This window comes from Chitinivorax tropicus, from assembly GCF_014202905.1.
GTDB classification, from domain to species: Bacteria; Pseudomonadota; Gammaproteobacteria; order Burkholderiales; family SCOH01; genus Chitinivorax; species Chitinivorax tropicus.
The window spans coordinates 57314-113640 of sequence record NZ_JACHHY010000005.1; the positions used below are offsets into that span (position 1 = coordinate 57314).

The following is a 56327-nucleotide window of genomic DNA, read 5'->3' on the forward strand; positions in this document are numbered from 1 at the left end:
ATCTGGGCATCCAGCGGTAATGACATTGGGCGACATGTTTGGTTCGATTGCATTGGAGCGCGTGTAAGATGCTTGAGATGCTGAATAATCTGGTCGGTGAACCATTAGGGATCACCATCTGGACACTGATCAAAATTGTTGCAATTGTATTGCCGTTGTTGGGTGCTGTTGCTTACCTCACACTGGCCGAGCGCAAAGTAATCGGATACATCCAGATTCGTATCGGCCCGAATCGCGTTGGTCCGGTTGGCCTGCTGCAGCCGATTGCAGATGCAGTCAAGGCGATTTTCAAAGAAATCGTTGTGCCTGCTCAGTCCAACAAGTCTTTGTTCTGGCTGGCGCCTGTGTTATCGATTGCGCCTGCATTGGTCTGCTGGGCAGTGGTGCCCTTCACCGGAACTGCTGTCCTGGCCAATATCGATGCCAGTCTGCTATTCATCATGGCGATCTCGTCGATGGGCGTATATGGCATCATTCTTGCGGGCTGGGCATCCAACTCCAAGTATGCATTTCTCGGGGCGATGCGATCAGCTGCGCAGATGGTTTCCTATGAAGTTTCCATGGGTTTTGCACTGGTCGGTGTGTTGATGGTTTCTTCCAGCCTCAATTTCATCAAGATCGTCGAGGCGCAGGCAACCGGCATGATGGGTGGTAGCCTGCTCAGCTGGAACTGGATACCACTTTTTCCGATGTTCCTCGTCTACTTGATTTCCGGTGTGGCCGAAACCAACCGCGCCCCATTTGACATCGCAGAAGGCGAGTCCGAGATTGTGGCCGGCTTCCACGTTGAGTACTCGGGCATGCCATTCGCCGTTTTCTTCCTGGCCGAATATGCCAACATGATCTTGGTGTCGACGCTGACCGCACTGATGTTCCTGGGTGGGTGGCTTTCACCCTTCCCTCAGTCGTGGCCGGTGCTGGGTGCGCCAGGTTTCATCTGGTTGGCTGCCAAGGTATCGTTCCTGTTGTTCTGTTTCCTCTGGTTCCGTGCAACTTTCCCACGTTACCGTTATGACCAGATTATGCGTCTTGGTTGGAAGGTGTTCTTACCAGTGACAATGATCTGGGTGGCTGTTGTTGGGGTGTGGATGATGAGTCCACTCTCGATCTGGAAGTAAGTGGGTAGAATCTGAATGAACAAACTGACCAGTTTCTTCAAAACATTTTTGCTGTATGAATTGGTGAAAGGTCTGATGTTGACTGGCCGTCACCTCTTTGAGCGAAAGATCACTGTACAGTTTCCTGAGGAAAAGACGCCATTAAGTCCTCGTTTCCGTGGATTGCATGCACAACGGCGCTATCCTAATGGCGAGGAACGCTGTATCGCCTGTAAGCTGTGTGAGGCAGTCTGCCCGGCAATGGCCATTACAATCGAGTCGGAGCAGAGGGATGATGGCACTCGCCGCACCACCCGTTACGACATTGACCTGACCAAATGTATTTTCTGTGGTTTCTGTGAGGAATCTTGTCCGGTCGATTCAATCGTGGAAACCCATATTTTCGAGTATCACGGCGAAAAACGGGGTGATCTGCTGTATACCAAGCCCATGTTGCTTGCGGTCGGAGATAAATACGAGGCGGAAATCGCCAAGGCGCGTGAAGCTGACGCCAAATATCGTTGATTCATCCCATTCAGGGTTTCGTTGCATAACAACAAGGTCTGGCTCATGACTTTTCAGACGCTCATTTTTTATTTTTTGGCTGCTGTGCTGATTTTTGCCGCAGTTCGTGTCATTACGGCAAAAAACCCAGTGCATGCCGCATTGTTTCTGGTGTTGTCTTTTTTCAACGGGTCAGCACTATGGTTATTGATCCAGGCAGAGTTCCTGGGAATCACCTTGGTGCTGGTTTACGTTGGTGCCGTCATGGTGCTGTTCCTGTTCGTGGTCATGATGCTGGACATCAATTTTGAAAAGCTGCGGGCTGGATTCTGGAAGCACCTGCCGCTTGCAGGCATTGTGGCTGGCTTGATGGTCGTGGAGATGGTGGCGGTATTCAGTAGCCCGGCCAGTGGGCTTGGCGACTTCAATAGTATCCAGACCGCAGCTACCGAAGATGGCAACACCAAAATAATCGGTAAGGCGCTTTATACGCAATTCATCTACCCATTTGAGATTGCGGCAATTATTTTGCTGGTGGCGATTGTGGCGGCCATTGCGTTGACTTTACGTGGTCGCAAAGATGCGAAGGCTCAGGATCCAGGACTTCAGGCAAAGGTGAAGAGTACGGATCGGGTTCGCGTCATCAAAATGGCGGCAGTCGTCGAGCAACCTGTTACAGTCGATGAGCAAAAGACGGGCGAATAAAGGCCAGACAGGCTAATCAATCAGGGGTTTAAACGTGTTAACACTGACTCACTACCTCGTACTTGGCGCTGTTTTGTTCGCGATCAGTATCCTGGGTATTTTTCTGAACCGCAAAAATGTCATCGTGTTATTGATGGCGATTGAATTGATGCTGCTTGCGGTCAACATGAATTTCGTGGCGTTTTCCAGGTTTTTGGGAGATACCGCTGGTGAAATTTTCGTGTTCTTCATTTTGACTGTTGCGGCGGCAGAGTCTGCAATCGGTCTGGCCATATTGGTTGTGTTGTTCCGTAACCTGAGCACAATTAATGTTGAAGATATCGATAAGCTGAAGGGCTAAATGATTGTCCTGTCTGCTTCCATTAAATAAACAGAAAACGACGCTTCATCATGACTGATATGAAAATGCTCTACCTGATGATCCCACTAGCCCCTTTGGCCGGTGCGATTCTGGCAGGCCTGTTTGGCCGAGTCATTGGCCGTGCGGGTGCGCATTGGGCGACAATTCTTGGTGTGGCTGCTGCATTTGCAGGGTCAGCTTATACGCTCAATCATCTACTCCAAGGCGGACAGCCGTTCAATGGGCCGATCTACACATGGCTGACGATCAACGGCATCGACATGTCGGTTGGTTTTCTGGTGGACAATTTGACCGCCATGATGATGTGCGTGGTGACTTTTGTCTCTTTGATGGTCCATGTTTACACCATCGGCTACATGCATGAAGATCCAGGTTATCAACGCTTCTTCAGTTATATTTCATTGTTCACCTTTTCGATGCTGATGCTGGTCATGTCGAACAACTTCGTCCAGTTGTTCTTTGGCTGGGAGGCGGTTGGTTTGGTGTCCTATCTTCTGATCGGTTTCTGGTTCAAGCGCCCCACGGCCATTTTCGCCAACCTGAAGGCTTTTCTGGTCAATCGCGTTGGCGATTTCGGTTTCGTTCTCGGGATCGGTCTGGTCTATATGCACACTGGGTCGATGGACTACCAGGCTGTGTTCCAGGTTGCGCCACAATTGGTTGGTAAAACCATCAATTTGATCGGTGACACCCAGTGGCCTTTGCTTGCTGTCGCTTGCATCTTGCTATTCGTTGGTGCCATGGGTAAATCAGCGCAGTTCCCACTGCATGTGTGGCTACCTGATTCCATGGAAGGTCCTACCCCCATTTCGGCATTGATTCACGCTGCAACCATGGTGACCGCAGGTATTTTCATGGTTGCTCGGATGTCCCCGCTCTATGAATTGTCCGATGCGGCGCTATCATTCATTACAGTGATTGGAGCTATCACGGCGTTGTTCATGGGCTTTCTGGGCATCATCCAGAATGACATCAAACGGGTGGTTGCATATTCGACCTTGTCTCAGCTGGGCTATATGACGGTGGCGCTGGGTGTCTCCGCTTACTCCGTAGCGGTTTTCCATCTGATGACCCATGCATTCTTCAAAGCGTTGCTGTTCCTCGCAGCTGGTTCTGTGATCATTGGTATGCATCATGATCAGGATATCCGCAATATGGGCGGCCTGCGTAAATACATGCCCATTACATGGCTGACCTCCTTAATTGGCTCACTGGCCTTGATCGGCACGCCTTTCCTGTCTGGCTTCTATTCCAAGGATTCGATTATAGAAGCGGTCAAGGAATCACATATCGCTGGCAGTGGTTTTGCTTATTTTGCAGTAGTGGCGGGTGTGTTTGTGACAGCATTCTACTCCTTCAGGATGTACTTCCTGGTGTTCCATGGTGAGGAGCGCTTTGGCAAAGCCGGACATCATGACGACCATCATGATGATGAGCATCATCATGGGTTGGCGCCGGGTGAAAAACCACATGAAACACCTTGGGTCGTGACTTTGCCACTGGTATTGCTGGCAGTGCCTTCGGTGTTGATTGGTTATGTGGCAATCGAACCGATGCTGTTCGGCGACTTCTTCAAGGGTGTCATTTTCAGCGGGAATCATCATGTGATGACTGAGTTGAAAGAGGCATTCCATGGTGCTGGCGCCATGGGCTTGCATTCCTTGCAGACTTTGCCTTTGTGGTTGGCAGTCGCTGGTGTCGCTTCTTCGTGGTTCCTCTATATGAAGCGTCCGGACATTCCAGCCATGATCAAGGACAAATTTGGATTCATCTACAAGATTCTTGAAAACAAGTATTTCATGGACGACCTGTACTTTAATGTTTTCGCAAAGGGAAGCCGCCTTATTGGTACAGGGCTCTGGAAAATCGGTGATGTAGGCATCATCGATGGCTTGTTCGTGAATGGTTCTGCGAAGGTGGTTGGCTGGATGTCTTCTCTTGCTCGTCGCTTGCAGTCCGGTTACATCTACCACTATGCCTTTGCAATGATCATCGGAGCCTTGATGTTGCTGTTTATGATGAATAAAGGCCTGATTGGTTGAGAAATTAAACACACCGCAAAGATAACGAGAATAGGTAAGTCATGAGTGAACATTTGCTGAGTCTAGCCATCTGGACGCCCATTCTGGCCGGTGTGCTGGTATTGGCGACCGGCAGTGACCGTAACGCAGGTATGGCTCGCTGGATCGCACTGTTAGGCGCGTTGGCAGGTTTTATCGTATCACTGCCGTTGTATACAGGGTTTCAGTCCCTGCATGGTGGTATGCAATTCGTAGAGATGAAACCATGGATTGAGCGTTTCAACATCAATTACCACCTGGGTGTCGATGGCATCTCGATGCTGTTCGTCGTGCTGAACAGTTTTACAACCTTGTTGGTTGTGGTGGCAGGCTGGGAAGTGATCGAGCGGAGAGTTGCGCAGTACTTCGCTGCATTCCTGATCATGTCAGGATTGATCAATGGTACGTTTGCGGCGCTGGATGCAGTTCTGTTCTACGTGTTCTTCGAGGCGATGCTGATCCCGATGTATCTGGTGATTGGTGTTTGGGGTGGGCCGCGCCGCGTCTACGCAGCGGTCAAATTTTTCCTGTACACCCTGCTAGGCTCGTTATTGATGTTGGTTGCTTTTGTCTACCTGTACATTCAGTCGGGTCATAGCTTCAATATCATGGATTATCATGCGCTGAAGTTGCCGCTGGATGTCCAGAAGCTCATCTTCTTCGCGTTCTTCATGTCATTTGCCGTCAAGGTTCCCATGTGGCCCGTCCATACCTGGTTGCCTGACGCGCACGTCGAGGCGCCTACAGGTGGTTCGATGGTGTTGGCCGCGATTACGCTGAAGATTGGCGCATATGGTTTCCTACGCTTCAGCCTGCCCATTGCGCCCGACGCCGCACACGCTCTATCAGGAATCATGATCTTCCTGTCGTTGGTCGGCGTGGTGTATATCGGCTTGGTTGCGTTGGTTCAAGCTGATATGAAGAAATTGGTGGCGTATTCCTCCATCTCTCACATGGGCTTTGTAACACTCGGGTTGTTCATGTTTGCCGGGGGGTATTTGACCAATGAAGGTGTAGAAGGTGCATTGATACAGATGTTGTCGCATGGTTTTGTTTCAGCGGCCATGTTTGCTTGTATCGGGGTCATGTATGACCGCATGCATAGTCGTCAGATTGCAGATTATGGTGGTGTGGTCAACACAATGCCTAAATTCGCTGCTTTCATGATGCTTTTTGCGATGGCCAATGCCGGTTTGCCGGCAACATCAGGCTTCGTAGGTGAATTCCTGGTGATCATGGGGGCGGTAAAGGCAAACTTCTGGTACGCCTTCCTGGCCTCTACCACATTGATTTTTGGTGCGGCCTACACATTGTGGATGTATAAGCGCGTGATCTTTGGTGAGGTTGCAAATGAACATGTCGCCCAACTGCCAGATATCAATGCTCGTGAATTCGCATTGTTGGCAGTGCTTGCCGTGACAGTACTGGGCATGGGTCTGTACCCGGAGATGTTCATTTCCAAGATGCATATGTCTGTGAATGATCTGATTGCGCACGTCGCTAAATCCAAGATCTAACGATAGGTCAGCTTGAGGGAAAACGCGTAATGGATTTCGCTAGTATGAACTTGGTTGCAGCTGCGCCAGAGTTGTTTCTACTGTGTGCACTCGCCGTGATCTTGATGGTGGATGTATTCGTCAAAGATGAATCATCTCAGGTCATTTTTGGGCTCTCGTTGCTGACGTTGGCGGGCTGTGCATTTTTCACATACAGCACACTGACACCGACGGTATCCTATGCTTTCAACAACATGTTTGTTGATGACCCGATGGCAGACTGGCTGAAGCTTGTAATCTATGTCAGTGTCGCTGCCATTTTCATCTATTCACGCCAATACCTGCAGAATCGCGGTATCTTCAAGAGTGAGTTTTTCTCGCTGACACTCTTTTCGATGCTCGGGATGATGGTCATGGTATCAGCGAACAACCTGCTGGTACTGTATCTGGGACTGGAATTGCTGTCGCTCAGTCTTTATGCGCTGGTCGCCCTTCAGCGTGATTCAGCCATCAGTACAGAGGCTGCACTGAAATACTTTGTCTTGGGGGCCTTGGCGTCTGGTATGTTGCTATATGGCATGTCGATGCTATATGGAGCCACTGGCAGCCTTGATTTGCAAGTCATCGCAGAAATGATCGCAACTGGCAAGGCGCGGCAGGGCTTGCTCGCGTTGGGCGTTGTCTTTGTCGTAGCGGGATTGGCATTCAAATTGGGTGCGGTGCCATTTCACATGTGGGTGCCCGATGTCTATCAGGGGGCGCCGACTGCAATCACCATGTTTATCGGCTCCGCTCCAAAGCTTGCAGCCTTCGCATTTGTGATTCGCCTGTTGGTCATTGCGATGAGCGGATTGATCAAGGATTGGCAACCCATGTTGATGCTGCTGGCAGTAGCATCGTTGGCGATTGGTAACATTACCGCCATCGCACAGACCAGCATCAAACGGATGTTGGCGTACTCAACCATTTCTCACATGGGTTTCCTACTACTCGGTATCCTGTCCGGCTCGGTTGTAGGATATTCGGCATCGATGTTCTACGCTGTTGCTTATGTGTTGATGACCTTGGGTGCGTTTGGCATTCTGCTGTTGCTATCTGGCAAAGAAGGTGAAGCCGATGCGTTGGATACTTTCAAGGGATTGGCTGATCGCAGCAAGTGGTATGCGTTTTTGATGCTGTTGCTGATGGTATCTATGGCGGGCATTCCCGGCACGATTGGTTTCTGGGCGAAGCTGCAGGTGATTCAGGCAGTCGTCGATATCAAGGCGTATTGGCTTGCCATCACAGCAGTCATGTTCTCGTTGGTAGGTGCCTTCTACTATTTACGCATCATCAAGCTGATGTACTTTGATGAAGCAGACTCGACTGAGGCGATCGGTGGTACCGGTGATACACATGTGTTGCTCTCATTGAATGGAGTGATGATTCTGGTACTGGGTATAGTGCCGAATGCGCTGATGTCGCTTTGCATGGAAGCGATCAAACATAGTGTGAAGCTATCGTGAGTTCTGCTGTTATCATGTTGTTATTGGCGGCCCTGGTGGCCGCCAATTTGCCTTTCGCATCCAATCGACTGTTTTGCGTATTTAACACCAGTTCAGGCAAGGGCTTGGCGTGGCGGCTTCTGGAGCTGATAGCGCTGTATGTGGTGATCGGCTTGGCGTCCATGAGTCTGGAAGGGCGTTTTGGTCCAATCCAGGATCAGAAATGGCAATTTTATGTCACTACTTTAGCCGTGTTTGTTGTCATGGCTGTGCCGGGTTTTGTATATCGGTATTTGTGGCGTAAAGCCGGGATATAGAAAAACTCAATTATTGTTGCATAGAGAGATAAGTTTCTCTATAATGCGTAGCTCTTCAGGCGCGTAGCTCAGCTGGTTAGAGCACCACCTTGACATGGTGGGGGTCGTTGGTTCGAGTCCAATCGCGCCTACCAAATACTGAAGCAGATTGGTAAGCATGAAATAAGCCAATATGTATAAAAAAGTGCAGCCGAGCTGCACTTTTTTTTTATTTGTTGATTAATATTTCACATTGATTTCGAAAAAGTTGGAGAGGCCAAGCAATGCCTATCGTAACGCTTCCTGATGGTTCTCAACGTGTTTTTGATAACCCTGTCTCAGTCACTGAAGTGGCGGCCAGCATTGGAGCGGGTTTGGCTCGTGCTGCCCTGGCTGGTAAGGTAGATGGGCGTTTGGTGGACACATCTTTTGTCATTGATCGCGATGTGTCATTGGCGATTATCACGGACCGTGACGCAGACGGCTTGGAGGTCATTCGTCACTCGACGGCGCATTTGCTAGCCTATGCAGTCAAGGAGCTGTTCCCTGATGCGCAGGTGACGATTGGCCCAGTTATTGAAAATGGCTTCTACTACGATTTTTCCTATAAGCGGCCGTTTACCCCGGAAGATTTGCTTGCAATTGAAAAGCGGATGTCGGAGCTGGCCAAGCGCGATATCCCTGTTACCCGTGAAGTCTGGCTGCGGGACGAAGCCATCCGGTTCTTTGAGGCGCAGGGTGAGCGGTACAAGGCTGAGCTGATCAGCGCCATTCCCCAGGGTGAAGAAGTATCTCTGTATCGGGAAGGGGACTTTATCGATCTTTGCCGAGGGCCTCACGTCCCTTCTACGGGCAAGCTGAAGGTCTTCAAGCTGATGAAAGTCGCAGGCGCCTACTGGCGTGGCGATGCTCGTAATGAAATGCTGCAGCGAATCTATGGCACTGCATGGGCCAAAAAAGAAGAGCTGGATGCTTATCTGCATCAGCTGGAAGAGGCGGAGAAGCGAGACCACCGTAAAATCGGTAAACAGCAGGACCTCTTCCATCTGCAGGAAGAGGCGCCAGGCATGGTGTTCTGGCATCCCAAGGGCTGGACGATTTGGCAGACTGTCGAGCAATATTTACGCAAGGTGCTGCGTGAAGCTGGCTATCAGGAAGTGCGTACCCCAATGGTCATGGATCGCGTTCTATGGGAGCGCTCAGGGCATTGGGAGAACTATCGTGAAAATATGTTCACGACAGAGTCGGAAAAACGTGATTATGCCGTTAAGCCGATGAATTGCCCTGGGCACGTGCAGATCTTCAACCAAGGTTTGAAGAGCTATCGTGATCTGCCATTGCGAATTGCCGAGTTTGGTGCCTGCCATCGCAACGAGCCGTCCGGCTCATTGCACGGCATCATGCGGGTGCGTGGTTTTACTCAGGATGATGCGCACATCTTCTGCACTGAGGATCAAGTGCAGGACGAATCGATGCGATTCATCGAATTACTGCAACGGGTTTATCTTGACTTTGGCTATGACCAGATTTTGGTCAAGCTCTCTACCCGCCCGGCAAAGCGAGCTGGCACTGACGACGTCTGGGATAAGGCGGAAAATGCTTTGGCAGAGGCATTGAAATCAAAGGGTCTAGAGTTTGAGCTGCAGCCCGGTGAAGGTGCTTTCTATGGCCCTAAGATAGAATTTTCCCTGAAAGACTCCATTGGCCGTGTTTGGCAGTGTGGCACATTGCAGCTGGATTTTGTGCTTCCGGAGCGTCTGGGTGCGGAGTATGTAGCAGAAGACAACAGCAAGCATCGCCCCGTCATGCTACATCGAGCAATCCTTGGTTCGATGGAGCGTTTCATTGGCATTCTGATCGAGAACTATGCAGGCAGTCTGCCGCTCTGGCTCGCGCCCGTGCAGATGGTGGTGCTGAATATTTCCGAAGGCCAGGCTGACTATGCCAAGGAAGTCACACAATCCTTGAGAAAAGCTGGCTTTCGCGCCATCTCGGACTTGAGAAACGAGAAAATTACCTATAAAATTCGCGAACATAGTTTGCAGCGTTTGCCTTATCAGCTGGTTGTGGGTGATAAAGAAAAGGCTGCAGGATTGGTTGCCGTGCGTACCCGCCAAGGCGAAGACTTGGGGCAGATGACGGTGGAGGCCCTGATGGCGCGCCTTTATCAAGAAATGCCGGGTAGCACGGTTTAATTTTTATATGACTTGGAGACACTGCTATAGCTCAGGAACGTGAACCACGGATAAATGGCGAAATCGATGCGTCGCAAATCCGTCTGGTGGGTCAAGAAGGTGAACAGCTCGGTATCGTAACCCTTGCTCAGGCGATGAGCATGGCTGAAGAGGCTGAAGTTGATTTGGTAGAAATCGCGCCGCAGGCTCAGCCCCCGGTATGCCGCCTGATGGATTACGGCAAATTCAAATACCGCGAGAGCAAAAAGCGCCACGAGGCCAAGCTGAAGCAAAAGCAGGTCCAGGTCAAGGAAGTCAAATTCCGGCCTGGTACGGACGAAGGTGATTATCAGGTTAAATTGCGCAATTTGTTGCGCTTCCTGCAAGAAGGCGATAAAGCAAAAATTACCTTGCGCTTCCGTGGGCGTGAAATGGCGCATCAGGAATTTGGTGTTGCTCTGTTGAAGCGGGTTGAAAGTGATTTGGCAGAAGTAGGGGCTGTTGAGCAGTTTCCGAAGATGGAAGGCCGCCAAATGGTGATGGTAATCGCGCCTAAAAAGAAACAATAGGTGCAAAGAATTTGTGAGCTCACATATTGCAAAGTGAGCTTGCAAATAGGTTGGTAACGGGTTTCAAGTGCTGCGTTCGTAGCCACCTTTTACCGAATATAAGGAGAGCATTATGCCGAAGATGAAGACCAAAAGCGGTGCTGCTAAGCGCCTCAAGGTTCTGGGTTCGGGCGGTGTTAAGCGCAGTAAAGCGTTCAAGCGCCACATCCTGACCAAGAAGACCACAAAGAACAAGCGTCAACTCCGTGGTACGACGATGGTTCACCCGACGAACATGGGTCATGTTCGTGCGATGTTGCCCTACGCTGCCTAAGGAGATTGAAATATGCCAAGAGTTAAACGTGGTGTAACGGCGCGCGCGCGTCATAAGAAGGTACTGGCGCTGGCCAAGGGCTATCGCGGTCGCCGCAAGAACGTCTACCGTATTGCCAAGCAAGCGGTAATGAAGGCTGGTCAATATGCTTATCGTGACCGTCGTCAACGTAAGCGCCAGTTCCGTCAGTTGTGGATTGCCCGTATCAATGCTGCAGCGCGCGAATGTGGTCTGACTTACAGCAGATTCATGAACGGCCTCAAGAAGTCTATGATCGAGATTGATCGTAAAGTTCTGGCTGATCTGGCGGTATTTGACAAGCCTGCTTTTGCTCGCATCGTTGAGCAAGCTAAAGCCGGCCTCGCTGCTTAAGCTGTCTGGAAGATGAAAGGGAGGCGAAGGCCTCCCTTTTTTTCTGGCCAAATTTTCCAAGCTCGCCAGGGGCTTGTTGTGTTTTCCCAATTCTCACAGACCCATCATGCAGAATCTGAATGAAATATTGGACCGTGGTTTGACCGAGCTGCAAGCGGTGCAGGATCAAGTCGAACTTGAGCAGGTCAAGGCTCGCTATCTTGGCAAGAGTGGTGCGTTGACGGAGCTGCTCAAACAATTAGGCCAATTGCCAGCAGAAGAAAAGCGGACTGTTGGTGCAAGTATCAATCAGGCCAAGCAACAGTTTGAAGCGGCATTTAACCAGCGACGAGATCAGATTGCGCATGCTGCGCTTGAAAAGCAGCTGGCAGCTGAGGCTTTGGATGTGACTTTACCTGGCCGTGGCTTGCAGCATGGTGGATTGCACCCGGTAACGCTGACTCGACAACGAATAGAAGCGCTCTTTCATTCACTGGGTTTCGAGGTGGCAGATGGCCCTGAAATCGAAAGTGATTTTCATAACTTTGAAGCGTTGAATATTCCAAAGGATCATCCTGCCCGAGCCATGCAGGATACTTTCTATGTTGAGAATGGCGATGTTCTGAGAACACATACATCACCTATCCAGATCCGGTACATGCTCGAAAACTCTGCCCCGATCAAGATCGTGGCACCTGGCAGGGTCTACCGTGTTGATTCCGATGCAACGCACTCCCCAATGTTCCATCAGATGGAAGGTCTATGGGTGGATGAAGGAGTCAGCTTTGCGGATCTGAAAGCGGTACTCATTGATTTTCTACGTCGCTTTTTTGAGCGTGAAGATTTACAGGTACGTTTTCGTCCATCGTTTTTCCCTTTTACCGAGCCTTCTGCGGAAATTGATGTGCTTGGCGCCCGGGGATGGCTGGAGGTCGGTGGCTGTGGAATGGTTCATCCGAACGTGCTACGGAATGTGGGCATCGACAACGAGAAATATACCGGCTTTGCATTTGGCATCGGCCTGGATCGTTTTGCCATGTTGCGCTATGGCGTCAATGACTTGCGCTTGTTCTTCGAAAACGATCTGTCGTTTTTAAAGCAGTTCAGTTAATTGACGTAAGGTGAGAACAAGCTTATGAAATTTTCAGAAAAATGGCTTCGTAGTTGGGTCAATCCCGCATTGGATTCAGATCAGTTGGCCCATGCGTTGACCATGGCTGGGTTGGAGGTCGAAGAGAACGAGCCTGCGGCGCCGATGTTCGACAGGGTGATCGTGGCAGAGGTATTGTCCGTTACGCGCCACGAAAACGCTGATCGCCTGAATGTGTGCACCGTGAACATTGGGGCCGGCGAGCCACTGCAAATCGTGTGCGGAGCACCTAATGTCGCGGCTGGCGTCAAAGTCCCCTGTGCCTTGGTTGGCGCGATTCTGCCTGGTGATTTCAAAATCAAGCAGGCGAAAGTGCGTGGTGTGGATTCATTCGGCATGCTGTGTTCTGCAGATGAGCTGGGGATGCCCGCTGACGTGGATGGCCTATTGTTACTGCCAGCCGACGCACCCGTTGGGGGCGATTTCCGCAGCTATTTCGAGCTCGATGATCGGCTTCTCACGCTCAAGCTCACTCCCAATCGTGCAGACTGTCAGTCGATACAAGGCATTGCAAGGGATGTGGCTGCCATAACCGGTGTGGAAATCACGCGTCCTGCCATCATGCCAGTGGCCGCATCGATTGCTGATCAGACCAAGATCCAGCTGACATCAGATACCGCATGTCCGCGTTATTTAGGGCGTATCATCAAGGGCGTCAATGCAAAGGCGGTCACCCCGGCTTGGATGAGGCGGCGCTTAGAGCGCAGTGGCGTGCGTGCCATCTCCGCAGTGGTTGATATCACAAATTATGTGTTGCTGGAGCTGGGCCAGCCCATGCACGCATTTGATCTCGCCAAGATTGATCAGCACATTGAGGTGCGGTTTGCCAGGCCGGAAGAATCAATCACATTGCTGAATGAAAAGACCATTCAGATGAGTGAGGACATGCTGGTCATTGCCGATCAAACCAAAGCCTTGGCCTTGGCTGGCATCATGGGGGGGGCAGAAAGCGCTGTGGGTGATGATACCCAGGACATTCTTCTGGAAAGCGCATTTTTCAATCCTGCCGTTATCCATGGTAAGTCAAGACGCTTGGGTTTTGGATCGGATTCATCCTATCGGTTCGAGCGGGGTGTCGATTTTGCTGGTGCTCGTGATGCCATCGAGCGTGCAACCGCACTGGTGCTGGAAATCTGTGGTGGTCAACCTGGCCCTGTGAATGAGGCAGCGGTCGCCAGCGCTTTGCCCCAGCGCCCTTCTGTGGCATTGCGTATTAGTCGTGTTGCCAAGGTGCTAGGGGTTGACTTGCCTGTCGACCTGATCATTGAGTTGTTGAGCAGACTTGGGTTGCAATGTCGGCAAGAGGGAGACGTCATTCACGTTACACCACCCACATATCGATTCGACATCGAGATCGAAGAAGACTTGATCGAAGAGGTTGCTCGATTGTACGGCTATGACACCATCCCAGTGCGTCCGCCAAAAGCATCACTGGCCATGTTGCCGCAGTCGGAGGCATTACGCCCGATAGCTTCAGTCAAGTACGCGTTGGCGGCTCGTGACTATCAGGAGGTGATTAACTACGCATTTGTCGATAGTGAATGGGAGGCGGATTTTTCGGGGAGCACCCAGCCTGTCAAGCTGCTCAACCCAATCGCCAGTCAAATGAGTGTCATGCGCTCCTCATTGTTGGGTGGGCTGATTTCAACACTCAAACATAACCTGAATCGCCGCCATGAGCGGGTACGGTTGTTTGAAGTTGGGCGAGTGTTCATCAAGCAGGATGATACTTTGGCCCAGCCAGAATATATCGCTGGCCTGCTGGCCGGTAGTCGCTTCTCTGAGCAGTGGGCAGAGAAGGCCGCGCGAGTTGATTTCTACGATGCTAAGGCAGATGTCGAAAGTTTGCTGACAGCTTTGCCGGTTCGATTTGAGGTCGCCATACACCCAGCGTTGCATCCTGGTCGATCTGCAAAGATCGTTGTAAATGGCCATGGTGTGGGGTGGCTGGGTGAATTGCATCCCAAATGGGTTCAGAAATATGACTTACAGCACGCGCCAGTCGTATTCGAGTTGGATGCGTCTGTGGTAACGCAGCAGTTTGTTCAAGCCGCACAGCCGATTTCAAAGTTCCAGTCGGTGCGCAGAGACATTGCTGTAGTGGTGGATGAGAAAATCGAAGTGCAGGCACTGTTGGACTCGCTTGCTTCTGAAAAAATAAGTATAATCAGCGAGATAGCGTTGTTTGATGTGTATCGTGGCAAAGGGGTGGATGCGGGCGAGAAGAGCTTGGCATTCAAGATCATGCTGCAAGACAAACAAAAGACGCTCACCGATGAAGAGGTGGAGGCTGCTGTATCCCGGTTGGTTCGCGTGCTTGATGAAAAGCACGGCGCTAAATTAAGAGTGTAGGGAGTATTCATGACGTTAACAAAAGCCGAACTGGCAGATTTGTTGTTTGAAAAGGTTGGGCTCAACAAGCGTGAAGCAAAAGATATGGTTGAGTCGTTTTTTGAGGAGATCCGTGCATCACTGGAGTCAGGAGACAGCGTCAAGCTGTCGGGTTTCGGTAACTTCCAGCTGCGTGACAAGCCTCAGCGTCCAGGCCGTAATCCTAAAACAGGGGAAGAGATTCCCATCACTGCACGACGCGTTGTGACTTTCCATGCTAGTCAAAAGCTGAAGGGAATGGTCGAGAAACGTTATGGTGGAAACAGTTCCAGCAACTGATTTACCCCCGATCCCCGCCAAGCGCTACTTCACAATTGGTGAAGTCAGCGATCTGTGCGGGGTCAAACCACATGTGTTGAGATATTGGGAGCAGGAGTTCACCCAGCTCAAACCTGTGAAGCGCCGGGGAAACCGGCGCTATTATCAACACCATGAGGTGCTGTTGATCCGTAGAATTCGCTCATTGTTGTATGAGCAAGGGTTCACCATCAGTGGGGCGAGACATCAGTTGGGTGAGGATGGTGCCGTGAGCGGCGATCTCCCGATCCCCCTCACGATTGAGAAAAATCTTTCTGTTTCAAAGCTTAAAAACGAATTACTGAATATTCTGCGTTTTCTTGAAAGATAAATGCAGAAATTTTGAAAAATACACTAGCTTTATTTTTCGGTTTTGCTATAATTCTGGCTCTTCGTCGGGGCGTAGCGCAGCCTGGTAGCGCACTTGCATGGGGTGCAAGGGGTCGCGAGTTCGAATCCCGCCGCCCCGACCAGTGAATTAAGTTATATCGCAATAATTGCGATATAATAGTAATAACTACTAGTTTGAAGTGGTAAAAGTTTTGCCGTCTTAGCTCAGTTGGTAGAGCACCTGACTTGTAATCAGGGGGTCATCAGTTCGAATCCGATAGGCGGCACCATATTCCACGGGCCTTGTAGCGATACAAAGCCCGTTTTGCGTCTTGGGTTTTAGAGCGAATATTAGACAACCCCGTCTAATATTCTCACTTGACCGCCACCCCTTTGCGTACCGCACGACGGTCATAAACCGCATGTACGATGGCGTCGTTGGCGTGGCCGGTCGTGTTTTTCGCATCCACGCCCTGGTCAAGCAAATCGGTCGTCCCCTTGGCGCGCACGTCGTGAAAGTGGAATCGCTCATTGCCGGCGGACTCCCATGCGCGCTGTATTTTCTGCACCAGCGATTTGAAGCCGCTGGGGGTGTAAGGCTGGCCCGTGCGGCTGCTCACGAACAAGTAGCGGCTCCCCTTGGGGCGAGAGAGCTTTTGCGCTCGCCCCACGGCCTCGGACAGCCTCGGAGCCCATCCCACCAGCACCTTGACCGGCTTGCGATCCTTGCCCTTCAACTGCTGGATGAACAAACCGTCTTCGCGGATGCTGTCCAGCGTTAATTGCAAGACATCCTGTTGCCGCTGGGCGGCCAGATAGGCAATTTCCAAGGCCGTCGCCACCACCTCGCCCGACATCAGGTTGCCCGCGTATGCTTTCCCCTCCGTCATCACGGGCGGCTTGCCTTTCCTGTCCGCCAGCATGCCATGCTTCAAGGTTCGGCAGAATTCGAGAAACCGCGCCAGCTCGCCGTCTTCAACATAGCGATCCCTTGGCCGCTCGCGATTGCGCGTCACGCCACGGCAAGGGTTTGTGTCGATGATGCCCCAACGCATGGCCTGCGTGAAAACATGACTCAGTAATGCTTTTTCCCGATTGCCCGATACAGCGCCCCCTTGTTCCGCACGGGTATCCAGATACTGCGCGATGTGAAGAGGCTTGATTTCATCGGGCCTAAAATCCCCGAAAGCAGCCTCCAGCAGCTTGATCTGTCGGTTTTGCTCGTCCCGCGTGGACTTGGATTTTTTGGGCAGCACCTCTACCGCATAGCGGTTGAAAACGGCCAACATGCCTTGCGTTGGCAGCCGGCACGGGGCCTCTATTTCCACCCAGCGCCGCTTGGCTTCTTCTAGATTGTCCGACAGCCGTATCCATTTGTTCTGATGGGTGACGTAGTAGTAAGCCCCATTTTTTCGATACATGCGGGGCGGCAAGTCCCGGTCACGGGTGCGTGGGCGAGCCATTTTTATCTCCTGACCGCATCGGCCAGCTTCTTGAAGTTAATTGAACGTTCAGCCTGCAACGCACTCCCGGATACCGGCATTTCCCCAAGGGCCACGCGCAACACTGCACGAGACACCAAGGGCCGCCCCCTTCCGCTCTTGAGATAGGCGATTCGATTGGCATCCAGCCAGCCGCAAATGCGCGGCGCGGTCTTGAAGCCCGTCATCTCTTTCAATTCATCAAACGAGAGCAAGGTGTCACTCATGGCAAACTCCCAACTCGGCATAGTGGTTTTATTTGTCATCCTCATCTTCCCAGCCCAAGCCGCACACATCACACTCGGTAGCTGCATCGCCAAATTTCAGCTCAGTATCCGGCGATTCAATCCAGATGCCCTTATCCCCGCACTCTGGGCAGGTCAGGACGACTTTCTTCATTGGCCGCCCATCGTGATGCGGCGGAACATCCAAGGCATCCATCGCAGGCGTACCGTAGGGAACATCGAATTCATTAATTTGGCTGTCACTCATTTTTTCTTTTCCTTGGAATCATGGGGAACCGTGGGTTAAATCTTCGTGGCTTGCAGAAGTAGAAGCACTTCGGTGCGATTGCTGGATTGACTGCTGGTGCGCATGAACGAGGGCAGGAAAGACAGGCCGGATGTGCCTTGGCTGTCCTTATCCGTGGTCAGGCCGCCCAAGACGATCAATTCGCCATCGGCGGCGGAAACAGTAGTTGTCAGCGCCCGCTTGGTCAGCGTGGGCGAGCTGTTGACGCCGGTTTCGGTCTTGGCGAAATCGCTGATCTGCTGATCAACAGTCATGTCCACCGTCGCGCCGCGCACTACTGGCGACAGGTTGAGGATGACGCCGGACGAGCGGTATTCGACCGATTGCACAGCATTGCCACCACCTTGCGGATAGGTGACGGAACTCAGCGTCGGGACGTCCTGGCCGACTGTCAGGCGGGCAGTGGCGCCGGATTTCACCCGTACTCGCGGCGTCGAAACCACTTTGAAGCGGGAGTCTCCGGCCAACGCGGAAAGCGCCATCTCGAAGTTAGCTGCCTTGAATGTCACCGCGTTGTTGAGCGTGGCCGCATCCGAGCCGATCGAAACGCCGAGCTTGCCGCCCAGCAGATTCAGCGCCAGCGAAAAGGCTGTGCCGTCGGCGTTGCCGGTGCTGACCTCGTACACCACCGCCTTGACCGCCACCTCGCCGCTGGAGGTATCCACTTGCGGCAGCAGCTTTTTCAGCTTGGCGATTTCATCCGCCGAGCCTTGGAAAATCATCGTGTCGCCGTCCTGATCGATCATGGCCGAAGCCGATGTTGGGGAAGCGCTGGCATTGCCGGCCTCGATCTTGGCCCCAGCAGGCGCACGCACCGAGCGCGACACGGTGAAGGCTCCGGACGAAAACAGCGGCGACAGCACGTCGGCCAGGTAGGACATCGAACGGAATTGCGGGTGATAGATGAAAATCTCATGCCCCGCCGTGTCCTTGTCCGCCGCTGGCTTCGCCTTGACGAAATCCACGCCGTTGCGCGTTTCGATGGAGAAACCCAGCGTATCCAGAAAGTTGGTCAGGAAGACGCGCAGATTGCCCTTGAACGAGTCGAAGCGGAACGACACCAGACGATCATCCTTGAGCACTGCCGGCTCGATCACATAGGGCTGCTTCAACGCCTCCGAATACAGCAGGCCGATGACTTGCGACACGCTCACCTGTTGGAAGTCGAAGCGTGGCGCTTTCGGTTCTGACGGCGCGGACAAGTCGGCTATCGCCCCGGCAGGAAGTTGCGGAGCCGCCGATGCCTGCGCCGCGCAGCAGAATGCGATAACGGATAACGAGTAACGAATAACAGAGATAGCGTTATCCTGATTGCGTAAGATCATTTCCCAACTCCCGGCATCGCCTGTCGCTGCGCGGCACCCGACCAGCGCGTGACCGTCTCGCCATCCACCTGGCCGATGATGGCCGCGCCCTCTCCGTTGAATACCGATGGCGATTCGACGCGCAAACGGCCCGCCTCATCGGCCACCACCACCCAGCGGGAGTTTTCGGCTTCCAACTGTCCCACCACGCGCCACGCGGAGGAAAAAGCTTGTTTGGCCGAGGGGGTAGCCGCAGAGACTGGAGCCGACGACGACGCGCTTTTGCCACTGGCTTGCGCATTACCTTGCGCCGGGGCGGCATTGGCCGGGTGAAAGAAGCGCCATGCGCTCCAGCCACCAATCGACATCATCAGCACGACGCCAGCGGTGTAAATCCATAGCGTGCGGTTCGCCAGAATGTTCTGTCGCTTGTCGATGGCCTTTTCCATGCCCTGGCCGCCCGTATAGCTCTGGTACAACGGGAAAATCTCCGCGCTGTATTTCTTCTGCCGGTCGTCGATGCGGGTTTTGCTGTTGAGCTTCCAACCCTCGTAAATCTCGACGCGGTAGCATTTACTCAGGCCCAGCGACTTGTGCTTGTGCATGCGAAACGTGAACTCGATGACGTTCTTGACCGAGCGATGCAGCCCGGTGATGTCTTGCGTCATCAGCACCACGTCGCAGGCCACGGCGGTGTCCGCATGCACATAGTGGCGGTGCATGCGGAAAAACTGCATGTGCTCGTGGCTCAGCTTGCCGTTGTCCGTTCCCCAGAAGCGCCATGCTTCGTCGATCGCCACTAGGTCGCCGCCTTTCACCACCGATTCGAGTTCCGGCTTTTCTTCGTCCGGGAAAAATTGCGGCTGCAAGATGCGGTCGTTTTCCACATGGATGATCTGACCGAGCTTGTCGGCGTCGGCGTCGCGCTTGCTGACCAGGTATTCATGGATGCGATCCTCGTTGATGCCGGCCACGTTCGTGACCACCCGCCGCCCATGGAAAACCGCGTCGAGAATGACGGAGGACACCACCTCGTAGGATTTGCCGGAGCCTTGCAGGCCCACATATGCATTGATCGCCATCGCCTTACCCGATCACCGGAATGCGGCGAATGATGAAGCGCGTCGCATAGGCTGAAATCACCGTTGAAAAGCCTGTCGATGCGCTGAACAGGTCAAGGAAGTACCACACCGACGACGGCATGCCGGACAAGGCGCTGGACAGGCTGGATGCCTGCGTCGCGCCGGGGTAAAGCTGGCTGCTGACCAGCACGTTGACGAATTCCTTGACGATGAAGAACAGCGCGAAGAAGGTCACGAACTTGACGATGACGGAGCGCAGCAAGAAACCCAGCATCGTGCGCAGGGCCGACATCAAAATGCCAAACAGGGCGGCGGGCATGGCTCACCTCACGCGGAAAGCAGGATAAACAGGCCGACCAGCAGCCAGACCACGAGCATGACCGCCGCCAGCTCGGCGCGGTGCTGCTCGGCGATGGTGCATTGCGCGTCCATCACGATGGACTTGCCGAACACGTCGAATGCCGGTTTCGGGCATTGCGCCGCGTGGCCGGGCGTCTGGAAGGTGCGCAGCTCGGGAAACAGCGACGTCAGCGGCTTCAAGATCGTCGGCGCGTCGGGCGTGTCTTCCAGCGTCGGGTCTGGCACATTCGGGTCGGGGCCAAGATCGGGACGCCCGGACGTGCCGGGATTGGTTCCGGGGTTCGCCCCTGGATTGGTGCCGGGGTTCGAACCAGGCTGCACCGAGGGCGAAATCGGCACGCCGTTCGGGTCGTTAGCCGGATTGGCGGCAGGCCGCAGCAGATCACCCAGCGTTGGCATCGCATTCGGGTTCGCTGCTTTCCATGTCGCCACGTCCGCCGAGGTCAGCGGGTTCGTGGCCGGATAAGGCAGGCCCTTGTAATTGGGCGCTTGCGCGGCACGTCGCCATGCCTCATCGGCAAGCTTGGCAAGCTGCGCGTCGGGAACGGGAATAGCCTTCTGTGCATCGACTATTGCCGGGTAGGCATCGGTCAAATTGGTGAAGGTCTGCGGAATGGGGGCATTCTGACCAACGGCCCACGTCGTCATCAACGACACATTCTCGTAGGTCGTGACAAGTGGCTGCTGTTGAGACACGCCGGACGAATCCTTGAGAGGTGGCGGCGTGCGAATCACCGTATACGAGCCGTACAAATCCTGACCGCCACCGGAGCGGGGAAGAAAATAGGCGCTGTTGAAGGTCTTCACTACCTTGCTGCCATCGGCCCAGTCCCAGACGCCTTGCTGGCTCAACTGCGACGTGTAAGCGCTCATGAAGCGCGTCACTTCGGCTAGGGTGTAAGCGATGATGATGTAATCGCCGCTACCCTGAAGAAAAGGCGCGGATTTCCAGTAATTTGCCGGCGCGGCAGGATAGGATAGACAGTCGCCCCCATTGGCGCAGATTCCGCGATAGACGATCAGCCCAGCCGACAAGGCGATTTGCCCGACTGACGGTTGCGGCGCGGAAGGCACTGCCGGGGCGCTATAACTCGGCTTCGCTGGCGTGCTCTGCGTCTGGATTACCACCGAGCTTCCCGATTGCGAGATCGTCACCTTCTGCGCGGCATCCGACGATACGAAGTATGCGCCGGCAGCGGTAATGCCCAGACCCGCCAAGATGGTGAGCCATACCGGTGCACCGGCAATCGCCAGCGCGCCTCCGGCTACGGTGGCAGCCACATTGACCACCGTCATTTGACTACTGACACCGGCCATCGTCGCCTTGTAAACCGGATCGTTGGCCGCTTTCGCCAGCCACAGCGCATCATTGGCCGCCACACCTTCGGCTGCGGCAATACGGTTGGCGATAATGCCGCCGACGGCCCGATTGACCACATAGTTTTCGACCGGGGCCAAGACCGCATTGGCCAATACCTGCTGTACCAGCACGGACAACAGGCAAATGAATAGTAGCACTCGCTTCCAGCACGCCATTTCAAGCCTCACTGATCGGAAATACCCTTGACCACCGCCCAGCCGCAGGCAATGCCCCAGGCGAACATGATCAAGTACCAGAGTTCGTTAATCGTCATCACCACCGCCCCATCAGGTTTCGCAGCCCGCAGCCGAGCAGCGTCAACGACTCGCGGACGGTATGCACGACAAAGCCCAGGCCCAGCAGGGCGTTTGCTTTCCAGCGCGGGTACTGCCAATAAAGATGGCGGTTGTCGAGGGCGAAGCCTTCGAATAGGAAGGCTCCCACTACGCAGCAGAACATCAGGAAAAGCATGGCAATCAGCTCCGCTGCACCGACCAATATTTCCATTTCCCTGCCTCCCGAAAAAAGGGGGCTAATGCCCCCCGAACACCCAAGATTCAACGACCGCGGATCATGCCCAGGACGGTTTTCGCGCCCTTGATGGCGATGTAGACGCCGGCCAGCAAACCCGCGATAGCCAGCAACGCGGTAATGGTCGTGCCGAAATCCACGGAGTTGGTCAGCGGCGTCAGGTCAGGGCCTTTCGCGCCGGTCGTATCCGCGAATGCCGCCGGAGCAAACAGCGCTGCGCTCGACACCACCACAGCGCCGGCAACGGTTTTGACTTTGGAAACAGTAGCTTTGAACATATCTTTCTTCCTTCAGAGAGTTATGCCGGGAAGCGCCGGCTCGCTTACGCATCAGCTCCGGCGAATCATGCCGAGCACCAATCCGATTCCGTGTGAAAAGAAGTACAGTCCGACGATCATCGAAAATGCCAAAGCCCAAATTGCTGAGGCATAGCCGTAATCGAACGGCCCCATCGCGGCATCAAACTGCTGTTGTGAATCCGGGTTCAGCAGATACGCCTGCGTCGGCTGCGGCTTGTAATACTGCCCACCGATACGGGGACAAATCTGCTGCTGGACGCCGCTGGGCGTGGTGCTGACCGGTACGCAGACCAGCACTTGTTGACTGCTGCCGATGCTCATGTCACGCCCCCTGCTCGTTGTTCGTGGACGGCAACGGTTGAAGGCCGGCTTTTATCGCCACCTCGGCGCATTGCGACCGGGGGTGGGACGCGCGTCGTTCCGCCGCGCTGTGCCGCCGTATAGTTATTGACACGAGTCCAAGGCTCGCTACGCTCGCGGTCGGGAGCGAAATCCACCGTCCACTTATGAATCCGGGATTTGACGAAAACACCGTCATCGGCATCGACCACCCCGAGAATGCGCACGCCGACATCCTCGCCATAGCGGTTGGTGCGGCCGGTTTCGCGGCCAAGACGGATGGGAAGGTCGGCGAGTTTCAGGCCAGTGCCACCAAGCACCTTCACGAACTCTGCCCATTCTCCAGCGTCGGCGGCCTCGGCGGCGCGGCTGATGATATCGCTGCCGATTTCGATGCCCTCGTTGTTGGAAATCCGGCGCAGTTCACGCCAAATCGTAACTGGAGCAATACCCACCTGCTGAAACTGGCGAATACCCCAAACAGAGGCCCACGCCAGTACGCGCTCGGCGGCGGTCGCGGTATCGACGCCATCAAAGTTAATGCCGATGGATTCGCCGTCGCTCTTGCGACCATCGATGTTCTTGCAGACATACTTGGCGACATAACCGGCAGCGGTGCCGAGTGACCAGTCAATCTCGACACACTTGAAGCGAGGCTCATCACCGCCAGCAAGCTCGTCACGGTCTTCTCTTGTCGAGTAGTCGCGGAAAACCGCGATCATGTCTGCGGCTTGGTCTTGTGGAACGAACAGCAGCAGATGCCAGTGAGGACAAGCGTCATGATGCGGTTCGGCGATACGAAAGCCGTAGGGGCTGATGTTGCGGCGGTGCAGCTCTGCACGAATGCAGGCATACAGGCCGGAGAGGTATTGCTGAGCTTGGCGGGGCGTACTGCCGCAATATTTGGTGTTGGCGACCACCTTCCCCTTGCCCAGCTTGCGAAAGGCATGGAAGCGCGATGGGCAGGTAACCGTCAGGAAAAGGGCTGCGTGCTCCAGAGAGCGGGCAATCGTCTCGAACCCTGCGATCCGGGTCATCAGCTCGGCACGGCGGTTGTTTGGATTGGACACCGACAGGTCGGACAGCTCAGCCAGCGTGAATTCATCGCCCAGTTCGTTGAATGCCACCAGACTTTCCAGCAAGGCTCGGTTGCGGCAGCGCTGGGCACGAACGCGAAGCAGCGTATCATCAGATACGTAGAGTCCAGCACGCTGATTGACAAACCCGCAACGGATGGCCTCGGCTTCGACCTTGCGAGCCACCGCACGGCGTAAGACCTTGCGCCAGAATCCTTCGTCAACAAGGCGCTTAAAAAGCGTTTCATGCGTCACACCGCGCTTTTCTGGCTGAGGAAGTCGCGTGCAACCTTCCGGGGCGGCTTCGTCGTCGTAGAAAAATACATCGCGCTCACGCAGATAATCTGCAAGCCGGTCGAGCAGTGACTCGAAGTCGGCGCTGCGATGCAGGCGCTGGATGGACTCAACATGCTGAACGGCCTGCTTGGCCGCTGTGCATAATTCATCATCGCTGGCGGCTAAGTTGAGGCGACCGCCAATTTCCTTGAAGTGGTCGCGGCGATCCTGCACGTGCAGATTCGCGGCACGGCGGGCGTCGCCGTCGTGCCGGAACTCTTCGGAAAAAAGCAGCTTGTTGTGCTCTCGCCGAATGCACGCGGTGAATTGAGCTGGGACGGTGCGAAGCCAGTTATCAACCCTTTGTCTATCATCTTTTAGACAATCTCGACGATTCCGAAGCGCCAGCGGATGCAGCATGATCGATTAGTCCTCAATAGCCACATAGCTATTGACCACCGGACGGCGGGTGAAGCGCTCGCCAGTTTCCTTATCATGGTATTGAAACGCCTTACCTCGATAACCTGCGCAGGTGACTGAAACCTCGATCGTTTCGCCAACCTGACCAAGTCGCTTGCGGCTGCGAATCTCGACGGTCGCGGGCGGGCTGTATTGATCCGGTGCGGGAAGGGTCACTTCCGTGAAAACGGAATCGTCGGCTTTGCGGACTGCGTTGACACGACCAGCAAGGGTCGCTTGGTTAAAGTGGGATCTATTCTTGCTTTCGGCAACATTGGGAGTGCTCACAGGAGAATCCTCTTTGAGTAGTTAGGGAGTTAACCACCCCGCCATGTCGGTGGCTGTCCTCGCGCTCACGCGCTGCGGGCTGCCGCCAACACGGCAGGCTGAACTATATGAACAGGCAGCATCCCTTGATGTTTTAACCTTTTGTGGTTCAAAATTCACACTAAAAGGCATGTTGCCCATTATGATGGTGTATATATTACACAATAAAAGCGAAATTGTATTGCTTTTGGTGTATTTTTTAAACAATTATTTATTGCTTGAACCACAGCATAAGGAGAGCGAAATGGCCGAGCGATCGCAAGGGAAGGAAATAAGTCACCGTCTACGAGGGATGGTTGAAAAGCGTTTTACGAGACGGGGGCGATTCAGAGAACTTGAGGAGATTAGCAGCATCAGCGGAAGCAGATGGAAAAATTTTTTCTATGGCCGTCAAGAAGCAACCTTGGAGATGGTTGACTTTTGGTGTAAAAAATACCCTGATGAGCGAGATTGGCTATTGGATGGGCCATTACAAAAGAAGGTTGAATCGGCCACATTTAATGTTCGTCCCATGCTTCAAGAACGACCTAACCGTACCATTGCTGAGCGGTTGACTTGGGTGATTTTTGAATGGGCAGCTCCGTCGGGAGAGGAGTTATTTCGCTATCTGGAAGAAAAGTCAAACGGTACCGTTCCTGCCGATGACTGGAAACAGGTCATCATTCATGCAAAGCCCCCCAGTGCCGCAATGGTCGCAGTAGTGGGAGATTACCGACCTCACTTCATTGAATGGATTATCATGGGAGTGACTACAGGGGATGGGCAGGTTGACCCTACTGACAAGGAATCCATTGATAAATGGAACACCCGCTTGCAGGAGCAATGGAATAGAGTATTTAACATGCTCATGACAGCAAGACAGCAGCAAGACGAATGTGACAAATGAATACTCCCGACGATTTGTTTTCGGCCCTTCCTGCTGACTTCTGCGATGTCCATGTAGAAAACGAATTGGACGCACGCCGGCTGCTGTGGCTGATCGAGAAAATCGGCGCGGAAAAAGTCAGGAAGTCTGCGTGGAAGTACAAGTACTACCCGGAAAGTAAAATTTTCGTTTCAGTGCTGTTGAAGTGGCATCAGCTCAAGGTTCCCGCCGCCGTCTACGCTCCTGTCAGCGAACCCATCTATCGCGTGTACATCGTTCCATCATCGAGAGGAGCCGCTTTCAAGGTTGGCTACACCGGGCGAATGGTCACTGATCGTTTGCGGGCTTTTGTTTCATTGGGGGCACTCCTGGAAGACGCTTTTGATATTGCAAAAGGCATATACATCCAAGTCGCCGACAAACCGGAAGCTCTGGCGTTGGAGCGCAAGCTCAAGGCGTGCTGCACCAAGTTTGCCATCGAAAATGCCTATCTCATGGGCTTTGCTCCCTTTGGCGCGTGTGGCCATAAAGAATGGTTCACGTTGGAAGCGCTACCATTAGCGGAAGCTGAACTTTCTGCGCACGGTTATACCGCCCGCAAAATTACCGACACATTGGAATGGCCAGACCTTTTGGATAGTGCGGAGATATTCGGCAACGGATGAGGTCGATTCATACACAAAGGGCCACCAATCCATTTCAGAAACGCAGACATGAAAACGCTGACCTTTATCCAGCACGCCGAAAACGTAAAGTCAGCAGCCACCGCCTGACGAACTACGACTTTCAACTTCTATCCGCGCCAGCAGCTTGGCACGCCGTTCGGCCCACGATGCCTTTGCTTCTTCTTGCGTCACCCATACAGTGGCAGGGGCGTCAGCCTCGACCAGTCCACGCGCAACCTGCTCACGAAACCACGCATCGTATTGCTGGCGTTCATCTTTTCGCATGAAATCCGCTCCTGGTAAAAAACAGAGAGCCTTGGGGCGCTGCCCCAAACCCCGCCACGGCCGCGTGGACCTCGGGGCGCGGGAAAGAAAACCTTTCCCCGCCCCGAGGTTAAGCCTTGGGTCACTCCGATGGAGTAAAGGAGCGGCCGCCGCTTCGCGGTCTCCCGAGCCGCCCCTTGACACCATCTCCGCTCATGGGGCTGCCCTTGAACGGGCATGCGAACTAGGGTTTGCTAATTTAGCAACTAGGCAAAAATTAGCTCAGAGCCTTTGCCGTCTCTATTTTTTTCAACGGCTTAGGGCGTTTTTCTGAACTATTAAACGTCACAACTGCATCCCATATAATCTCCCCGGATTCGGCTACAAAATTCAGCATGAAATCACGAAGAAGCTTAGACTTTTTCAGGGCATATGCATCTTTATACATTTTTAAATGAATTTATGTCATTAAAAAATGACAATTTGAGTCATAAATTTATGACTTTCGTGAGTTGAGTTTAGCCATGCCCTCAACTTTTCCTGCTTTCCACTCAGGCCAGCTCGATGTCGCCGCTAAGGCGGTCGTGACTGCACCTTCTATGGCAGCACTGGCCAGCACTTTGACCCAGGGCAAAAGGCTGGCGCAGCATGGGTGCCCACAGGAAGCAACTGATAGACTTGTCTAATACTTAGTTTTAGAATGCCTGCCCGATCAGTCTTCTGGCGGGAAAATTTTCATGATGTTTGCAATTTTATTAGATGCTACACCACGGCAAAGCCCCGCCGGATATAGTTTTCGAAGTGATGTACCGCCTGACTTGTAATCAGGGGGTCATCAGTTCGAATCCGATAGGCGGCACCAAATAAAAACGCGAATTCAGTAATGGATTCGCGTTTTTCTTTTTGGGCTCGGTTGGATTATTTTTTTGAAAAACCAGCTGAGTTTGCAATGGCCGCAATCAAGCAATCATCGATTTCGCTTGGTCTTGGTCACCAGTCTTTGTATGGGATGCCGTTCAGGCCTTTATCTGGACTCGTTGAGTAGACGCTAAATACATCGTCGCCGGGTTGTGGGTTGTCCCGCGGGCTTTGAGAATTCCGGAGCCCCCACGTTTTCTCGGGTGCTACTTCTTTATTCTTGAAGAATGGGTCGCGCGGGATTTGGCGAAGATAAAAAATTTTCTTCCCAGGATTTTTCTCATCGGGTACCCCATTCGCTAGCTCTGGCAGTGACCTGGGATAATGGGATTCTGTATTGAGTTTGGCGATCCGGCCTGTATCAGCATCGGCTTTGTATGTGTCAATAGCTTTTCTGATTTCCGTAAGGGCCTGCTTGAGTTCGGCTTCCTTTTGCTTTTTGGCTGCGTTGAGGGCAATCGGGGTTGCCATGGTGGCCAGAATGGCAATGATGGCCAAGGTGACCAGCACCTCCATCAAGGTAAAGCCATTGCGGAATGTTTGAATGGGCTGAGTGTTCATGATGGCATTGTAACGCGTTGGTCAGAAGATGGGGATGGCATTTCCATCAAACAAAAAGGTGAATCCGAGAATTCACCTTTTTGTTTGGTCAGCTGCTGATCAGCGATCGGTCAAGGCCAAGCGGAGAAGTTCGCGCTTGAGAACCAGCTCACGTGGTAAGCGTTCTTTCAGTTTCTCGAATAGCTCGCCATGTTCATCCAGCTCTTTCTGCCACAACGCTGCATCAATAGAGGTGACTTGGTCAAAATCCGCTTGGGTGAAGTTGTCCAGCCCTGTCCAGTCAATGTCGCCATAAGATGGCATCCAGCCGAGCGCGGTTTGGCGTGCTGGTGCATTGCCCGTGCAGCGATTGACAATCCACTGCAAGATTCGCATGTTTTCTCCAAACCCTGGCCAGATGAAGTTGCCATTTGCATCGGTGCGAAACCAATTGACGCAGAAAATGGCGGGCTTTTCATCGACGATATGGCCCATTTGCAACCAATGGTTGAAATAGTCGCCCATGTGGTAGCCGCAGAATGGCAGCATGGCAAAGGGGTCACGGCGCGTTTCGCCTTGCTTGCCCATTGCCGCTGCGGTGGTTTCCGACCCCATGGTGGCCGCCATATAGACGCCGTAATTCCAGTTGAATGCTTCCACGACCAATGGAACCGCATGCGACCGGCGTCCGCCGAAGATGAAGGCGGAGATGGGCACCCCAGCAGGGTTTTCCCAGTCTTCATCGATCGAAGGGCACTGTGATGCGGGTGCAGTAAACCGTGCGTTGGGGTGAGCGGCTTTGCGGCCTGTTTCTCGTGCGATTTCCGGGGTCCAGTCTTTGCCTTGCCAGTCGATGAGGTGTGCAGGAGCTTCCTTGCTCATGCCCTCCCACCAGACGTCTCCATCATCTGTCAGTGCCACATTGGTGAATACGCAGTTTTCCTTCAGCGTGGCCATGGCATTGGGGTTGGTTTTTTCTGAGGTACCGGGAGCGACGCCGAAGTAACCCGCTTCGGGGTTGATGGCATACAGCCGTCCATCCTGGCCTGGTTTGATCCAGGCGATGTCATCACCAATGGTGGTGACCTTCCAGCCGTTGAATGCCTTGGGGGGGATCAGCATCGCAAAGTTGGTTTTGCCGCATGCAGAGGGAAAAGCTGCTGCCACGTAGGTTTTGCGCCCATCAGGGGATTCGACGCCCAGGATCAACATATGCTCGGCCAGCCAGCCCTGATCGCGGCCCATGGTTGAGGCGATGCGCAATGCAAAACACTTCTTGCCCAAGAGGGCGTTGCCGCCATAGCCTGAGCCGTAAGACCAGATCTCGCGGGTTTCGGGAAAATGGACGATGTATTTGGTTTCTTTGTTGCATGGCCAAGCGACATCCTTCTCGCCTTGCGCAAGCGGGGCACCTACGGTGTGCATGCAGGGTACGTAGTCGCCATCTTCACCCAGTACATCGTATACCGCCTTGCCCATGCGGGTCATGGTGCGCATGCTGACCACGACATAGGGGCTGTCGGTGATTTCCAACCCGATGTGTGCGATGGGGCTGCCCAGCGGGCCCATTGAAAATGGAACGATGTACATGGTGCGCCCGCGCATGCACCCTTTGAACAGACCGTTCAGCGTGTCCCGCATTTCAACGGGTGCAACCCAGTTGTTATTGGGGCCGGCATCGATTTTTTCTTGGGAGCAGATGAAGGTGCGGTCTTCGACCCGGGCGACATCGGATGGGTCGGATCTAGCGAGGAAGCTGTTAGGGCGGAGGGAGGGATTGAGCTTGAGGAGGGTGCCGGACTGAACCATTTGTGTGCAGAGGGTGTCGTATTCTTCCTGCGATCCGTCACACCAGTATATTTTCTCCGGCTCACACAGCTCCGCCATTTGCAGAACCCATTCAAGCAAGCGCTTGTTTTTGACGTATGCGGGCGGGTTAAGCTGGCCCGCACCGACCATAGTCGATGACAACATAGATTGATCTCCTGACAAAACAAAAAAAGAAACGCCGCAGATCAAATGTGCGCCTGGATTGCGCATCAGGTTGACCGGCTGGGCGGTTTCCTTGGCGGACTCGCTCCGCCTGGGCGCTTACCACAACCGCTGTCTCAATGGCCTGTTGTGTGCCGCAGCTTGGTTGCTTGATTGGAAGCTTGTTATATATGCCGGCATCGCCTACATTCAGTCCTGCTAGGTCGAGTCACCAACGGCATGTGTATTTTGTATAGCATTTTAGCTGAAGACTGGGCGCACGTCGCCACATGTGTCATATAAGTGAATTAAAGTGATGAGTTATCTGTCTATTTTCGATTGGCTGGCCTTGGCGTTTTTCCTGGCCTCTTGGTTTGGTTATGGGTATTTTGCGGACCGGGAGACTGAGAGTGGCCGAAGCCTGACGCACTATGTTCACTCCCACCGTATGCAGTGGATGCAGCAACTGATGTTGCGCGACAACCGGGTCACCGATTCGGCGCTGGTGGGTAATTTGATCAATAGTGTGTCTTTTTTCGCCACCACGTCCATGTACATCATTGCGGGTATTCTGGCCTTGATGGGGACTTCTGATCAGGTCATGTCTTTTGTCGCGGAGCTGCCTTTGTCACCGGGGGGTATCAGTAAAGCGGGGTGGGATATCAAGCTGATCTTGATGCTGGTGATCTTTATCTACGCCTATTTCAAGTTCACCTGGTCCCTGCGCCAATTCAATCTGTTGTCGATATTGATCGGCTGTGCGCCGTTGCCGGATCAGCTCGATGAACACGAGTCGTTTGCCCGCAAGGCGGCCATCATCAATACCCAGGCTGGGGAGGAGTTCAACCGGGGTATCCGGGCCTATTATTTTGGCTTGGCTGCGGTGGCATGGTTTGTCCGGCCTTCGGTGTTTGTGGCGTCGATTGCATTGATTGTCTATGTGCTGTACCGGCGGGATTTCAAGTCGAAGACGTTGGCTGCCATGCGGGGGGATGAAGGAAAGGCTTGAAATGAAAACAGGCCCTTTGTACAGGGCCTGTCTCTGATGGGGTAACAGTCGATCAGTTTTGCATCGGCTGGATATTGCTAGCCTGCTTGCCTTTCGGACCTGTCACAACATCAAACGAGACCCGCTGACCCTCTTTCAAGGTTTTGAAGCCCTGAATTTGGATGGCAGAGAAGTGTGCGAAAACATCTTCGCCACCTTCTGTGGGGGTGATGAATCCAAAACCTTTTGCGTCGTTAAACCATTTTACGGTGCCAGTTGCCATTTTCCCTCACCTACTTGTGTTGCATCCAACTTGTTGTGTGATTTGTTTGTGAACCGGAACGCCTATTTGTAATGGTGTTACTCGTAGAGTTCAGATTCTAGAACGGCATTTAAGAGCAAACCCTTGTACGAGTCAAGAGACTTGTGATGACGCATGAATAGATTACTGTAAGCGTTTGAAGCAATATGCATTTCCATGTATAAGGCAGCCCTGATATATGCGCTATTCCAGACGATATTTCGCCTTGACAACACTGGCTAATCGACGACCTTGCTGAAGCTCATCCTTACTGATCTGTGACTCCAACGTTGATAGTTGCGAACGTGCGGCCAGGTTTCCACCTTGGGCTGCAATGCTCAGCCAGACATAGGCTTTGACATTGCTTTGCGCCAATCCTCCCCGGCCATGCAAGTTGAGCAGCCCCAGGTTGTACTGACCCATGGCATTGCCTTGCTCGGCTGCTTTGCGGTGCCAGGATGCTGCTTGCTCATCATTGCGCTCGACCCCTTTGCCCGTCATGTACAGGTAGCCAAGTGTTGCCTGGGCTTCCGCATGGCCTTGTTCGGCAGCCTTGCGATACCAGGCGGCGGCGGTTTCCAGGTTGGTTTCAACGCCCTTGCCGTTCCGATAGGCATTGGCCAATTCCAGCTGGGCAGCGGCATCGCCATGGTCGGCGCTTTGTTTCAGCTCGGCCAGCGGATCAGTGCTGGGAGTGGCGCGCTCAATGGCTGGCTCCTCTTGCGGCTGGTTGGGTGCTGAGGCTTCAGTTGGCGGGGCTGGCGGGGTATCTTGTGCTGCCACGGGTGGGGTGGGTTGAGCCGCAGGTGGCGCAGGCTGGGCTGCAGGGGGAGGGGTGAACTCCGCTGTGAGCTCCTGGGGCGTCCATAGCGCCCACAGGCCCGCCACGAAAGCGACCAGTACCCCAGCACCGATGGCGACGTAGGTAGTCAGTCGCTGGCGTTTCTCCGCCTTCTGCCGGGCCGCATCCAGCGCGCCGCTTAGATGGCTGTCTTTGCGATTGGGCGGAAAGGGGTCTGGGGTGTTGCTGGCAATGACATCGGAACGTGGAACATAGGCGCTGGCAGGTGTCGGCGCTAGCGAAGACACCGAGCCAAGGGAGGGCACTGTGTCTACCAGGGCGGGCTGAGGATCAAGCTCAAAGCGGCGTAATTCAGCCAGCAACGCATCGAAGCCGCGATAGCCGCCTTTCCAGAAGGTCTTCTGCATGCGTTTCAGGATCTTGGGCAGTTTTTCCTGATGATACGCGTTGAAATAATCGATTCTGCGTAGTGAGATCTGTGAAAACCAGTACCCCAGGCTATGCATGTCTACATGCCAGTCCAGGCGGTTGGCGAGTATGCTGGACAGCAGCGTGGTGTCGTATTTGCCTTTGCTGATCTCAGAAAGCTCAAACCACCCCAGCTTCCCTGTCTCGTTCACGATACGCATATAGCTTTGCCAGTCGGCCTGGATGGCTTCCCTGGCGGCGGGCGACAGGTAGCCCGCGTTTTTGTGATCGGGATCGATGAAGAGGGGTTTTTCCAGTGGGTGTTGATGGCTATGGGCATTGCTGAAATCGATCAGCCGGATCGAGGTGAAATCGATATGCCGGCTTGAATCGAGATTGATGCAGATCGCATCGGGCCGCAGGCTGCCATGCACAACACCTTTCCGGTGCAGGCTTTCCGCGATCTCGCAGACGGCGATCATCAGCCGGATCAGGTCGCTGGAGCGCTGGAAGGGATGATCGAGGCTGGAGGTCGGGGTGGTCAGCCACTGTGACAGCGTGTAGCCAGGCGCCTCGACCACCAGAATCCGACGTTCGACATCGACCCCGATGAATTTGGCAACATAGGGATGCTGGTGATTGAATTCCTGTAAAATACGGGCTTCCTGACATAGCCAGTAAGCGGCGCCGGGGTGGGCTGGTGACAATATCTTGCACCAGCGCTCGGTGTGTTTCGAGCTGAGAAATTTTTCGATCTGGATGATCGGAGTCGGGATGACGGGTTGTTCGCCGAGGTTGGACATATGGGTGCGCAACTTTGTCGATATTGATCGGTCTTTTGCGAAGCCGTAATTGCATTGGCATGCTTGTGTGTGGGCGGATTATGCCATATTCGTGCACACATGCCTGTTTGCGGCCTGTACTGTTTTGAATTCACCGTCAAGCCAGCTGCGAAAAACGCGCCGCCCTTGATGGTTGTAGTATGAGGATGACACATGATCAAGCGAATTGCGATGGTGTTGATGGGCTGCTTGCTGCTGGGGCCGGGCTTGGTGAGTGCTGAAGATGGGCCACCACCATTGCCTGGTGATGTACCCGGAACGGCAATCGCCCAGCCGGCACCGAAGCCACAGGCCAAACCGAGCAAGGTTGAGCAACGTAAGCAGTTGAAAGGCAAGGCTGTCAAAGGCAAGCGCCAGGTTGCCCAGGCGAGCAAGAGAAAGGCCGGACAGGCCAAAGTGGGCAAGTCGGTCAAACGGCCTGCTGTTGCTAAAAAAGCTGGGAAAAAGCGTCGATAACCGGCACAATGCGATGCAAAGATTGAAGACGGGGCTGCTGCGGCAGCCCCGTTTCCATTTGTGGGCTGCATTTCTAACAAGCGCTTGAGTCGAGCGCCAGCAAAAAAACTGCCAGTACGTGGGCGGACGACCCGATTCGGATCAAGTACCCTGACATGCCATATGCTGTGGTTGAGACTGGGGCTGCGGTGCGTTGGAAATGTCATCAAGCTGTTTTGTCCCTGGTATATAGTGTGTTGAAACTACCCGATGGAGTGAGACCGATGTTGTATCCCGAACTGTTTGTTTCGCTGGAAAAAGCACGTTGGAATATGCAGGAAGACATCCCTTGGCATCAATTCGATGGCTCTCTGTTGACCGACGAGCAGGCACATACGGTCAAGATGAATGCCATCACTGAATGGGCCGCGCTGCCCGCAACTGAGATGTTCTTGCGTGACAATCGTGATGATTCCGATTTTTCCGCCTTCATGTCGATCTGGTTCTACGAGGAGCAGAAACACGCGCTGGTGTTGATGGAGTATTTGCGCCGATTCCGCCCTGAGCTTTGTCCAACGGAGGCAGAGCTGCATGCAGTGCGCTTCGATTTCGATCCGGCCCCCAAGCTGGAAACCTTGATGCTGCATTTCTGTGGCGAAGTACGGCTGACGCAATGGTACCGCCGAGCGGCGGAATGGCACACCGAGCCGGTGATCAAATTCATCTATGACACCATCTCACGCGATGAAGCACGCCATGGTGGGGCGTATCTGAAGTATATGCGTCGTGCCATCGAGCGGTGTGGGTTGGAGGCCCAGCGTGCGTTTGCCAAGATCGGCGTGCTGATGGCGTCAAGTAATCGTGCCGGCAAGCCACTGCATCCGACCAATCTGCACGTCAATCAGTCGTTGTTCCCCAACGACACGGTTCAAAGCCGCCTGCCTGACCCGGATTGGCTGGAGCGCTGGCTGGATAAGCAGATCCAGTTTGGCAAGGAGTGGGAGGAGCGGGTGGTCGGTGGCATTTTGCGCAATCTGTCGAGCCTGTTCGACGTGGAATTCAAGTCCGTGGCAGATCTGAATCGCTTCCGGAAAGGCTTGTCTCCGGTTGCGTCATGATGAGTGCGGAGTGATTTCGGGCTGGGGCGGTTGAGGCCTTGCGTTGTGCGCAAACCAGTGTGCGGCCCGATACCTGGCACGGTGGCAATCAAAGGCGCTGAATCCAGTGCCATCACGTCGAGGAGCGATATATGAATAACCCAGTCGGTTGGTTTGAAATCTATGTTCAAGACATGGCCCGTGCCAGAGCGTTTTACAGTGCGGTATTCGATGTTGAATTGTCGAAGCTGGACACGCCCGAGTTCGATATGTATGCGTTCCCGATGGAACAGGAGAAGTATGGTGCAACAGGGGCGCTGGTCCACGTATCAGGTGTTCCCTCGGGCGGCAATAGTGTACTGGTGTATTTCCACTGCGAGGATTGCAGTGTCGAGGCAGCCAAGGCAGAGGCAGCGGGTGGGCGGGTCGAGCGCCCGAAAATGTCGATCGGGCAGTATGGCTTCGTGGCAATGGTGATCGACACAGAAGGCAATATGATCGGTCTGCACTCCATGCAATGATCGCTTATCGGTCTGTGCGGGCCCATTGACTGATGGCGGCGATGTCGGCAGGCGTCGTGCGACAGCAGCCGCCAATCCAGTTTGCCCCTGCCTGCTGCCAGCCGTGGGCTGCTTCTCCAAAGGCTTGTGGGTCGGTCGAGCCTGCCCAGGTCTTGTGGACAGCGTCATAGCGTTCGCCTGAGTTGGGGTAGGCCAATAGTGGTTTCGCAGTGGCTTGGCGTGCTTGGGCCAAGAGGGTCGGCACCCAGGCTGGAGGCAGGCAATTCACGCCCAGAGCCAGCAGCTGTGGGTTTTTAGACAGCACGTCCATACACTCATCCAGGCGGTTGCCTTCGGCAATGTGTACCTCGTCTCGGCATGAAAAACTTAACCATGCCCATGCCTGAGGAAAGGCTTCATTCAGCAGGTGGCTCAACACGCGGGCTTCTTGCAGGCTGGGAATGGTCTCGAAGGCCAGCAGGTCGGCGCCTGCCGCCAGCAAGGTGGCGATCCGGTCATGATGAAAATCCCATAGCGCTTGATCACTCAATCCATACTGGCCACGGTATTCGTCACCATTGGCCAGATAAGCCCCATAGGGCCCGACAGAAGCAGCAACCAGTGGCAGTGGCTCGTGGGGTTTGAGCGCCATGAATCGGGCGCGGGCAGATCGGGCCAACTGCACGGATCTGGCCAGCACTGCTGACGCTTGCCCCCGATCCAATCCTCGCGCCGCCAGCCCCGCAAAGGTGGCTTGATAACTGGCGGTGGTGACAATGTTGGCGCCCGCCAGCAGATAATCCAAGTGAACTTGCTCGATCAGTGCCGGGTTGTCGATCAGCATCCGTGCAGACCACAGGCGGTCTTGCAGCTTGGCACCGCGCCGCTCCAGCTCGGTGGCCAGTGCGCCATCCAGCACGATCAGCGCTTGCTGATGCTGTATCGCGGCGAGGTGGTCAGGTGTAGACATGTGAACGCTTTGAGTATGCCTGGATGCACTATTGTAAATGGAGTGTTGTCGTTGTACTCGGTCTGCTGCCGGGAACGTTGACAGGCAAACAGCGTCAAAGTGGCAAACAATCTGTGATGAAGATGTGGAAACCAAAGCGGATTGGGGTGGAAGGCGCGGCTGTATTCCAGTGAATATAACAAACGGGAGAATGATGATGTCTGTGCTGGATGATATGCGACGGAATCCAGAAGCAACGATTTTGGGTGAGGATTTCTTTGTGGATGTGCGTGGTTATAAGACCAAGGCGGATGCTACCAAGCACTGTGAGATAGGGGGGGCGGTTACGTTGGTGCTGGAGGGCAAGCAGGGCGGTGTCAATCGGATCTCTTTGAAGGCGGGCGGGACGGATTATTACTTTCCGTGGGTGAATCGGGGGATCGGTGAATGTGTTGTGCCGGCAAATGCGCCCAACGGCACAATTGTTGTGACAGGAGGGATGAATGGCTGTGCCTTCCATGTGACCCAGAGTGGCAACAATCTCATCTTCTACCACGATGCGGATAGTTGTAAGTTAGGCGTGCTGAAAGCGCCGGTGGGCGATCAACTGTGCCGGGTCGAGCCGGATCTGTACATGAAGATCCCTTATGGCGAGACTTTGGTGATGGAGGCAAAAGATGGGAGCGCCTATCTGTACCAGATGATGTGTGTCAAGCATGCTGACAGATGGAAGCTGTTTTACAGTGGAATCATCATCGGGCCGGGCATCAGCATGCCAGTCAAACGGTCTTTCACCCCAGGGGTGAGTAAATTTCTGCTGAGTTTCGATGTGGCCTAGTCTCTAGGTTTGGTGCTGTTGGCCCGACGATGGCGCCCCGGCTGGCTTCCAGCGCACTCAAGGGGTGCCAATCATCGGCTCAGGGAGGCAAGGGTGATCAACAGCACCTGCTCTGCCTGGGCAGGCAAGCGGGCCAGCTTGCATCATACGATGTAGCCCGCCAGCTTGCTCTCCACCAGCCGGGGGTTTTCACCGTTGGCAATGGCGATCAACCCATCGATCATCATTTCCTTGAGCGCCACCTGGTTTTCAATATGTGCCTTGAGCTTGTTGGCAATGGGCAGAAACAGCAGGTTGGCACTGCCCACTCCATAGATGGTGGCGACAAAGGCCACGGCAATCCCCGCGCCCAGCTTGGATGGATCGGAGAGGTTTTCCATGACGTGGATCAGCCCCATGACCGCACCAAGGATGCCGATGGTCGGCGCGTAGCCACCCGCCGCCTCCCACACCTTGGCGCTACGGCGGGTGTGTTCTTCGTAGGTGTTGATATCCAGCTCCAACGCATGGCGCAATGCTTCAGGCTCCGCACCATCCACCAGCATCTGCAGCCCCTTTTGGATGAATGGGTCTTTTTGTCCGCTGATCTGGGCCTCCAGCGCCAGCAGACCGCCTTTGCGACTGGCCTGGCTCCAGTCAATGATGAGTTTGAGCTGATGATGCGGGTGGTAGGGCGGGGGGACGAATATCCATTTCGCGAGCCGCAGCCCAGTCATGAAAGTGCTGGGTGAGCTTTGCAACATGACCGCACCCACCGTGCCGCCGATCACGATCAGAAAAGCGGTGATCTGCAACAGCGAGCTGATATGCCCGCCCTCCAGAACCTGGCCGCCGACGATGGCCGCCACGGCGATGATGATGCCAAACAGGCTGATCTTGTCGAAGTTTTGCATGAGGCGATTGCAATATTTGTCTGGATTGAGGGTGAGTCAAGTAGCACTTGACCGATCGTTGGTTGAAAGATGATGCCGCTTATTCACCATGCTTGGCTTTGCGCTTGCGCCCGGGGTTGGCAGGCACCCAATCTCCCAGTTGCGCCCGTAGGCGCGCAATGGCTTGGCTGTGCAGCTGGCAGACCCGTGATTCGGTGACACTCAGCACCTCACCGATTTCCTTCAAATTCAATTCTTGTTCGTAATACAGCGCCATGACCATCTTTTCCCGCTCCGGCAGGGCCTCAATGCCCAGCTTCAGGTGTTTGCGGAAATCGGCGTCGTCCAGCGTGTGGAACGGGTTGGCTTGTGCATCCGCAGCAAATCGATCCAGCTGCTCATGTTCGCCATCTTCATCGTAATCATCGTAATAGATCAGTTGATACCCGCGTGCATCGTCAAGCATCTGCTGGTAATCCGCCAGGGACAGATTCATCTCCTTGGCGATCTCCTGCTCGGTGGCGGGGCGTCCAAGCCGCTGCTCAAGTTTTTGTATGGTGGCCTCGATCAGCCGTAGGTTGCGCCGTGTGTTGCGGGGCATCCAATCTGCTTCGCGCAGGAAATCCAGCATGGCGCCCCGGATGCGTTGCGACGCATAGGTCTCGAACTGCGCTCCCTGTGTGGGATCGAAATGGTGGGCGGCTTCCATCAGCCCGATCAGGCCGGTTTGAATCAGGTCATCCACTTCGACACTGGCGGGTACTTTGGTCATGAAGTGGTAGGCAATGCGCTTGACCAAAGGCGCGAACTGATGAATCCGGTCTTCCGGAGTGACGCCGATATCCGGCTTGTACATACAACCCTCTTCAAAACCTGGTGGTGAAGTGCCTGCTGAGCCATGCCAGCGGTACTTGCCGTTGTTCTGTTACCTCAGCATAGGCCAATTGTGGACGCTTTGTCCGGTCTCGCCGCCTGCCTGGTGCCCAGGTCATCAGGAGTGCTCGGCAAAGGCACGGCTACTTTGAATCAACCGATGCAGCAGCCCCGCCGGCGCGAACCGGTCATCAGACGGCTGTGGCCAGCGCTGGATGATATCTGCAAGCTGGGTGAAGGCCATACTGGCTTCCGCATCGGCAAAAGCCGTGACAACGGGCTGGCACAGCCGATTTGCCCGGGCCAGTTTTTCATCCTCTGGCACATAGCCGATCAATTTCATCTGGACATCGATGAAGCGTTGCGCCACTTCCTGTAGTCGTTCAAACACCGCTGACGCCTCGGCAAAGCTGTCCACCCGATTGACCAGTACGCGAAACGCCCGTTGTCCGTAGTCTTTGTTCAACCGTTTCATCATCGCATAACCATCGGTCAGTGATTCCGCCCGATTGCACACCACGACGACATTTTCCGCTGCCACTAGATTCAGGCTGGGTATGCGGTCCCCCACGATGGCCAACGCATCGATCAAGATGATGTCGATGGCCGAGGTCAGCTGATTGAATTCAAATGCCAGCCGGTCCTCTTCCTCTGCACTCAGCAGGGCCAGATGCCGCTGTGCAGCAGACATCTGCATGATACCGACCCCGGCGGTGGTTTCGTTCCACAAAGCCGCCATCGGCAGGCGCTTGGCCAGCGCCTGGCCCCAATCCATGATATGCGGCATGGCCAGTCGTTTGGCAATATTGGCCTGGCTGTCGTGCTCATCCAAAATCAACACCCGCTGCCCGGCCAGGGCCAGCGCCAAGGCCAGGTTGGCGACGATGCTGGTGCTGCCGGTCTGGCCTCGACCACCATTGAAGCAGATGCTGCGCGGCGTGGGGCGCGCAACCAGCCGCCGTAAGCCGGCTGCCTGGTCTTGCCAATCAGCCATGTATGCCACCTACGTCCAGCGGGCTGCTGACGGCGCTGGCCCGTGCGGCAGCCTGCAACGGGTATTCGTCAGGCCGCAGCACGTAGGCTGACGGGTCTTGCATCATACGCAATGCGCGATCGAGCAGATACAACGGGTTGGCCAAATGCAGATCTTCCGGTACGCGCTGGCCATTGGTGACGTAATGCAGGGTCAGCCGATGGCGGATGATGACATCCAGGCTGTCGCCCAGCAGCGCAGCTTCATCGATCTTGGTCAGGATGCAGCCTGACAGGCCATCCGCCTGATAACAGCGGACGACATCATCCAGGGTGCTGCCCTGAGCCGTGGCCGAGAGCAGCAGAATCCGCCGTACCGTGGTGCCAGGGCTGGTCAGCATGGCGATCTGCTCAGTCAGCCGCTTGTCACGTTGGCTCATGCCGACTGTATCGATCAACACCATGAAACGATTGCCCAGGTCCGACAGCGTCAGCTGCAGATCGGACTCGTCCTTGACTGAATACACTGGCACGCCCAGGATCTTGCCATAGATCCGGAGCTGGTCGTGGGCGCCGATCCGGTAGCTGTCGGTGGTGATCAGGGCCACCTTGCTGGCGCCGTGTTTCAGCGTGCAGCGCGCTGCCAGCTTGGCCACGGTCGTGGTCTTGCCGACACCGGTCGGCCCGACCAACGCATAGATGCCACCGGATTCGATCAGGTCATCCCCCGCTGCGATCACCGGTAGATTGCGTTGCAATGCGGCCCGCACCCAGCGCAAACCCGTGTCGGCATCGTAATTGGCTGGGATATGCTCCAGCAGCTGGCGGCACAAAGCGGGGCTGAAGCCAAATGACAGCATGCGGCGGAAGACCTCCAGCTTGGCTGGCGCGTGCTTTTGCATGTCGCTCCAGGCAAAGCCTGCCAATTGGCCCTCCATCAGTGTGCGCAATGCCTTGAGCTCTGACATGATGGACTGCATCTGCTCCACGCTGTCATCGGCCTTGGCGGCTTTGCCGGCACCATTGGGCTTGGGCGCGTCCTGCTCCACTACATAGCGCTGCGCGGGTTTCACATTCAGCGTCGGCTCGGTCTTGCTTTCCTTGGCCGGCACGGGCGGCTCGACAGCCAGCTTGGGCGGTGTAAACGGCATGGGCGCCGCAGGTGGCTTGCTGGCAGGCTCCTGTGGCACGGTAGTACGAGCTGGTGCTGGCGGCGGGCTGGAGATGGCCGTGACGAAGGCATCGGCATCGCCTGGGTCGTCGTCCGGCAAGGCATAGGTATTCTGCAGCTGCCGCCCACGAGGGGTGTCAGCAGGCGGCGCGGATACAACCGGCTTCGGGCGATTGTTGAGGGTGCCCGAGGGAGCGGTGGTCAAGGTGGCGACATCCGTATCGGATACCGCCATGATCTCCACGCCACCGCCAGCGATCTGGCGGTTGGCAAGGATCAACGCATCAGGGCCCAAAGCGTCGCGAACTTGGCGAAGCGCATCACGCGTATTGGTGCCGTAAAACTTTTTGACGATCATGGCATGCCTGGGCACGTGTTTCGCGATCTCATCGATTTCCGAATGATTCGGGAATCGACACGGTAGTTTGTTGAACCTTTCCAGCGCCTGGCGGTCTGTAAGGGCTCAGCAAACGGATATGCGACTGGTTTGGCGCGGTAACGGGTTGATCGGGCAAGAGACAGCCAAGCATTCACCAGACTGTGAATGGGCGAGGGCAGTGGCATGAATGACGCGCAAGCCGACCAGCAGCGATACACGCATTCACGGGCGGCCCATATGGCCCCGCCAGGGTGGATACAGTGATGGCTGCTGATGACAACTTGGCTACGACACGGCCTTTGCGGCACCTCGTCCTGATCATGCACGATCAAACCGGGCTATTGGTTCCTCCCACCGATTACCGCGACGACTCTGATGTTCTTAGTATCGGGTATCTCGCTATGCGAAACAACCTTTAACTGTGGCACGCTCCGCTTCAAAAAGCGCGACAGGAGCGGTCTCAACGGTGGTGGGGTCATCAGTACCGAAACCAGCCCCTGTTCCTCCCGTTGATTGGCAACCTGCGCAGCTTGTTGCAACAATGCCTCTGCTAGACCGGGCTCCAGCCCGCCTGCCGCAGCCCCTTTCGCTTGAACGGCTTGCAGCAGGATATTCTCCAGTTGTGGGTCGAGCGCGATCAGCTCCAGCTCTCGCGCATCGCCATATATCTGGTGGATGATAGCACGACCCAGCGCGACACGAACGACGGCGGTCAATTCGTCGATATCCTGGGTTTGCATGAAATGGTCGCCCAGCGTCTCCAGAATGGTACGCATGTCCCTGATATGCATCCCATCATCCAGCAAGGCTTGCAGCACTTTCTGCAGCGTGCCGACCGGGATGACTTTGGGCACCAGTTCCTCCACCAGCTTGGGCGACTCTTTGCCGACGTGATCCAACAAGGCTTGTACTTCTTCGCGTCCGAGCAGCTCAGCCGCGTGCTGGTTCAAAATGTTGGAGAGATGGGTGGCCACGACCGTACTGGCATCCACCACGGTATAGCCGAGGTTCTGGGCCTGTTCGCGGCTGCCGCCATCGATCCAGACGGCGGGCAGGCCAAACGCAGGGTCTTTGGTCGGGGTGCCGGCAATCTCGCCCAGCACCCGGCCAGGATTGATGGCCAGAAACATGCCGGCATAGGCGTCGCCGCTGCCGACATCGACACCTTTCAAGGTGATCCGATAGGTGTTGGGTTTCAGCTCCAGATTGTCTCGAATGTGGACAGCCGGGACGAGGAAGCCCATCTCCTGTGCGATTTTTTTCCGGATGCCACGGATGCGGCGTAGCAATTCGCCATCCTGATTGCGATCCACCAATGGGATCAAGCGATAGCCGACCTCCAGCCCGATCAGGTCAACGGGGGCGACATCGGCCCATCCAACCTCCTGCAGCTCTGGTACGGCAGGCGCCGGTGGGGCTTCCTCCACTGGTGGCGCTTCACGCGCCTGCTTCTCGCGCTGGTCCATCCAGTAAGCCAGGCCTGCGGTGGCGGAGGCGATCAGTAGGAAGGGCAGATGTGGCATGCCTGGGATGATGCCCAGCAAGGCCAGTACCGCTGCAGTGATGTAGAGCACCTGAATGCGTTGGAACAGCTGACCGATCAGCTGCTGCGACAGGTCTTCATCAGTACCGACCCGGCTGACGACGATACCGGCGGCGGTTGAGATGATCAAGGCAGGAATCTGAGCCACCAGACCGTCACCGATGGTCAACAGTGTGTAATTCTTGGACGCGGTCGCGAAATCGAGATTGTGCTGCAATATGCCGACCAACAAGCCGCCGATCACATTGATCACCATGATCAGAATGCCGGCCACTGCGTCGCCACGGACGAATTTACTGGCACCATCCATGGAGCCGAAAAACTCGGCTTCCTGCGAGATTTGGGTGCGGCGTTTGCGTGCGTCGTCCTCACCGATCAAGCCGGCGTTCAGATCGGCATCGATGGCCATTTGCTTGCCGGGCATGGCGTCCAGCGTGAAACGTGCGGACACTTCGGCAATCCGGCCTGCACCCTTGGTGATGACCACGAAATTGATGATGGTGAGGATCACGAACACGACGATCCCGATGAAGAAATCACCACCGATCAGGAAGTGAGCGAATGCCTCGATCACCTTGCCTGCGGCCTCTCCGCCTGTATGGCCCTGGGCCAGAATGACGCGCGTCGATGCCACATTCAAAGACAGGCGTAGCAAGGTGGTGACCAGCAACACCGTCGGGAATGCGGAAAACTGCAAGGGTTGCGTGGTGTAAAGGCTGACCAGCAACACGATGATCGACAACGAGATATTGAATGTGAACAGCAGATCCAGCAGAAAGGTCGGCAATGGCAGGATCAGCATTGCCAGAATGAGCAGGATCAGCACCGGCCCGGCAAGGCGGTTGAGGTTCATTCCGCCCAGCGGCGGAAGGGTGGACTGTGGCGCTTCCATCACGATCCCGACCTGTAAATGGCCTTAGTATAACGTGGATCATGACAATTTCACGCAGGGCACGCATTCGCTTCCGCTTGACCGGAAGCGTTTGGTGTTTGCCATGTCGGCGGTTACAATGGGTCGTCCTTCACCCATTACAGCGCGATCTTGCGGTTGTTTGGGACAATTGCCCGGCGGAATATGTACCTGTTCTGCTTGCGATGACGATGCTTTCCTCGCCATGCCGAATGGGCGTGCGCGGCAGAACCTGGCAAGGTGAAGGCGTGCAGCGTCAGTCTTGACGTAAACTGGAAATCATCCAGCCAAGTTCATTAACTCGAAAACAGGGCTCAGCCTCGACTGTGATATGTGCCGAGGGGATCAACCTGTCTGCAATTCAAGGCAAACCTGCTGGTCGCTCGATGGATCAGGGTTTGGGAGGCGGTGTGAATATTCTTCTCAGTAACGACGATGGCTATTTTGCGCCAGGGCTGGCCGCGCTGGCGCGAGCGCTGTCACAGGTAGGGCAGGTCACGGTCGTCGCACCTGAACGGGATCGTAGCGGCGCAAGCAATTCACTGACACTCGATCGTCCCTTGATTTTACGGCGGGCAGCAAGCGGATTCCATTTTGTCAATGGGACGCCGACTGACTGCGTGCACTTGGCCGTGACCGGAATGTTCGACACCCGGCCAGATCTGGTGGTGTCAGGCATCAATCATGGCGCCAATATGGGCGATGATACGATTTATTCAGGTACGGTGGCGGCTGCCATGGAGGGCTTTCAGCTTGGCATTCCGGCAATCGCCGTATCGTTGGCCAGCAAAGCTGGCGCGCATTTCGACACCGCGGCGGAAGTCGCATTGCAATTGGTCAAGCGGCACCTTGCCCAGCCATTTGCTCAACCCATGTTGTTGAATGTCAATGTGCCGGATGTACCGCTCGATCAGCTGGGTGGTATGGAAATCACGCGACTGGGGCGGCGGCATAAGGCCGAGCCGGTAGTCAAATCCACCAATCCACGTGGGGATACCGTGTACTGGGTGGGTGCCGCAGGCGCAGCTGCTGAAGCGGGGCCAGGTACGGACTTCCACGCCGTGGCCAATAAGCGGGTGTCGGTCACTCCTCTGCAGGTCGATCTGACTGCACCCGGTCAGATGCCACTGGTACAGGGGTGGTTGCAGGTATGAAAACCCCTGACCATCGCGGTATCGGCATGACCTCCCCCCGCACCCGCTTGCGGATGGTGGACAAGCTGCGACAGGAAGGCATCCGCGATGAGGCGGTATTGGGCGTGATGGCGGACATTCCACGCCATATCTTTGTGGATGAAGCGCTGGCACATCGCGCCTATGAAAATGTCGCCTTACCTTTAGGGTTTGGCCAGACCATTTCACAACCCTATATCGTCGGCAGGATGACTGAGCTGGTCCGCAGTGGGCAGGCGTTGGATAAAGTGCTGGAGATCGGCACTGGCTGCGCTTATCAAACCTGCATCCTGTCAAAACTGGCTCGCGAGGTGTACTCGATTGAACGAATATCGGGGCTGCTCGACAAAGCCAGGCAGCACTTGCGTGAATTACGCATCATGAATGTCCGGTTGAAGCATGGAGATGGCCACCTCGGTATTCCCGAGGCCGCACCATTCGATGCCATCATGATGACCGCAGCGGCAAGCCATGTGCCGCAGCCCCTGTTGGATCAATTGAAAATAGGGGGCAAATTGGTGCTACCACTCGGAACGCAAGACCAGTACTTGTATATGATCGAACGTACAACTGAGGGCTTTACCGAAACCAAGCTGGAAGCGGTGAAATTTGTACCTTTGTTGTCGGGTACTGCTTGACTTATATTCGCTTTCTGAACTATCGTATTCCCTACTAGACAATTGTTGTTCAACGAGATCAATTACTTCCGACGCTTTGTCGATCCCACTCGTGAAGGAGGCGCGCATCCGCGGTGTAGCCGTGGAGTATGGGCAGTCATCGTAACCACATCGGTTCTGTTGAGTGCTTGCGCGAGCCAGCCTGCGTCGCGAGCACCCGTTATTGACCGATCTGCCGATCGCCCAATCCCCACCGCCAAATCATCACCGCCACCTGCCGCGCCAAGACGAGCTGCCGCTGACCGAGAGCCGGACACGCGTCCCGAGACGTATACCGTCAAGAAAGGCGATACGTTGTACGCCATATCGCTTGAATATGGCTTCGATTATCGCGAATTGGCGCAATGGAACAGATTGGAAGACCCGAACCTGATCAAGGTGGATCAGGTTCTGCGTCTTCGTCCGCCCGCCGACCAGGCTGCTGGCGGAGTGGTAATCGTGACGCCGCTGCCAGCCAATGACATCACGCCTGAGCCTGTTCAGGCGGTGCCGGCGGGTAAAGTGGTCGATGACCCGAAGATGTATAAGCTGCCATACAGCCCAACGGCAGTGGCGCAGATGGAAAAGCTCCAGGCGGCAAAGCCTGTGCCGCCCAAGGAAACCGCCAAACCTGGCGATAAGCCTGATGGCAAGCCGGTGGAGCCGGATAGAGAGCCTGCCCGGAATGGCAGCAAGGACAACAAACCCGAGCCAAAGGATATCAAGCCCGAGGCAAAACCTGACAGCAGGCCCGCCACCAATGTGGATGCTGAAGGGGAAGTGGAAACCTGGCAGTGGCCAACCAGCGGCAAAGTCGTCAGCGGCTTTGCAGCGGGGGGCAAAGGGATCGACATTGCTGGTAGACGCGGTCAGCCTGTGCTGGCGGCGGCTGCAGGTAAGGTCGTGTATAGCGGAGTGGGTTTGCGTGGTTACGGTAAGCTGCTGATCATCAAACATAACAAAACGTATCTGACCGCGTATGCCCACAATCAGCAACTGCTTGTGAAAGAAGGGGAGGTTGTCAACAAGGGTGATCAAATTGCAGAGATGGGAGACAGTGACACTGATAAGGTGAAGCTGCATTTTGAGATCCGTCGGTTTGGAAAACCGGTGGACCCGATCAAATTCTTACCGGCTGACAAATCATGAGCGCAAAATTGACCATCGAAGAGGAAGATATCGTCGAAGAGGATGAACTGCTCGAAGCAGAGCTCGACGAGGAGGCGGACAACGAAGAGGCATCAGCGGAAGAACAAGAAAACAATGCCACTGAAGTAATCAATGATGTCACTCAGATCTATTTGAATGACATCGGACACAACGCCCTGCTGACGCAAGAGCAGGAGCGAATGTTGGCAAGACGTGTGGTGGCGGGGGATTTTGAGGCCCGTCAGAAAATGATTGAACACAACCTGCGGCTGGTTGTGAATATTGCCAAGCATTACATCAATCGTGGTATGGCTTTGCTTGATCTGATCGAGGAAGGCAATATCGGTCTGATGCATGCGCTGGAAAAGTTTGATCCTGAGCGTGGATTCCGATTCTCGACCTACGCGACTTGGTGGATACGGCAAAGCATTGAGCGGGCGATCATGAATCAGTCCCGTACCATTCGCTTGCCGGTGCATGTCATCAAGGAGCTGAACGTCTATTTGCGCGCTCAGCGGCACCTGGAAGCGCAGATGGGGCGCGAGCCCACTGTTGAGGATGTGGCCCACCTGCTGGGTAAGCCGGTTGATGATGTGCGCCGGGTGTTGAACCTGAATGAACGCATGGCATCCCTGGATGCGCCGTTGGATATCGATCCGATGCTGTCGATCGGTGAGTCGATTCCTGATGAGCAGCGAGATGGCCCAGAGGATATCTTTCACAGCGCAGAGGTGGAGCGCTATGTGCGTGAATGGCTTGGGCAGCTCAACGACAAACAACGCATGGTGATCGAGCGGCGGTATGGTTTGGGTGGGTATGACGTGTGTACTTTGGAAGATCTGGCAGAAAGCCTGGGCCTGACACGTGAGCGGGTTCGCCAGATCCAGATTGAAGCGCTGGAAGGCTTACGTCGTTTATTGCGGCGACGAGGTGTTACAAAAGAATATTTGCTGTGAGCAGCAAACAGAAAACGGCCCGGTGATCCCGGGCCGTATGTTTTTCAACGGAGCATGCTGCTGTATTGATTGCGGATGAAGGTTTCGACGTGAGCCGCAAGCTGGCGATGGGTTGCGGTGGTTGGATGCAGGGTGTCCCAGAACACATATTGACCTGGATCGGTGCAGGTGCTTCTGGGCTCGTGCTTTTCCAGATATACCGTTGAAGACAGGCTGCGGATATTCAGGCAGCTCTCGGTGGTATTGGTCATCCCGTATTGTGCTGGGTGCTGCAGCATGTCATCAAAGATCTGGCTGGCATCAAAGAGCGTCAGCTGCTTGGTGCCGCCGTACCGGGTCCGCATCTCGTCCACCAGGCTGGTAAGTTTGGTGTTGAATGACTGAACTTGTTGGGCAGCCTGTTCGCCCCCTGTTTTCAATTTGAAGACGGGTGCTTTCTGGAGTGCAGGCAGATTCAGCAGTACGACGTATTTGGCGCCACCATCCAGCAGCGAGATGAGTGCCCGGCGCATGGCTGAAATGGCTTGGTCAGGGGTGCGGCCATAATTGAGCAGATCATTGGCACCTATCCACATTGTGAACAGGGTGTGCTCTGGTTGATAGTCGGGCGCTTTCCGCATGTACTCCTTCCAGGATGTGATTTCTTGCTCCAATCCTGGCACAACCAGATACTTGTCTGTGCCCGCCCCACCAATTGCCCAGTTATACAACGGTAGATTCAGCGACCGGGCCAGATACTCGACCCAGACCAGACCATTGCTGAATCGACCGCCCAACCAGCTGTGACCAGGGAGTTTCCACTGGCTGGCGTTGTACATGTTCTGGGTATCGGACAGGCTGTCGCCAAAGGCGATGACTTTGTTGAAGCCAGGGCCTTGTGCCGCTGTGTCATTGGTCCAGATGGTGTAATTGAATGATATGGCGTGATCTGCCGCCAAGGCGGAGATGACCGGGCGTTGAATCCCCTTCCGGGCCAGGGTCTGCTCGCAAACCGATTTCAGCGTGTCCTGTGTGGTATCGCTGTAGAACATGTTCTCCCAGTGAAACGCACCGCTTTTCCACCAGCTGCCATGTACGCGGTACCAGTCGCCACTGACTGGGTCCTTGGCCCACTCATAGGTAGCTCTTGGGTGCAGTGGGCTGTCGCTGATCTGGTACCAGCAACGCAAGTAAGTGTAGGTGCTGCCCGTGTGAGGGGGAGCGGGGGAGGGCTCATTGGCGAAGTGGTATGGATTTGCCTGGATGCCGGCAACGGACGAGGCAGCGCTCAGCGGCGCTGCTTCATCACTTGCGAATGTCGGACTGATCAGGGGGGCCAGCAAGATGCCGATCATCAGATATTTCATATGGCTTCCTTCAATCATGATCGCTATGCGCGGGCATTAATTGGTCTATATGCATGCTTTGCCGCCAATGTGAATTGGCGCGGCTGACTCAGGCCGGATGCTTTGGCACGACAACGAGCTGGATGACACGTTTCCGACAAGGTGTGTAAACGAGTCTTTCAGGTAGACACCCATGATGTTCGATTGGTTTCATATGGGTGTATTGTTTGATGGGGTTGGTGTCGTGCAAGGCATTAATTTAATGTGAAATTATGGATTTTTTGATTTTTTAAAATATGGCATTAATGCAATATTCTTATATGCAGTAGGCGTATTTTTGATGGCATTACTGCCGGAGCGGCCTCGTGGATATGGATCTTCCGGCAGTCTCTGCCCCATCCTGCATGGAGGGTGGGGCTTGGGGCGGGTCAGCGGGGAGGGAACTGCCGAACTTTTGCGATCAGTTCGCGAGTCCGTTGTTGATCGGGTTCTGATAGGTATCTCAGATGCAGGTACAAGCGCCCGATATCGTGGATGGCATCGGCAAACTGCGGCAGTGTGGCGGCTGCGCGCTCGATCAGATGTGATGGCCCCTCATGTGGCGGGCTGTGGATGCCGAGTTTTGCCAGCCGTAGCCGGAACAGCTGCCATGCCCCTATAACCGGGCTTGGTCTTGGGGGGCGGCCTCTCAGCCACAGCCAGAGCAGCACTGGCAGCCCGGCCAATGCGCCACCGATCAGCCAGCTTCCCACCATGCGGGCGGACAACATGTCTTCAATGCCGAATTGGCGTAGCAGATTGGCCTGTCGCTGGGTGTCATACCCCACCACCCATTGATTCCAGCGATTGACCATGCTGTCGAGCCCATAGCGCAGCATGCGCAACACTTCGGGTTGTCCCCGCAGGGTGAAGGGTAGCAGGTCAGATTGTGGCAGTGCGGCGGCCAGGCTTTGTTCGATACGTTCCCGGGCTACCGATGCCGTGGGGTCTACCCGCACCCAGCCTTGGTCTTGCAACCAGACCTCGGCCCAGGCATGCGCGTCGCTCTGGCGGATGATGAAGTAGTTGCCGACCGGGTTGTATTCACCACCCTGATAGCCCGTGACAACCCTGGCGGGAATCTGCATGGCCCGCATCAAAAAGACGAATGCCCCAGCATAGTGTTCACAGAACCCACGGCGGCTGCCGAACAGGAAATCGTCCACACTGTCACGCCCCAGGATCGGAGGTTGCAGCGTGTAGAAGAATTGTTCCTGGTTGAAATGCCGGAGCACTGCCTGCACGGCGGCGGCAGGTTGTGGGTGTTGCTCGCGCAGCTTCTGTGCGAAGGCGATGCTCTGTGGGTTGAAGTTGGCTGGCAGCTGCAGGCCACGCTTGATTTCCGTGCTGGTGGCGGCAAGCCGGTAGCGTGTGGCGGATCGCACCGTATAGCGCTTCAGCTCAGCAACGAGACCTTTGTTCAGCATCTGATAGTCGGCATTCAGCCGGGCATCGTCTGGCAGCCGTGTCGGCAGGTCCATGGCGAACAGCCAGTCTCGACGATGGGGCTCCAGCGTGACGGTGTAGTTGTATTCCGCTCCTACCTGGGTTGCGGGGTGGGGTGGTGGGAGCTTGTTGCTCAGCCAGCCCTGGTGCCAGGTGCGGCCATCGAAATGCCAGAGCACAGGCCCTCGCCAATAGAGCTGGGACTGCATTGGTCGCCCTGAGTCGAAGGTGACACGAAACGCAATGTCGGCAGATTGAGACAGTTCAGCGATATTGCCCGGCGACATGGTGTCCGACAGGCCCGTAGCGGCTGCCGACTTGTCATCAGGCAAGCGCCAGAGCGGCCCCTGAATGCGCGGAAACAGCAGGAACAGCAATACCATCACCGGCAGGCCCTGGGCCACGAGTACCCCAGCGGTTTTCAGGCGAATGCGCCATGTGACGGGCGTCACGCTGTGCAGGCCATGCAGGGCCGCAGTGACGATAGTCAACTGTACGGCCATGGCCAAAGCGGACAGCATGCCCTGACCAAACAGGAACTGGGTGATGATCAAAAAGTAGCAGAGCAAGACCACCAGCACGGCGTCCCGTCGGCTACGCGTCTCCATCAATTTGAGTGCGACCAGCATGGCAAACAGGCTGACCCCGGCCAAGCGGCCAAACAAGGTGCCATAACTGAGCAGTGTCGCGCCTGCGGTGCCAAGTGTAATCGGCGTCAGTAGCCACTTGTGCGGTAGCGGGCGGTGCTGCCACACCAGCCAGGCACGCCAGGCCAACAGGCCCAGCGTGGCAAAGGGCGCCCAGGGACTCAGATGTGGGGCGAGCGGAGCGAGGCAAACCGCCGCCGCAAACAGCAACCACCAGGTGTGGAACAAACCCAGTTGATCGCGTGGATTGACCGGCTGGCTCATACGTCCTCCAGTCCGAACAAGGCCAATGCTTGCAGGCATTGGTGCCGGTGGGCGGGGCCAGCATTCGGGGCGAATTCCTTGGATGGTAGGCGCAGCCCGTACTCCAGCCCGCTTTGATCCGCCAGCAATACCCAGGCAGTCAGCCTGGACAGTCTGGCTTCCACGCCCATGCCCGCAGGCATTTGCTGCCAGTCGAGCCACATACGGCCACTGCTTTCGCCGCTGAATTGCTTGGTGTAGAGCCCCTCATCACGGGCCGCATATTTCCAGGCGATGTGGCGGGGGGAATCACTTGGCCGGTGTGGACGCAACCCGGCAAAGTCATCGAAGCCGTCGCCCTGCCGCTTGCCCAGCTTGCCGTTGCCGCTGGGCGGGGGAAGCTCGGTACCTTGCTCGGGGGCAGGGTAGACCAGACAACGCACGTCGAATTCGGCGTAGGACCACGCGTAGAACAGCCCAAGTGGATAGCGATTGGAGAGGGTCAGGCGGGGCAGGAGCAGGTAGCCGCGCTGGTGGGTCGGCAATTCCAGTTGCACGTCGGCATTGCCCTGCGCCGGTACATCAGCCATGACGGGCTCTGCGCCGGTGGCCGCCAGATTGAGCGCCCGGCGTGCATGCTGGGTTGGGTTATCGATGACGATCTCGAAACGTGCAGGGTGCCCGGCGAAGACCGGCTGTGCTTTGCCGTAACGTAGCCGCAGTCGGGACTGATTGCGAAAGCAGTGGTACATGGAGGCGTGGCCGATGCCAACCAGCCAGAAGGCCAGGACATAGCCCAGGCTCAGATCATAATTCAACGACCCCACCAGCAAGATCAGCAGCAGTAGCGCAAAACCCGCGCCGAATCGGGATGGGATGATGAAGATCTTGCGGTGGGTCAGCTCGATGGGGCCGGGGATCGGGCCGGTGGGCTGAAACAGCAGGCGCTTCAGGCGGCTGAGCGGAGAGACAGCGGCGAACCTCACGGAATGGCAACCTCGCGCAGCAAGGCGTTGATCTCCTCATCGCTGGCCATCTGGCCATTGGCACTCAACAGACGGTGCCCGGCCACACCGGGCATCACCGCCTGCACATCCTCCGGCAGCACAGCCTGGCGGCCATCCAGCAATGCCCAGGCACGGGCGGCATTCAACAAGCCGAGCCCCGCGCGGGGGCTGAGGCCGTTGGCGTATCGAGGGCTTTGGCGGGTGTGCAGCAGCAAGGCTTGCAGATAGTCCAACAGGGCATCGGACACCCGGATGCGCCTTACCGCCTGTTGCAGCGTTTGCAGCTCAGCCACACTCAGCCGGGCAGCCAGGTCGGCAATCATCATCCGGCGATCCTCCCCAGCCAACAACGCCCGCTCAGCCGCTGCATTTGGGTACCCCAGCGCAATACGCATCAGGAACCGGTCGAGCTGCGACTCCGGCAGCGGAAATGTGCCGATCTGCTGCTGCGGGTTTTGGGTGGCGATCACGAAGAACGGCTCCGGCAGGCGATGCGTGATGCCATCCTGTGTCACTTGGCGTTCTTCCATGGCCTCCAGCAAGGCGCTTTGGGTCTTGGGGGTGGCGCGATTGATTTCATCGGCCAGGATCACCTGCGTGAACACCGGCCCTGGATGAAAACGGAACTCGTTAGCGGCACGGTCGTAGACCGATACGCCGATCAGATCTGCTGGCAACAGGTCGGATGTGAATTGGATGCGCTGGAACTCCAGCCCCAGGGTTTTGGCCAGGACATGGGCCAATGTGGTTTTGCCCACCCCGGGCAGGTCTTCGATCAACAGGTGCCCGCCAGCCAGCAGACAGGCCACCGAAAGCCTGATTTGATGAGGTTTGCCGAGGATGATCTGATCGATCTGACTGAGTGCTGCGTGAAGTGACAACATGAAAACCTATCTCGATGAAGTAAATCTCAAACAGACCGCACGATGCCGGGCTGCTTCGTATTAAAATATGGGCCCAGGCGCTGAATTTTGACCCATGCCCTGATGGATGCCGACAACGGAGCCTGATTTCATAATAAGCTGCAAAAGGCCAGTCATTGCTTAAATGGTTGATCAATAGATGGAGGAGCCCAGTGCTCACAGCATTCATCACGCACCCAGACTGTCTGCTGCATGATATGGGCACATATCACCCTGAATGCCCACAGCGCATCCAGGCCATTGAAGACCAGTTGGCCGCCAATGGGCTGATGGATTTCCTGTGGGCCGTCGAGGCACCGCCGGTCACGCATGAGCAATTGAGCCGCGTCCATACCCAACGTTATATCGAGCAGGTTGAAAGCAGCAGCCCCGCGCAGGGCATTGCCCACCTCGACCCTGACACCGCCATGAATTGCCATACCCTGAAAGCCGCCCAGCGGGCCGCGGGTGCCGTGGTCAAGGCGGTGGATGTGGTGGTGGGCGGCGAGGCCCCCAATGCTTTCTGTTGCGTGCGCCCACCTGGGCACCATGCGGAGTCCCGCAAGGCGATGGGCTTCTGTTTCTTCAACAATATCGCTGTGGGTGCCGCCCATGCTATGTTGCACCACGGTCTGGCGCGCGTGGCGATTGTCGATTTCGACGTGCACCACGGTAATGGCACGGAAGAGATCTTTCACGGCAACCCTCGTGTGTTGATGGTGTCAACCTTCCAGCATCCGTTTTACCCCTATTCGGGTGAGCGCCCTATGGGTGACAACATGGTCAATGTTCCCTTGCCAGCCGGCACGCGGGGGGATGCATGGCGTGAAGCGGTCAGTGCCCATTGGCTGCCCGCCCTGCGACAGTTCCAACCCAGTCTGATCATGATCTCCGCAGGCTTCGATGCGCATGTGGAAGACGAAATGGCCTCGTTTGGCCTAGTGGAAGCAGACTTTGCCTGGGTGACCAGAGAATTGAAAGCCGTAGCCGACGAGTGTGCAGAAGGACGGATCGTTTCGGTGCTGGAAGGCGGCTACGCCTTGTCTGCCCTGGGACGGAGCGTGGTGGCCCATCTGCGGGTGCTGTCGGGGCTGTGAGCCCGCTATCACCCATGTGATCGCCATAGCAATAAATATTGTGAGCGGCTGCAATTCTGGCTGGGTGGTAATAGTCCAATGTATATCGGCTCATGGTCGAGCCCTTCGGTTGCACTGGTCAGTCAAAACGTCTGATGGCATTGGCCCAGGAGGTAATCATGGCTTCCCGTCACGCTCAACAAGGGTGGTATAACAGTGTCGCAGTGATCAGCCTGATGGCGGTTGCTGTGTTGTTTGTCGCTCAGCCCTGGATACCGCTGGCGCTGGTGGCGACATTGGTGGGTTGGGGGATGGTGGTGGGGGCCAATAAAGGCATTGCCTATTTACGCCACTATTACCACGATCACCATCCACACCTGCATTGAGCCAAGACCCGATACGATCGAGTACTGTCGGCGCACCTGTCAGCCCTGTTGCCTTGCTGGCAACAGGGGGCGTTCGTCTGCGCCAGTTTGGCCTGCAGGGCGGTTGTCGGAAAGAGGCGGGTGGCGGTTGCCATTACATGGCGGGGCTGTCCGGGGTGGCCTCGGGTTCATCATCGGCCAGCGGGGTGGCCAGCACCTTGTCGATACGTTTTCCATCCATATCCACCACCTCGAATCGCCAACCTTCCCAGTCCGCATGATCGCCGGTGCGCGGCACGCGACCCAGCAACAGCATGACCATGCCGCTCAACATGTGATACTGGCCTCGGTCCTCTTCCGGCACATGGCGCAGCTCCAGCTTGTCTTTCATGTCGAGGATGGGGATGGCACCATCCAGCAGCCAGGAGCCATCTTCCCGCTGCACCGCCCAGGCGTCGTCGGCATTGTGGGAGGCGAATTCACCCGTCACTGCCTCCAGCAGGTCACGCAAGGTTGCCATGCCGATGATCTCGCCATATTCATCCACCACGAACGCGATCTGCATGTTGCTGGTGCGGAATTGCTCCAGTAATTCCATGCCGGTCAAGGTTTCAGGCACGTAGACAGCCGGTTGCAGGTTGTGGCCGAAATCCGGGGCCTGGCCGGTTGCAGTGTAGGCCAGCACCTGTTTGGCATGAATGACGCCCAGCAGGTGATCAAACTGGCCATCACAGACGGGGAACCGCGAATGCTCTGACTCGACCAGTCTGCGCAGGTTTTCTTCTGGGGGGAGTTGCAGATCCACAAAGACAATATCGGCACGGGGGATCATCAACGAGGCGAGCTTGCGTTCATCCAGGCGGAAGACATTTCGCACCATGGCATGTTGATTCTGCTCGATGACGCCTGCTTCGTTGCCTTCATCCAGAATGGCGTGGATCTCTTCCTCCGTCACCTGCTGGTTCCGGTCTTGGCGCACGCCCATCAGCTGTAATAGGGTCTGGGTCGAGAGTGATAACAGCATGACGAAAGGTCGGGTCAAGGTGGCCAGTGCCTGCATCGGTCGGGCCACCAGTCGTGCGATCGGTTCCGGGCTGATCTGTCCCAAGCGTTTGGGAACCAGCTCACCGATGACAATCGACACATAGGTCACCACCAGGACCACCACTGCGGTGGCACCAATACTGGCGGCGCGTTCAGGCAGCCCCAGGCTCTGCAGCCATTGTGCGAACGGTGCA

At 55.4% G+C, this 56327-nt stretch carries 58 protein-coding genes and 3 tRNA genes (2 of these 61 running past the window's edge); 33 read left to right on the plus strand and 28 right to left on the minus strand.

Features of this window, described 5'->3' with window-relative positions; all coding sequences use genetic code 11:
• The 20 genes from nuoG to HNQ59_RS05240 all read left to right on the plus strand — a co-directional run.
• Window positions 1–67 carry the final stretch of an NADH-quinone oxidoreductase subunit NuoG gene (gene nuoG / locus HNQ59_RS05145; RefSeq protein WP_184036114.1) on the plus strand. Its footprint begins 2300 nt before the window's first position, so only the last 67 of its 2367 coding nucleotides appear in the window; the start codon falls outside the window, past its left edge; its stop codon occupies window positions 65–67.
• Window position 68: 1 nt separating this feature from the next.
• A complete protein-coding gene (nuoH, locus tag HNQ59_RS05150; protein WP_184036117.1) occupies window positions 69–1118 on the plus strand; it encodes an NADH-quinone oxidoreductase subunit NuoH in 1050 nt (349 codons plus the stop codon).
• Between the two features lie 15 nt (window positions 1119–1133).
• Complete coding sequence (gene nuoI, locus HNQ59_RS05155) at window positions 1134–1622, plus strand: NADH-quinone oxidoreductase subunit NuoI (RefSeq protein ID WP_184036120.1); 489 nt, start codon at window positions 1134–1136, stop codon at window positions 1620–1622.
• A gap of 45 nt (window positions 1623–1667) precedes the next feature.
• Entirely contained in the window at window positions 1668–2306 is a 639-nt protein-coding gene (locus tag HNQ59_RS05160; protein WP_184036123.1) for an NADH-quinone oxidoreductase subunit J, read from the plus strand.
• A gap of 34 nt (window positions 2307–2340) precedes the next feature.
• Entirely contained in the window at window positions 2341–2646 is a 306-nt protein-coding gene (gene nuoK / locus HNQ59_RS05165) for an NADH-quinone oxidoreductase subunit NuoK (RefSeq protein ID WP_184036126.1), read from the plus strand.
• Window positions 2647–2696: 50 nt separating this feature from the next.
• Entirely contained in the window at window positions 2697–4709 is a 2013-nt protein-coding gene (gene nuoL, locus HNQ59_RS05170; RefSeq protein ID WP_246490854.1) for an NADH-quinone oxidoreductase subunit L, read from the plus strand.
• A 41-nt stretch (window positions 4710–4750) separates the two neighbouring features.
• Window positions 4751–6244 (plus strand): NADH-quinone oxidoreductase subunit M, encoded by a 1494-nt coding sequence (locus tag HNQ59_RS05175; protein WP_184036128.1) that lies wholly within the window; start codon window positions 4751–4753, stop codon window positions 6242–6244.
• A 29-nt stretch (window positions 6245–6273) separates the two neighbouring features.
• Complete coding sequence (nuoN, locus tag HNQ59_RS05180; RefSeq protein ID WP_184036130.1) at window positions 6274–7728, plus strand: NADH-quinone oxidoreductase subunit NuoN; 1455 nt, start codon at window positions 6274–6276, stop codon at window positions 7726–7728.
• Window positions 7725–8024 carry a DUF2818 family protein gene (locus HNQ59_RS05185; protein ID WP_184036132.1) on the plus strand — a complete coding sequence of 100 codons (300 nt, stop codon included), beginning with the start codon at window positions 7725–7727 and terminating at the stop codon, window positions 8022–8024. Before nuoN ends, HNQ59_RS05185 begins: the two co-directional genes overlap by 4 nt.
• 57 nt (window positions 8025–8081) lie before the next feature.
• Window positions 8082–8158 (plus strand) — tRNA-Val (locus HNQ59_RS05190).
• A gap of 129 nt (window positions 8159–8287) precedes the next feature.
• Window positions 8288–10198: a threonine--tRNA ligase gene (gene thrS, locus HNQ59_RS05195; protein WP_184036134.1), complete on the plus strand. Its 1911-nt coding sequence runs from the start codon at window positions 8288–8290 to the stop codon at window positions 10196–10198.
• Window positions 10199–10224: 26 nt separating this feature from the next.
• Complete coding sequence (gene infC, locus HNQ59_RS05200; RefSeq protein WP_184036425.1) at window positions 10225–10746, plus strand: translation initiation factor IF-3; 522 nt, start codon at window positions 10225–10227, stop codon at window positions 10744–10746.
• A gap of 112 nt (window positions 10747–10858) precedes the next feature.
• Window positions 10859–11059, plus strand: a complete 201-nt coding sequence (gene rpmI / locus HNQ59_RS05205; RefSeq protein ID WP_137935772.1) for a 50S ribosomal protein L35 — start codon at window positions 10859–10861, stop codon at window positions 11057–11059.
• A gap of 12 nt (window positions 11060–11071) precedes the next feature.
• Window positions 11072–11431: a 50S ribosomal protein L20 gene (gene rplT, locus HNQ59_RS05210; RefSeq protein ID WP_184036136.1), complete on the plus strand. Its 360-nt coding sequence runs from the start codon at window positions 11072–11074 to the stop codon at window positions 11429–11431.
• A 106-nt stretch (window positions 11432–11537) separates the two neighbouring features.
• Window positions 11538–12521: a phenylalanine--tRNA ligase subunit alpha gene (gene pheS / locus HNQ59_RS05215; RefSeq protein ID WP_184036138.1), complete on the plus strand. Its 984-nt coding sequence runs from the start codon at window positions 11538–11540 to the stop codon at window positions 12519–12521.
• A 24-nt stretch (window positions 12522–12545) separates the two neighbouring features.
• Window positions 12546–14912, plus strand: a complete 2367-nt coding sequence (pheT, locus tag HNQ59_RS05220; RefSeq protein WP_184036140.1) for a phenylalanine--tRNA ligase subunit beta — start codon at window positions 12546–12548, stop codon at window positions 14910–14912.
• Window positions 14913–14921: 9 nt separating this feature from the next.
• A complete protein-coding gene (locus tag HNQ59_RS05225; protein WP_184036142.1) occupies window positions 14922–15230 on the plus strand; it encodes an integration host factor subunit alpha in 309 nt (102 codons plus the stop codon).
• A complete protein-coding gene (locus HNQ59_RS05230) occupies window positions 15205–15579 on the plus strand; it encodes a MerR family transcriptional regulator (RefSeq protein ID WP_184036145.1) in 375 nt (124 codons plus the stop codon). The genes HNQ59_RS05225 and HNQ59_RS05230 overlap by 26 nt, the downstream gene beginning before the upstream one ends.
• 65 nt (window positions 15580–15644) lie before the next feature.
• Window positions 15645–15721: transfer RNA gene (locus HNQ59_RS05235), tRNA-Pro, on the plus strand.
• A 71-nt stretch (window positions 15722–15792) separates the two neighbouring features.
• A tRNA-Thr gene (locus tag HNQ59_RS05240) sits at window positions 15793–15868 on the plus strand.
• Between the two features lie 84 nt (window positions 15869–15952).
• Here the strand turns inward: HNQ59_RS05240 and HNQ59_RS05245 are convergent.
• From HNQ59_RS05245 to HNQ59_RS05300, 12 genes are all read right to left on the minus strand, one after another.
• Window positions 15953–17041, minus strand: coding sequence for a tyrosine-type recombinase/integrase (locus tag HNQ59_RS05245; RefSeq protein ID WP_184036147.1), 1089 nt, complete (start codon window positions 17039–17041; stop codon window positions 15953–15955).
• A gap of 2 nt (window positions 17042–17043) precedes the next feature.
• Window positions 17044–17286, minus strand: coding sequence for a DUF4224 domain-containing protein (locus HNQ59_RS05250; protein ID WP_184036149.1), 243 nt, complete (start codon window positions 17284–17286; stop codon window positions 17044–17046).
• 28 nt (window positions 17287–17314) lie between these two features.
• A complete protein-coding gene (locus tag HNQ59_RS05255; protein ID WP_184036151.1) occupies window positions 17315–17551 on the minus strand; it encodes a hypothetical protein in 237 nt (78 codons plus the stop codon).
• Between the two features lie 35 nt (window positions 17552–17586).
• Window positions 17587–18915: a type II secretion system protein GspD gene (locus tag HNQ59_RS05260; protein WP_184036152.1), complete on the minus strand. Its 1329-nt coding sequence runs from the start codon at window positions 18913–18915 to the stop codon at window positions 17587–17589.
• Entirely contained in the window at window positions 18912–19976 is a 1065-nt protein-coding gene (locus HNQ59_RS05265; RefSeq protein ID WP_184036154.1) for a zonular occludens toxin domain-containing protein, read from the minus strand. Before HNQ59_RS05265 ends, HNQ59_RS05260 begins: the two co-directional genes overlap by 4 nt.
• A gap of 4 nt (window positions 19977–19980) precedes the next feature.
• A complete protein-coding gene (locus tag HNQ59_RS05270; RefSeq protein WP_184036428.1) occupies window positions 19981–20283 on the minus strand; it encodes a DUF2523 family protein in 303 nt (100 codons plus the stop codon).
• A 20-nt stretch (window positions 20284–20303) separates the two neighbouring features.
• Window positions 20304–21854 (minus strand): hypothetical protein, encoded by a 1551-nt coding sequence (locus HNQ59_RS05275; RefSeq protein WP_184036156.1) that lies wholly within the window; start codon window positions 21852–21854, stop codon window positions 20304–20306.
• Window positions 21855–21969: 115 nt separating this feature from the next.
• Complete coding sequence (locus HNQ59_RS05280; protein ID WP_184036158.1) at window positions 21970–22203, minus strand: hypothetical protein; 234 nt, start codon at window positions 22201–22203, stop codon at window positions 21970–21972.
• A 50-nt stretch (window positions 22204–22253) separates the two neighbouring features.
• Window positions 22254–22505, minus strand: a complete 252-nt coding sequence (locus HNQ59_RS05285) for a hypothetical protein (RefSeq protein ID WP_239871383.1) — start codon at window positions 22503–22505, stop codon at window positions 22254–22256.
• 51 nt (window positions 22506–22556) lie between these two features.
• Window positions 22557–22847: a hypothetical protein gene (locus HNQ59_RS05290; RefSeq protein ID WP_184036454.1), complete on the minus strand. Its 291-nt coding sequence runs from the start codon at window positions 22845–22847 to the stop codon at window positions 22557–22559.
• Window positions 22844–24637 carry a replication endonuclease gene (locus HNQ59_RS05295; protein WP_184036161.1) on the minus strand — a complete coding sequence of 598 codons (1794 nt, stop codon included), beginning with the start codon at window positions 24635–24637 and terminating at the stop codon, window positions 22844–22846. The genes HNQ59_RS05290 and HNQ59_RS05295 overlap by 4 nt, the downstream gene beginning before the upstream one ends.
• 6 nt (window positions 24638–24643) lie before the next feature.
• Window positions 24644–24964 carry a hypothetical protein gene (locus tag HNQ59_RS05300; protein ID WP_184036164.1) on the minus strand — a complete coding sequence of 107 codons (321 nt, stop codon included), beginning with the start codon at window positions 24962–24964 and terminating at the stop codon, window positions 24644–24646.
• Window positions 24965–25007: 43 nt separating this feature from the next.
• Here HNQ59_RS05300 and HNQ59_RS05305 point away from each other — a divergent pair, with 43 nt between their 5' ends.
• Together HNQ59_RS05305 and HNQ59_RS05310 are read left to right on the plus strand one after the other, a co-directional pair.
• Complete coding sequence (locus HNQ59_RS05305) at window positions 25008–25889, plus strand: hypothetical protein (RefSeq protein ID WP_184036167.1); 882 nt, start codon at window positions 25008–25010, stop codon at window positions 25887–25889.
• The gene (locus HNQ59_RS05310) at window positions 25886–26533 is read left to right on the plus strand and encodes a GIY-YIG nuclease family protein (RefSeq protein ID WP_184036170.1); all 648 of its coding nucleotides are present in this window, start codon (window positions 25886–25888) and stop codon (window positions 26531–26533) included. Before HNQ59_RS05305 ends, HNQ59_RS05310 begins: the two co-directional genes overlap by 4 nt.
• 90 nt (window positions 26534–26623) lie before the next feature.
• On the opposite strand, the gene HNQ59_RS05315 is transcribed toward HNQ59_RS05310, so the two are convergent.
• The 3 genes from HNQ59_RS05315 to HNQ59_RS05325 form a co-directional block, all read right to left on the minus strand.
• Window positions 26624–26818 (minus strand): hypothetical protein, encoded by a 195-nt coding sequence (locus tag HNQ59_RS05315; RefSeq protein ID WP_184036173.1) that lies wholly within the window; start codon window positions 26816–26818, stop codon window positions 26624–26626.
• Between the two features lie 969 nt (window positions 26819–27787).
• The gene (locus HNQ59_RS05320; protein WP_184036176.1) at window positions 27788–28276 is read right to left on the minus strand and encodes a type II secretion system protein; all 489 of its coding nucleotides are present in this window, start codon (window positions 28274–28276) and stop codon (window positions 27788–27790) included.
• A gap of 99 nt (window positions 28277–28375) precedes the next feature.
• Window positions 28376–30229, minus strand: a complete 1854-nt coding sequence (locus HNQ59_RS05325; protein ID WP_246490855.1) for a phosphoenolpyruvate carboxykinase (GTP) — start codon at window positions 30227–30229, stop codon at window positions 28376–28378.
• Window positions 30230–30542: 313 nt separating this feature from the next.
• Here HNQ59_RS05325 and HNQ59_RS05330 point away from each other — a divergent pair, with 313 nt between their 5' ends.
• Entirely contained in the window at window positions 30543–31235 is a 693-nt protein-coding gene (locus HNQ59_RS05330) for a DUF599 domain-containing protein (protein WP_184036178.1), read from the plus strand.
• Window positions 31236–31287: 52 nt separating this feature from the next.
• On the opposite strand, the gene HNQ59_RS05335 is transcribed toward HNQ59_RS05330, so the two are convergent.
• Window positions 31288–31497, minus strand: coding sequence for a cold-shock protein (locus HNQ59_RS05335; protein WP_137935779.1), 210 nt, complete (start codon window positions 31495–31497; stop codon window positions 31288–31290).
• Window positions 31498–31719: 222 nt separating this feature from the next.
• Window positions 31720–33528 carry a Sel1-like repeat-containing protein kinase family protein gene (locus HNQ59_RS05340; protein WP_184036180.1) on the minus strand — a complete coding sequence of 603 codons (1809 nt, stop codon included), beginning with the start codon at window positions 33526–33528 and terminating at the stop codon, window positions 31720–31722.
• A gap of 192 nt (window positions 33529–33720) precedes the next feature.
• On the opposite strand from HNQ59_RS05340, the gene HNQ59_RS05345 reads away from it, so the two are divergent.
• The 3 genes from HNQ59_RS05345 (at window position 33721) to HNQ59_RS05355 (ending at window position 35620) form a co-directional block, all read left to right on the plus strand.
• The gene (locus tag HNQ59_RS05345) at window positions 33721–34023 is read left to right on the plus strand and encodes a hypothetical protein (RefSeq protein WP_184036182.1); all 303 of its coding nucleotides are present in this window, start codon (window positions 33721–33723) and stop codon (window positions 34021–34023) included.
• A gap of 263 nt (window positions 34024–34286) precedes the next feature.
• Entirely contained in the window at window positions 34287–35120 is an 834-nt protein-coding gene (locus tag HNQ59_RS05350) for a ferritin family protein (protein WP_184036184.1), read from the plus strand.
• A gap of 131 nt (window positions 35121–35251) precedes the next feature.
• On the plus strand, window positions 35252–35620 hold the full coding sequence (locus HNQ59_RS05355) for a VOC family protein (RefSeq protein ID WP_184036185.1): 369 nt from the start codon (window positions 35252–35254) through the stop codon (window positions 35618–35620).
• A gap of 4 nt (window positions 35621–35624) precedes the next feature.
• Here the strand turns inward: HNQ59_RS05355 and mmuM are convergent, their stop codons facing one another.
• A complete protein-coding gene (gene mmuM / locus HNQ59_RS05360; RefSeq protein ID WP_184036188.1) occupies window positions 35625–36569 on the minus strand; it encodes a homocysteine S-methyltransferase in 945 nt (314 codons plus the stop codon).
• Window positions 36570–36765: 196 nt separating this feature from the next.
• On the opposite strand from mmuM, the gene HNQ59_RS05365 reads away from it, so the two are divergent.
• Entirely contained in the window at window positions 36766–37386 is a 621-nt protein-coding gene (locus tag HNQ59_RS05365) for a hypothetical protein (RefSeq protein ID WP_184036190.1), read from the plus strand.
• A 143-nt stretch (window positions 37387–37529) separates the two neighbouring features.
• Here HNQ59_RS05365 and HNQ59_RS05370 read toward each other — a convergent pair whose 3' ends face one another.
• The 5 genes from HNQ59_RS05370 to flhA form a co-directional block, all read right to left on the minus strand.
• Complete coding sequence (locus HNQ59_RS05370; protein ID WP_184036192.1) at window positions 37530–38279, minus strand: flagellar motor protein; 750 nt, start codon at window positions 38277–38279, stop codon at window positions 37530–37532.
• Between the two features lie 79 nt (window positions 38280–38358).
• Window positions 38359–39114 carry an RNA polymerase sigma factor FliA gene (locus HNQ59_RS05375; protein WP_184036194.1) on the minus strand — a complete coding sequence of 252 codons (756 nt, stop codon included), beginning with the start codon at window positions 39112–39114 and terminating at the stop codon, window positions 38359–38361.
• Window positions 39115–39249: 135 nt separating this feature from the next.
• Window positions 39250–40125, minus strand: a complete 876-nt coding sequence (locus HNQ59_RS05380; protein WP_184036196.1) for a MinD/ParA family ATP-binding protein — start codon at window positions 40123–40125, stop codon at window positions 39250–39252.
• On the minus strand, window positions 40118–41632 hold the full coding sequence (flhF, locus tag HNQ59_RS05385; protein WP_184036198.1) for a flagellar biosynthesis GTPase FlhF: 1515 nt from the start codon (window positions 41630–41632) through the stop codon (window positions 40118–40120). The genes HNQ59_RS05380 and flhF overlap by 8 nt, the downstream gene beginning before the upstream one ends.
• Before the next feature lie 359 nt (window positions 41633–41991).
• Window positions 41992–44088, minus strand: a complete 2097-nt coding sequence (gene flhA, locus HNQ59_RS05390; RefSeq protein ID WP_184036201.1) for a flagellar biosynthesis protein FlhA — start codon at window positions 44086–44088, stop codon at window positions 41992–41994.
• A 428-nt stretch (window positions 44089–44516) separates the two neighbouring features.
• Here flhA and surE point away from each other — a divergent pair, with 428 nt between their 5' ends.
• The 4 genes from surE to rpoS all read left to right on the plus strand — a co-directional run bounded on the left by surE (window position 44517) and on the right by rpoS (window position 48039).
• A complete protein-coding gene (surE, locus tag HNQ59_RS05395) occupies window positions 44517–45260 on the plus strand; it encodes a 5'/3'-nucleotidase SurE (RefSeq protein ID WP_184036203.1) in 744 nt (247 codons plus the stop codon).
• Window positions 45257–45916 carry a protein-L-isoaspartate(D-aspartate) O-methyltransferase gene (locus HNQ59_RS05400; protein ID WP_246490856.1) on the plus strand — a complete coding sequence of 220 codons (660 nt, stop codon included), beginning with the start codon at window positions 45257–45259 and terminating at the stop codon, window positions 45914–45916. Before surE ends, HNQ59_RS05400 begins: the two co-directional genes overlap by 4 nt.
• A 333-nt stretch (window positions 45917–46249) precedes the next feature.
• Window positions 46250–47083, plus strand: coding sequence for a peptidoglycan DD-metalloendopeptidase family protein (locus HNQ59_RS05405; RefSeq protein WP_246490857.1), 834 nt, complete (start codon window positions 46250–46252; stop codon window positions 47081–47083).
• The gene (gene rpoS, locus HNQ59_RS05410; RefSeq protein WP_184036204.1) at window positions 47080–48039 is read left to right on the plus strand and encodes an RNA polymerase sigma factor RpoS; all 960 of its coding nucleotides are present in this window, start codon (window positions 47080–47082) and stop codon (window positions 48037–48039) included. Before HNQ59_RS05405 ends, rpoS begins: the two co-directional genes overlap by 4 nt.
• 44 nt (window positions 48040–48083) lie before the next feature.
• Here rpoS and HNQ59_RS05415 read toward each other — a convergent pair whose 3' ends face one another.
• The 4 genes from HNQ59_RS05415 to HNQ59_RS05430 form a co-directional block, all read right to left on the minus strand.
• Window positions 48084–49385 (minus strand): SGNH/GDSL hydrolase family protein, encoded by a 1302-nt coding sequence (locus tag HNQ59_RS05415; RefSeq protein ID WP_246490858.1) that lies wholly within the window; start codon window positions 49383–49385, stop codon window positions 48084–48086.
• 407 nt (window positions 49386–49792) lie between these two features.
• Entirely contained in the window at window positions 49793–51760 is a 1968-nt protein-coding gene (locus HNQ59_RS05420) for a transglutaminase TgpA family protein (RefSeq protein WP_184036206.1), read from the minus strand.
• Window positions 51757–52725 carry a DUF58 domain-containing protein gene (locus HNQ59_RS05425; RefSeq protein ID WP_343074206.1) on the minus strand — a complete coding sequence of 323 codons (969 nt, stop codon included), beginning with the start codon at window positions 52723–52725 and terminating at the stop codon, window positions 51757–51759. The genes HNQ59_RS05420 and HNQ59_RS05425 overlap by 4 nt, the downstream gene beginning before the upstream one ends.
• A complete protein-coding gene (locus HNQ59_RS05430) occupies window positions 52722–53630 on the minus strand; it encodes an AAA family ATPase (RefSeq protein WP_184036208.1) in 909 nt (302 codons plus the stop codon). Before HNQ59_RS05430 ends, HNQ59_RS05425 begins: the two co-directional genes overlap by 4 nt.
• A 191-nt stretch (window positions 53631–53821) precedes the next feature.
• Between HNQ59_RS05430 and HNQ59_RS05435 the strand changes: the two genes are divergently transcribed.
• Both HNQ59_RS05435 and HNQ59_RS05440 read left to right on the plus strand, forming a co-directional pair.
• The gene (locus tag HNQ59_RS05435; RefSeq protein ID WP_343074207.1) at window positions 53822–54745 is read left to right on the plus strand and encodes a histone deacetylase family protein; all 924 of its coding nucleotides are present in this window, start codon (window positions 53822–53824) and stop codon (window positions 54743–54745) included.
• Window positions 54746–54903: 158 nt separating this feature from the next.
• Window positions 54904–55110, plus strand: a complete 207-nt coding sequence (locus tag HNQ59_RS05440; protein ID WP_184036210.1) for a hypothetical protein — start codon at window positions 54904–54906, stop codon at window positions 55108–55110.
• Window positions 55111–55243: 133 nt separating this feature from the next.
• On the opposite strand, the gene HNQ59_RS05445 is transcribed toward HNQ59_RS05440, so the two are convergent.
• Window positions 55244–56327: the 3' portion of a hemolysin family protein gene (locus HNQ59_RS05445; protein ID WP_184036212.1), read on the minus strand. 236 nt of this gene lie beyond the right edge of the window; the window shows 1084 of its 1320 coding nt (coding positions 237–1320); its start codon lies beyond the right edge, outside the window; its stop codon occupies window positions 55244–55246.

Coding starts and splice junctions, on each gene's coding strand:
- HNQ59_RS05415 (WP_246490858.1), bottom strand. CDS start 49,385: ATGAAATATCTGATGATCGGCATCTTGCTGGCCCCCCTGATCAGTCCG.
- flhA (WP_184036201.1), bottom strand. CDS start 44,088: ATGGAAGCGCCACAGTCCACCCTTCCGCCGCTGGGCGGAATGAACCTC.
- HNQ59_RS05400 (WP_246490856.1), top strand. CDS start 45,257: ATGAAAACCCCTGACCATCGCGGTATCGGCATGACCTCCCCCCGCACC.
- HNQ59_RS05175 (WP_184036128.1), top strand. CDS start 4,751: ATGAGTGAACATTTGCTGAGTCTAGCCATCTGGACGCCCATTCTGGCC.
- HNQ59_RS05370 (WP_184036192.1), bottom strand. CDS start 38,279: ATGCAAAACTTCGACAAGATCAGCCTGTTTGGCATCATCATCGCCGTG.
- HNQ59_RS05365 (WP_184036190.1), top strand. CDS start 36,766: ATGTCTGTGCTGGATGATATGCGACGGAATCCAGAAGCAACGATTTTG.
- HNQ59_RS05225 (WP_184036142.1), top strand. CDS start 14,922: ATGACGTTAACAAAAGCCGAACTGGCAGATTTGTTGTTTGAAAAGGTT.
- HNQ59_RS05230 (WP_184036145.1), top strand. CDS start 15,205: ATGGTGGAAACAGTTCCAGCAACTGATTTACCCCCGATCCCCGCCAAG.
- flhF (WP_184036198.1), bottom strand. CDS start 41,632: ATGATCGTCAAAAAGTTTTACGGCACCAATACGCGTGATGCGCTTCGC.
- HNQ59_RS05280 (WP_184036158.1), bottom strand. CDS start 22,203: ATGGAAATATTGGTCGGTGCAGCGGAGCTGATTGCCATGCTTTTCCTG.
- HNQ59_RS05440 (WP_184036210.1), top strand. CDS start 54,904: ATGGCTTCCCGTCACGCTCAACAAGGGTGGTATAACAGTGTCGCAGTG.
- pheS (WP_184036138.1), top strand. CDS start 11,538: ATGCAGAATCTGAATGAAATATTGGACCGTGGTTTGACCGAGCTGCAA.
- HNQ59_RS05375 (WP_184036194.1), bottom strand. CDS start 39,114: ATGTACAAGCCGGATATCGGCGTCACTCCGGAAGACCGGATTCATCAG.
- HNQ59_RS05355 (WP_184036185.1), top strand. CDS start 35,252: ATGAATAACCCAGTCGGTTGGTTTGAAATCTATGTTCAAGACATGGCC.
- HNQ59_RS05310 (WP_184036170.1), top strand. CDS start 25,886: ATGAATACTCCCGACGATTTGTTTTCGGCCCTTCCTGCTGACTTCTGC.
- HNQ59_RS05285 (WP_239871383.1), bottom strand. CDS start 22,505: ATGTTCAAAGCTACTGTTTCCAAAGTCAAAACCGTTGCCGGCGCTGTG.
- HNQ59_RS05260 (WP_184036152.1), bottom strand. CDS start 18,915: ATGATCTTACGCAATCAGGATAACGCTATCTCTGTTATTCGTTACTCG.
- HNQ59_RS05320 (WP_184036176.1), bottom strand. CDS start 28,276: ATGAACACTCAGCCCATTCAAACATTCCGCAATGGCTTTACCTTGATG.
- nuoH (WP_184036117.1), top strand. CDS start 69: ATGCTTGAGATGCTGAATAATCTGGTCGGTGAACCATTAGGGATCACC.
- thrS (WP_184036134.1), top strand. CDS start 8,288: ATGCCTATCGTAACGCTTCCTGATGGTTCTCAACGTGTTTTTGATAAC.
- rpoS (WP_184036204.1), top strand. CDS start 47,080: ATGAGCGCAAAATTGACCATCGAAGAGGAAGATATCGTCGAAGAGGAT.
- pheT (WP_184036140.1), top strand. CDS start 12,546: ATGAAATTTTCAGAAAAATGGCTTCGTAGTTGGGTCAATCCCGCATTG.
- rplT (WP_184036136.1), top strand. CDS start 11,072: ATGCCAAGAGTTAAACGTGGTGTAACGGCGCGCGCGCGTCATAAGAAG.
- HNQ59_RS05295 (WP_184036161.1), bottom strand. CDS start 24,637: ATGCTGCATCCGCTGGCGCTTCGGAATCGTCGAGATTGTCTAAAAGAT.
- rpmI (WP_137935772.1), top strand. CDS start 10,859: ATGCCGAAGATGAAGACCAAAAGCGGTGCTGCTAAGCGCCTCAAGGTT.
- HNQ59_RS05305 (WP_184036167.1), top strand. CDS start 25,008: ATGTCGGTGGCTGTCCTCGCGCTCACGCGCTGCGGGCTGCCGCCAACA.
- HNQ59_RS05250 (WP_184036149.1), bottom strand. CDS start 17,286: ATGAGTGACACCTTGCTCTCGTTTGATGAATTGAAAGAGATGACGGGC.
- HNQ59_RS05380 (WP_184036196.1), bottom strand. CDS start 40,125: ATGGCTGATTGGCAAGACCAGGCAGCCGGCTTACGGCGGCTGGTTGCG.
- HNQ59_RS05335 (WP_137935779.1), bottom strand. CDS start 31,497: ATGGCAACTGGCACCGTAAAATGGTTTAACGACGCAAAAGGTTTTGGA.
- nuoL (WP_246490854.1), top strand. CDS start 2,697: ATGACTGATATGAAAATGCTCTACCTGATGATCCCACTAGCCCCTTTG.
- HNQ59_RS05325 (WP_246490855.1), bottom strand. CDS start 30,229: ATGTTGTCATCGACTATGGTCGGTGCGGGCCAGCTTAACCCGCCCGCA.
- nuoI (WP_184036120.1), top strand. CDS start 1,134: ATGAACAAACTGACCAGTTTCTTCAAAACATTTTTGCTGTATGAATTG.
- HNQ59_RS05345 (WP_184036182.1), top strand. CDS start 33,721: ATGATCAAGCGAATTGCGATGGTGTTGATGGGCTGCTTGCTGCTGGGG.
- HNQ59_RS05350 (WP_184036184.1), top strand. CDS start 34,287: ATGTTGTATCCCGAACTGTTTGTTTCGCTGGAAAAAGCACGTTGGAAT.
- HNQ59_RS05265 (WP_184036154.1), bottom strand. CDS start 19,976: ATGGCGATCAATGCATATGTGGGCCTGCAAGGCTCCGGCAAATCCTAC.
- nuoN (WP_184036130.1), top strand. CDS start 6,274: ATGGATTTCGCTAGTATGAACTTGGTTGCAGCTGCGCCAGAGTTGTTT.
- HNQ59_RS05330 (WP_184036178.1), top strand. CDS start 30,543: ATGAGTTATCTGTCTATTTTCGATTGGCTGGCCTTGGCGTTTTTCCTG.
- HNQ59_RS05315 (WP_184036173.1), bottom strand. CDS start 26,818: ATGCGAAAAGATGAACGCCAGCAATACGATGCGTGGTTTCGTGAGCAG.
- HNQ59_RS05340 (WP_184036180.1), bottom strand. CDS start 33,528: ATGTCCAACCTCGGCGAACAACCCGTCATCCCGACTCCGATCATCCAG.
- HNQ59_RS05290 (WP_184036454.1), bottom strand. CDS start 22,847: ATGAGCATCGGCAGCAGTCAACAAGTGCTGGTCTGCGTACCGGTCAGC.
- HNQ59_RS05160 (WP_184036123.1), top strand. CDS start 1,668: ATGACTTTTCAGACGCTCATTTTTTATTTTTTGGCTGCTGTGCTGATT.
- HNQ59_RS05420 (WP_184036206.1), bottom strand. CDS start 51,760: ATGAGCCAGCCGGTCAATCCACGCGATCAACTGGGTTTGTTCCACACC.
- HNQ59_RS05430 (WP_184036208.1), bottom strand. CDS start 53,630: ATGTTGTCACTTCACGCAGCACTCAGTCAGATCGATCAGATCATCCTC.
- HNQ59_RS05245 (WP_184036147.1), bottom strand. CDS start 17,041: ATGGCTCGCCCACGCACCCGTGACCGGGACTTGCCGCCCCGCATGTAT.
- HNQ59_RS05255 (WP_184036151.1), bottom strand. CDS start 17,551: ATGAGTGACAGCCAAATTAATGAATTCGATGTTCCCTACGGTACGCCT.
- mmuM (WP_184036188.1), bottom strand. CDS start 36,569: ATGTCTACACCTGACCACCTCGCCGCGATACAGCATCAGCAAGCGCTG.